Genomic DNA, 54,719 nt, shown 5'->3' on the forward strand with positions numbered 1-54,719 from the left:
GACTGTGTTCCATCGCTGTCTCTTGATTAGGAACGTTTTGACTTAGTGGTTTGTATCACGAGTCGTCGGCTTCATCCCCGAGGTCAAGCCTCGGGGTATTCGCCTTGTCCGCTGATAAAACGAGCCGGGCGCTCGAACGACCGGAGAGCACGCCGGCGACGCCGCCCGCCCCAACTTTCGGTCGTGCGATGCGGCGCCCCACCCACGAAATAGGTAAAGGGCTGCCCCTCCAATCCAGTGATATGAGTACACCAGAAGCGACCGGCGCCCCGATCCACATCGAGAGTCAGGAACACTTCGACGGCCTCGTCGCCGAACACGACGTCGTTCTCGTCGACTATCACGCGGATTGGTGCGGTCCGTGTAAGATGCTCGAACCGACTGTCGAGGCGATCGCCGAGGAGACCGACGCGGTTGTCCTGAAGGTCGATATCGACGAACACCAGTCACTCGCCCAGAAGGCAGGTGTCCGCTCGGTCCCGACGCTCGAGTTCTACAAAAGCGGGGAGCAGGCCGAACGCGTGATCGGCGTCCAGGACAAAGACGACCTCGTCGACATCATCGAGTCGCTGTCGGCGTAACGAGGCCGAACGACGGCGACGTCAGTTCCCGCCAGTTTCGCTCAGCGCCGCGTACTCGACGTTGTGGCCGGTCGAGGATTGGTGCTCGGAGAGCCGTTCTTCGGCTTCGCGCTCGCCGTGGGAGAGAAACTCCGTCTCGCAGTCGTGACAGACGACGTGGTAGAGTACTTCTTCGTGTTCAGCATCACCGTCCATCGCATGTGCCATATAGAGCGTTTTGCCGTACCGGTGTATAGTTAATTGCGGATTACATTTCCGAGCATCAACCGAAAGGAAGCGTTAATCGCCCTGTTGTTGTTAGAAAAGTAAGTAATACCGAGTGTCGTAGTCCGAACCGTTATTCGTCGGGTTCGGGGGCGGGAAGCACCAACAGGTGGAACCGCGAGTTAGACGGTTCCGAGGGGGGAGACCGAAAGCGCGGATTCCGGCCACGACCGGTGTGTTTCTCGGCCGACAGGAGCGTTTGCACGTGTTCGATCGGACGAACGCACGACAGCGTGCGGTCGAATAGCAGGCGGATGCACACTCTCGGTCGCGACCCAGCGGCGAGGCCTTTTTACGTCAGAGCGTGAAGGAAGTGGTATGATATCACTCGAAGACGCGGTGACGGCGCGGCTCGAATCGCACGGCGAGCGGTTCGAGGTACTCGTCGATCCCGACGCCGCCCTCGCAATCAAGCGCGACGAGTTCGAGGGCGAGTTAGAGGACGTCATCGCCGCCGAGGACGTGTTCGAGGACGCCTCCCGTGGCGACAGACCGGCCGAATCCGCACTGGAGACCGTCTTCGGGACGACGGATCCCTTAGAGATCATCCCGGAGGTCATAAAACAGGGCGAGATCCAGATCACCGCCGAACAGCGCCGGGAGATGCAGGAACAAAAGCGGAAGAACCTCATCAACCGCATCGCGCGCAACGCGGTGAACCCCCAGATGGACAACGCACCGCACCCGCCGGAACGGATCGAGCGCGCCTTAGAGGAGGCTGGCTTCCGCGTCGACCCGATGGAGCCCGTCGAGTCGCAGGTCGACGAGGCCCTGGACGCGCTGCGGCCGGTGATCCCGATTCGCTTCGACGAGGTGACCGTAGCGGTGCAGGTCCCGGCTAATTATGCCGGGAAGACGCAGAATCAGGTCCGCCAGTACGGCGATCTCGAACGGGAAGAGTGGCAGCCGGACGGCTCGTGGGTCGGCGTCTTGACGTTCCCTGCAGGGATGCAAAACGACTTCTACGATATGGTCAACGAGATGACCTCCGGGGAGGCCGAAACGCGGATCCTCAAGGACAAAGACGAACTCAGTACCCGATAACGGCGTCGAAGCCCGGAACTATCCCTTCTTGAACCCGGCCAGGAAGCCGCCGGTGAACCCCGCGGAGATCGAAAGCGTCGAGAGGATCGTCGAGATCCAGTCCGGTGGCGCCCCGGTGGCGGCGTTCTCTGTCGTCTTCACGAGCCCCGAGGTGAGCCGCTCCCAGTCGACGGTAAGGATCCCACGGGATTCGAGGAATTTGAAGAGCGCAAGCTCGAGGCCGATTATCACGGCGATGACCTTCGCGAGCTTCTTCGCCGCGAAGCCGATGATGCCGCCGATGACCGCGCCGCTCCCGAACTCTAAGCCGAGTTGCGTCGGATCGATCGACAGCTGCAGCGATTCGAACATACGGAATCGTCTCCGGCCGGGATATAAGTGGTTTGTGGGACCGCCAGGTCAAGCCGCCCCGGAGAAGTGAGGGCTCGAATCCGAGCCGATCAGTCGTCAGCGGGAGCCGCGCCGGAGGAGGCCCCGCCCGTCGCGACGGAGACCGCCGATTCGTTGGCCGCGACCCACCGCAGCAGGAGGAACGAGAAGACGTACTTCGCGAGGACGTCGAGCGCGGAGTATCCCCACGACGTCAGGCCGACCGACTGGACGATGGCCAGTCCCTCGACGCCCACAGCCCAGATGATCGGGTAGCCGAGCCACAGCACTACCGTCAGGATCCGGAGCGTCGCAAAGATGTCATCGGTCCCTGCCTCGGCCGCAGCCTTCGGCCACGTGGTCAAGAGAGCGTACAGCACCACGAGGAAGAAGGCACAACTGACGAAGTAGTAGAACCAGCGGAACAACAGGGACGAAGTGGTCAGCGCGGCGGCCAGACCAGTCACACACATTCCGATGTCCGCGGCGATGACCGTGAACAGGCTTCCCGTATCGACGTCGGCGAGCAACCCGAGCGCGAGCAGAATCATCGGCGTCGACAGCGCCCACGTGAGATAGCGACCCCACTGGCTCATCACTTCCTGACCGGCGAGTGGGTGTCCCGCCGGCATCTGGATGAATCCGACTGTCAGCCCGGAAGCGAGGCCGAGATAACTAGATATCGACACGAGCGGGATCATCAGCGTCGCGCCCCAGATGAGGCGTGCTCGCTGATCCGTCACGTTCCGCCCCATATACACGAAAAGCAGGATCGCGAGGCCGGCGAGCGCGATGTTCACCCACAGCGACGAGTTCAGGAGGACGTTGTTTTGAATCTGGGAGAGCGCGTCGCTCTGTGTCTGAAGCAGTACGCCTTGCGTCCCGATCGGCCCGTGTATTACCATACTCAATCTTGTTTCGTCTATTTATTATTAAATAATACGGCCGATTCGTCAATTCCCACTATCTCAAGTGGCGAATCGTTCTGATTCGAGTGACGAATTCGAAAACAGAGCAACACGGAAGTCAGCCACGCCCGGCACAGCGGACCGCATCGACGGTCCGCTCGGTGTGAGTGCCCGCTGGCACTGTATCTCGGATAGTAAAAAATCAGATAATAATGAAAATCTCGCCTGTTGATACAGATGCCGTGCGTACGTGACGTATGTACTCTCTGATGCCGTTACAGTTATTCACTCCTGGGCTGGGCATCGGTCTCTTGCTCTTGGTCCTAGCACTGGTGACGGTCTGGCAGATGGTGGTGTTCGTCGACGCCTACGACAAACAGGTGCTCACGGTGTTCGGCGAGTACCGCAACTTGCTCGAACCGGGCATCAACTTCATTCCGCCGTTCGTCTCGCGGACGTACACGTTCGATATGCGTACGCAGACGATGGATGTGCCCCGACAGGAGGCGATCACGCGGGACAACTCACCGGTGACGGCGGATGCCGTGGTCTATCTCCGTGTGATGGATGCAAAGCGGGCGTTCCTGGAGGTCGAAGACTACAAGACGGCGGTCTCGAATCTCGCCCAGACGACGCTTCGGGCGGTTCTCGGCGACATGGAGCTCGACGAGACGCTCAACAAGCGCCAGGAGATCAACGCGCGCATCCGGAAGGAGTTGGACGAACCGACCGACGAGTGGGGGATCCGCGTCGAGTCTGTCGAGGTCCGCGAGGTCAACCCAAGTGAGGAGGTCCAACGCGCGATGGAGCAACAGACCGGCGCGGAGCGGCGACGCCGGGCCACGATCCTCGAAGCGCAGGGCGAACGCCGGAGTGCAGTCGAGAAAGCCGAGGGAGACAAGCAGTCGAACATCATCAGAGCGCAGGGCGAAAAGCAGAGCCAGATCCTCGAAGCGCAAGGTGACGCCATCTCGACGGTGCTCCGTGCGCGGTCTGCGGAATCGATGGGCGAGCGCGCGATCATCGACAAGGGGATGGACACGCTCGAAGCCGTCGGGCAGGGAGCGTCGACGACGTTCGTGATTCCGCAGGAACTCACCTCGCTCCTGGGACGGTACGGCAAGCAACTCACCGGCAGCGACGTGGCCACTAACGGCCAGCACCTGGAGAGCCTGGAGTTCGACGCCGAAACGCGTGAACTCATCGGACTCGACGACATCAAGGAGATTCTCGGCGAGATCGACAAGGCCGCCCAGATGGACGTTGCGGATCTGGAACAGCAGGCCAAGGCAGTCAAGGACGGAGATGTGGGTATGGGGAGCGGAGACGAAGTCGGTGAGCAAGACAGCGAAGTCGATACCGAATCGGAAGCACAGACGTCGGTTTCGTCCAACTAGACAGCGTTGTAGAACGCTTTCCCGGACTGGTTTTCTGCGAGCTTCGAAGCGAACCCGTTCCCCCCCTGTTCGGGAGCAGACCCCGACGGTTGTTTCGGTTCGGCCGCCGAGGTCGGTGGCGGCCCATCGAGGCGCAACTTACAACCGACCCGGCACAAAACTGGAATCATCCCAGTATGGACGAACGCGACATCCGCCTGTTGAAGGCGATCGCGGATCTCGGGACCGGGAGCCCCGAAGCGCTCCACGAGGAGACGGACATCCCCGTCTCGACGATCCACTACCGGCTGAACAACCTCCGGGAGGCGGGCATCATCAAAAACGACCTGTACGACATCGACCTCGAATCGGTCGGCCTCGGGGTGACCGTGCTGGTCGAACTCCTCACCGACTATCACGGCTCGCACCACGACTTCGAGGACGAGATCCTCGCCGTCGAAGGCGTCTCCCAGGCGTACTTCACGATGGGCGAGACCGACTTCGTCGTCGTTGCGCACCTCCCCGACCGCGAGATGGTCGAACGGCTGATCACCGACCTCGAGACGATCGAGGAGGTTCGCCGGACGAACTCGACGTTCGTCGTCTCGACGCTGCGGCACAGCCACCGCGCGCTCCAGAACTACGACCTCGACACGTTGCTCTCGGAACTGGCCGAAGAGTGATCTGCTGGAAGCAGATCGCACAGAACGAAACGGGCCGGACGCGATTTGAACCGGAGCCAGACGGACCGGGCGTGCGGCCCGACGGGCCGTTCCGGGCTGCGACTGGCAGGGTTACAAATCGCGTCGTAGTCACTTTGTAGCTCACTGCCGTTCGCAACAAAGCGGGCCGGACGCGATTTGAACGCGCGACCGTCTGATTAAGAGTCAGACGCTCTGCCGGACTGAGCTACCGGCCCTCGACAACAGGCAATTCCGGTGGCGCGATTAAAGATGTTTCCTTTCGCGTGGCGAGCGGGGGAACGCACTCGATTATCAGGAACTCGGACGAACGGGTGCTGTTAAGTGTTGGCCGACCCGAGGTGACGTCAGAATGAGCGCCGGGATCACGATTCCCTCGTCCACCTACGCTATCCTGGGCTGCGGGAGCGTCGGCTACGCGGTGGCCGAGGAACTCGTCGAGGAGGGGAAAGACGTCCTCATCCTCGACAAGGACGAGAGCCGCGTCGAATCCCTCCGCGATCAGGACCTGAACGCCAAACAGATCGATATCACGGATCCCGACGTTGCCGACGTCGTCGCCGACAGGGACGTCCTCCTCATCCTCGCGTCGGAGGTCAAAGCGAACAAGGCGGCAGTCTCGGCGATCCGCGAGCGAGGGGACGATCAGTTCATCGTCGTGCGCGCCTCCGACCCGGTGACGGAGGACGAACTCGACGAACTGGGCGCTGACGTCGTCATCAACCCCTCGGAGGTGATCGCCGACTCGGCGCTGCGGTCTTTGGAATCCGGCGAACTCGAATACAAAGCGCGGCAGCTCGCGGAGATTCTCGAAGACGCCACGGAGGGCCTGGCGATACTGACACACGACAATCCCGACCCCGACTCGATCGCCTCCGCCGTCGCGTTGCAGGCCATCGCCAGGGAGCACGGGATCGACGCGGTCATCAACTACGAGGGGGAGATCGGCCACCAGGAGAACCGCGCGTTCGTCAACCTGCTCGGGATCGAACTCGTGCCGCTGTCGGAGGGGAAGCCGCTCTCGGAGTACGGCGCCGTGGCGCTGGTCGATCACACGAAATCCGGCGACTCCGACCGCGACTACGAGGTCGACATCTTCATCGACCACTACGAGCCAGAGAGCGAAATCGAGGCGTCCTTCGTGGACGTCCGGCCGAACGTCTCCTCGACGTCGACGATCCTCACGAAGTACCTCCAGGAGTTCAACCTCTCGCCGAGCGCGGCCGTCGCGACAGCGCTGCTGTACGGTATCCGCGCGGAGACGCTCGATTTCAAGCGGGAGACGACGCCTGCGGACCTCACCGCGGCGGCGTACCTCTATCCCTTCGCCGATCACGACACGCTCGAACAGGTCGAATCGCCGTCGATGTCGCCGGAGACGCTCGACGTGCTCGCGGAGGCCATCCAGAACCGACAGGTGCAGGGGAGCCATCTCGTCTCGAACGCCGGATTCATCCGCGACCGCGACGCGCTCGGCCAGGCAGCCCAGCATCTCCTGAAACTGGAAGGAATCACGACGACAGCCGTGTTCGGCATCGCCGACGACCGGATCTTCCTGTCGGCGCGCTCGAAGGACATCCGGATGAACATCGGGAAGACCCTCGAAGACGCCTTCGCGGAGATGGGCGAAACGGGCGGCCACTCAACGCAGGGCGACGTCGAGATCCCGCTCGGGATCTTCACCGGCATCGAGACGAGCGACGACAACCGCGATACGCTCCTGCAACTGACGGAGGAAGCAGTTCGCCGGAAGCTCTTCCAGGCGATGGGCGTCGACAGTTCCGACAGCGGGAACGGAAGCTAGACGCAGTCGCGAGGCTCCCGGAGTGTTTTGTCGCTGCCGGACGGAGAGACGAGTATGAAAGCTGTCGCCGAGATCGAGATCCCCCGGCCGCCGAAGGCGGTGTTCGAGTATATGGACGTTCCGGAGAACCAGGCACGGATCTCTCCGCGGTTGACCGCTGTGGAGACGCTCGGGACGCGGGATAACGGCGGAAAGCGGGCGCGGTACACGTACCGACTGCTCGGCCTCGACTTCGACGGCGAGGTCCACGGTGTTGTCCACGACCCGCCGGAACGGATCAGCTTCGAGCTTTCGGGCGACATCGAGGGCCGCATCGAGTGGACGTTCGAGCCGACGGACGGGGGCACTCGGGTTACGTACGCGACCACCTACGACCTCGGCCTGCCGACGGTGCTCCGGTGGCTTTTGGCGCCGGTGACCGCGCGGTTCAACCAACGGGAGCTCGACCGAACCCTCCGGAATCTCGACGAGAATCTGACTGAACCGGCGGATTCCTGAGAGAACAGCCGGCAGGCGGTCCTGCGGTCGGTGTCGCCTGCGGCCAGCCGGCGGGCAAAAGAATATACCCGCCCCCGCACACAGCAATAGCAGACCGAACGTGGCCAGCAGCCTCCTCCCGATCGTCGCACTGATTCTCGTCGCAGGGATCGGCGTCCAGTTGCTCGCGCGACGGTTCCGGATTCCCAGTGTCGTCTTCTACCTCGGCCTCGGGCTCCTCCTCGGACCGGAGGTGCTGGGGCTCGTAACAGTCGAAACGTTCGGCGATGGACTGGAGACAGTAGTCGGTCTCAGCGTTGCCATCATCGTCTTCGACGGTGCGTTCGCGCTCCGATTCGAACGGATCCGGGAGGCCTCGCGGACCTCGTTACGGCTGGTAACGATCGGTGCGGTGGTGACGTTTCTGGGAATATCTGTGGCCGTCCGAGTCCTGGAAGGTGCCGCGTGGGAAATTGCACTCGTCGTCGGCGCGCTACTCGTGGCGACGGGACCGACAGTCATCACGCCGATCCTGGAGGTCGTCCGCGTCAGAGAACACGTCGCCGCAGCGTTGGAAACTGAGGGGATCATCAACGACGTGACCGCAGCCATCGCGGCGGTCGTCATCTTCGAGACGATGTTGCTCGACGACCTGGGGATCTCACAGACGGCCATCGCGTTCGTCGAACGGGCCGGTGTTGGCGTCTTCGCTGGCCTTCTCGCGACCGGGCTGATCTATTTCCTCCTCGAAGAGGAACTGACGCTGGAACAGGGGCCACAGACGGCCCGGTTTCTGGTCTTCAGTGCTGCAATCGGCTCTTTCGCGCTTGCAGAGGCGGTCGCCGCCGAAGCAGGCATCGCGGCCGCGGCGACTGCAGGGATCGCGCTCGGGAATCTGGATCTTCCCCACCGTGAGACGATCGAGGAGTTCGCCCGCGATGCGACGCTTATCGTTCTGGCGTTCGTCTTCGTCTCGCTCGCGGCGCTGATCGACCTCGGTGCAATCCGCCAACTCGGCGGCGGCGGGATCCTTTTGGTCGTCGTGGTGATGTTCGTCCTCCGACCGGTGGTGGCCTGGATCGCGACCGTCGGCGTCGAACGGTTCAACCGTTCCGAGCGCCTGTTCCTGGCGGCCGTCGGTCCCCGTGGCATCATTCCGGCGAGCGTCGCGACGCTCTTTGCGATCGAACTTGCCACGGCAGGGAATCAGACAGCCAGTCAGACGCTTCTGGGGACCGTGTTCATCGTTATCGGAGCCACAGACGTGATCGAAGCGGGGCTGGCGCGACAGATCGGCGAGCGGCTAGGAGTAACACCAATGCGCACGATAATCGTCGGCGGGGGCCGGGTCGGGCTGGCGCTCGCCACGCGACTGGAGCAACGAGGCGAGTTCGTGGTCCTGATCGAGGACGACGAGAAACAGAAACGCAAGGCTCGGGAGGAGGGATTCACCGTCCACGACGGCGACGGAACCGAGGTCGACGTCCTCCGGGAGGCGGGTATCGAGGAGGCGAAGATCGTGGTCGCAGCAACACGCGACGACAACGTCAACCTCCTCATCTGTCAGATGGCACGGACCAAGTTCGACGTCGAAAAGGTGTACGCCCGCGTCAACGATCCGCAGAATATGGACGCGTTCCAGGCGCTTTCGGTTACTGCGGTCGACTCTCCGATGGCGACCGCGTTCGCGATCGACAACGAAATCGAGCGCCCGGAGCTGGCGAACTGGATGTACGATCCCGGTGACGGCCACGACATTCAGGAGATCGAGATGACTGCCGATTCGTTCGCCGGGAGAGCAATCAGGGATCTCAACGAGGAGATCCCCGGCGGCTGTCTGATCGCCGAGATCGGACAGGGAGAGGATTCCCACGTTCCGGACCCCGACGAGGTTCTGAAACTGGGCGATCACATCACCTTCCTCGGGGACGCCGCGGCGGTCAAAAAGGCCGTGCGGCGATTCCACCCACACGATTGACAGCGACGGAGGGCTACGGCCACGGCTCCGGACGGAGTTCACGCGATTTCCGAAGCGGGTGCCCGGGGTGGCCGTCTTTCGTCGTTGTCAGCGCGTACAACTCGGTGTCGAGCAGGTCGACGACTTCCTGGTCCCGGTTTTTGTGTGTGCCGTGGACGCCCCAGGCGGCGACGACGCGGTCCGCCGAGGCTGCAATCGCCCGCAAATGGCGGTCGTTCGCTGGACCGACCGGACTGGGATGCTGTTTCATCTCCGCGGGGTCGGTCGCGCGGACGGCAAAGAGGTTCCCGACCTCGACGCGACCGTAGCCCCACGCGTTCGCGAACCGGACGCAGGTCGAGATGGTCGGGTCGTTGTCTGTCTCGTCGGCCGTCGACGGATTGAGCGCCACGAACGCCACCGTCGGTCCGTCGGGGTCCCACTCCCGCCAGAGCCGGTACCGGTACTCTCGGTCCTCGTCGAAGATGGCTCCTTTCGGTCCTGAGACCGACGGTGACCGCTCGTCGCTCCGCGAACTGTCTTCGACCACGGAAGGAATCGAGCCGCGGGGAACTTATCCGCACGGGATCCGGCGGCTGAGACCGCCTCGGTCCCCGATCGTTCCTCGGAGTCGGAGTACCACCAAGTGCGGACACAGTCCCGAGAGCGTGCCACGCGCGCCGTAGCCGGGGACAGAATTACTTGTCCGGCGGCGAGACCTAAGCGATATGACGGAATGTGAGACGTGTGGGCTCCCCGCCGGACTCTGCGTCTGTGACCCGATCGACGACGCGCGCGAACTGTCCATCGGGACCGTTCAGGGGGGTACCGAACCCGAGGTTGTCGTGTGGGGGTTCGATTCGTCGCTGGCAGGAGACGGCTACGAGGCGCTTGCGAATCTCGCGTCTCACCTCGCCAATTCGCTGGCCGGCGAGGTCGAACGGTCGGCGGATCGGGTGTTCGTCTCGGGAGTTCCTCCGGCCGCAGTCCGGGAAGCAGTCGACGACTCCGCGGAGTTCCACGCTGCCGAGGGAGACGAACTGCCGACCGACCTCCAGCTGGCGGACGTCGAGACGGTCGAGCGAGCGCGCCGGGAGGCGTACGAGGCGGCCGATCTCGCCCGGATGACGACGTACGGCACTCCGGCAAAACTCCGGCCGCTGCTGTCGTTCGAGGATCCGGAAACGAACCGGCACATCGCCGAGGCGGTGGTCCACTGCGGCGGCGCCCCGATCGATCTGATCGCAGGCTGTCTGTCCGCAATCGACGGCGACTCGCCGCGGGAGCGCACCCGTCGACGTGAGACGCTCAAGACGCTGTGGCAGGAGGTCGATGCCGTCGACACTGTCGCAGATCCCGGGATGGTCGCCGCTGAAGTCGATCGCTACCTCGACGACGCCGACGAGGTTTCTCGGCTACTTGCGACGAAATCCGTCGCTGCACTCGCGGCTGTCAGCTCAGATGCTGTTCGCTCAGCGATCGACGTCGGGACGCTGACGGAGCGGACGAGTGACGAAGAAGCAATCAGTGAGGCGGCCGCCCGGGCACTGGATCTGCTCGGGGTCGAATAGCGAGGGTCGCCCATCGCCGTTCACGGGTTGGCGCGCTTCTCACTGTTCACGGGTCGCTTCGCTCCACGTTCGCCAATCGAGGTCTCACTTCGTTCGACCTCGCGATGCGCGGGACAGGATTCGAACCGGAGCGAGACGGTCGTGCTCACTCCGTTCGCGCGCTGCGACTCGCAGGGCTCGAATCCGTGCCTGCTCGCTCGTCGCTTCGCTCCTCACTGCGCGGGACAGGATTCGAACCTGCGGACCCCTATGGGACAGCGTCCTAAGCGCTGCGCCGTTGACCACTTGGCTACCCGCGCGCGGGTGCAACTACTTCCATCGACCAAATCAACCTGTCGTTCCGCGCGGAGGATTCTTCCCTGCGGCCGTCCCATTCCAGGTATGTACAGCGCCCGGGACCGCGTGGCCAACAAGGAGTGGCTGACCCGGATCGAACGCGGCGCCGACCGACTCGACCTCGGCAGCGAGGCCCGCTCGTTTGCTGCGGATATGTTTCTCTCCGAAGTACCGGACGAGGACCGATCGAAACGCGCTGCCGCGGCTGCGAGTCTCTACGCCGGTGCATTGATTGCCGGTGAAGAGCGCTCTCAGAAGCGCGTCGCCGAGGTAATGGACGTGACACGACTGAGCGTCCAGCAACGATGGAAGTCGACGCTCGAATCCGCCGGGTTCCAGCCACCGTCGTGGTGAGTCTGCAATGCAGCGACCAACGATCCACTAAATCGGGCTACTGTTCGGGACAGCCGGCCTCGCCGCCGTCGGGACGATCGGGCCCCCGTCCGTCCCGTTCCGGCGTAAGGTTTCCGTGTCTGTCGATTTCGCCGCTGATGATTCGGGTCGAGGAGATCCGCTCGCCGTCATCCGCGGTGACGTGATCGACGACTTCGATATCGAGCGGATCGTGCCCCCGCTCCGCGCGGATCTCGTTGATCCGTTCACCCCCGTCTTTCGTCTCGGGAGAGACGATGAGAACGTCGAACTTCGGTTCGGTCGCGATGCCGGTGGGTTCCTCGAGTTTCCGCACCTCGAACTCCCGGTCGTACGCCTCCGCGAGCGGTTCCAGTTCGGCTATGAGATCCCGCTTGCGGTCCTCGAACGTCCGGACGTAGCGATCGACGTGGCGGGTCTTCGGCGCGAGCTCGTCGCTTGTCAGCCCCACGGTGACGTCACCCAACTCGAAGGCGCATTCGAAGAGCGCACGGTGGCCGTCGTGGACTGGATCGAACGTCCCGCCCAGCGCGACGTGCATACCCGGCCGACGACCGCCCGAAACTTAAACGGGTCGGGTCGCGACCTGACCTCTCGGAGGTGACGGATTCCTGAAGCTCGGTGAGAGATTTGATATAGCGATATACAATTTACGTGGTGGGAGACGAACGGCCGCGCTCCCGGTTTCCGCGGAAGGTGAGGGAGTAGATGTGTTCCTCGTAGGTCTCGCGAACGCGATCTCCCCAGTTGTGCGTGTAGGTATCGATGATGTCGCCGCCGACGTCTCCCCGCAGGTACTTGACGATGCCCCGGTCGCCGGTTCGATCCCGGAGATGCGTGGTGAAGAAGTGCCGGAAATAGTGAGGTGTGACGTTCTCTTCGGCGGTACCGCCCGATCGGTGCCAACCCGCCTCACTGGCGTGACTTTCGACGAGATGGTGGACCATATCGGGTGTCAGGCGACTGCCCCAGCGGCCAGAGGTGCTGACGAAGAGCGGTTCTGCGGACGAACGGACGTTCGGGCGGATCGCGAGCCAGCGACGCAGGGCGACCTCCAGTTCGTCGTCGATCGGGATAACTGTCGACCGCTTCCGCTTGTTCGAGGCCGACCGCTCCTCGCCCGCGTAGACTGCCCCAGCCTGCGGATCCGAATCGATGTACAGCGACGGCCCACGGCCGTTCAACTGCGGTCGCTGGTCGATCTCCGCATCCGCGACAGCGAGGAGTGGACTGTCGTCGGCGAGAGCGACGTCCCGGAGGTCGAGGTTGCAGAGCTCTCCGACCCGAATCCCGGTCTTAAGCAGCGTAACGACGACGGCGTACTCCAGTGGGTGTGTGATACTCCGAACGAACGCGCGCATCTCCGAGAGCGGAATCTCCCGCCGTGAAGGGTTAGTGTCGATCCGCTCGTCCATCTCTTCTTTCACGAGCGTCATCGGGTTCGATTCGAAGACCCCAACCTGCGTCATATACGCGTAAAACCGGTGGAGATAGGAAGCGTAGGTCGCAATCGTGCTGTCTGCGGCCGCTGAACCCCTGAGCGAGTGAATCCAGGCCATACAGTCGCGGTGCGTGGCTGCCGCGATGGTACCGGGTTCGTCCCGTGGGCTCCGTGATGGCTCCGCCAGAAACGCCTCGAACTCACGGAGGACGCGCTCGTAGGCCTCTCTGGTCCGGTCAGATTTCCCGTGGTACGTCATATCTTCGAGGAAGTACGCGATCGGATCCTCGATCGCTTCGCCGTCGGGCGATTGGATGCTCATCGGTCACCCTCCGTGTCCGTGAGCGCATATCCGCCGTGGCGGCCGCTGTGTCTGACCCTGTCGGACGCCTGCAATCGCTGTAAGGCGTCTTCGAGCCGTGCTTCGAGGTCCGTGGAGAGTTCCTCGTGCAACTCGTCCCACGAGCGGAACTCGGAGGCCGACAGTGCCGCGACGACCCGTTCCTCGAACGCGTTCGACTCGTCTGCAGGATCTGACTCGGTGACTCGTTCGTCCGATGGAGCGGTTGCACTCTCAGACTCGTGGACCTCGAAGTCGCGACGGCCGGCCTGGACCATCGCCCGGACAAATTCGCTTTGGCTCATCCCCAACTCCTCGGCGTGTTCTTTCCACCGCTCCTTCTGATAGCCTGGAACGTAGGTCATCACCGTCGCACGCTCCTCGTCGAGTTGATCCGCCGGCATACAAATCGGCTGGACTGCCTGCCACTTTACTTTATTGCATATACGAGGATAACCTTACTTAGACTGGAATCTATGAGTGTGAAATCAGCGTTGTGAGATATTTATTTGTGTAACTGCTTGTATAATTCTGGTAGTTGATAGCACTGATCCGAATAATATAATTTGCTGCTCTGTTCAGATTGGATCTTCCCGAAGATATCATAGTACGGGCGCTGACTCATTGTGCTGAGTCCGAAAATCGAGAGCCCCTCTTTCGAGCGCAACCCCTGGGGTTCGGTGCGGGAAGACGGCCGTCCAGAGCGGTATCGAATTTCAGTTACCGAAATATGGGGAAACGCAACTGAGCACCGAGCACCCCAGTTATCGAACTACCGGTGAATGTCTTCGCAAGGGTGAGTCACCGAACTCGCGATCCGCTTGACTTGGTAAACGCCGAAAGGATACAAGAACCGCTTGGTTCCCTGTGCAGACGAATCAAGTCTGAGAGCGTTACCGTGCCGCGTCGGTGCGTTTTCGTGGACTGTTGCCGACATACGAGGATCTACAGTAGTAACGACACCCGACGGAGCGGAGACGTGTGCCGTCTGTGAGTCGCGTATCTTCGATCACGACCCGATCCGCGTCCGCAGAATCTCACACGGTCGCGTGGGGGTTGCCGCCGTACTTCTGTAACTATATTGTCTGTCCGCGTACATCGACGACAGATACCTGACCGTCGTGCTGCCTGGTCGTGGTCGACGAGGACTGCTGCTGACACGGATCAGCGCCTCGAGTCCTTCCAACGGGCAGCACTGCTCACGGTGGATAGGGATCTTCCGGGAACGTACGGGAGATCTCGGAATCAAATCGACTTCGGACGACGTTCGTCCACCACCGACGGCTCCGCCCAGCCAGCGGTACCGACTCCTGCTTCCCGAAATCGTACCGGGGAAACTCCCGATATCGCAATAGCGAGCAGGTGTGAGCATCCATCGAATCGGAGGTTGAGTGCCTGAGAAACGGGGTGACGCAGATCCTGGGATCGGACGCGGGCTACCCGCGAGCTCAACGTGGACGGATTCGGATCGTCGCCAGCGGTGGAAAAGCGCTCCTTCGGGCCAGTCGCTCGATACCCTCTCGGCGTGACACAGTCGTCGACACTCTGCTTTCGATGGTAGAGCGTGATGTGCTGGATGCGACGTACCTTGACGTCCAGACGGTCGTTGCGGGATTCGAGCAGACGCTTCCCGGGTAGCAGGTCCAGTTGCGTCCCGAGGAAGGCCGGGTCACCAGCCATTGGCCATTCTAGTCGCTATCCAACTGATCCGACGTCGAGACCCTGGGTTATGTCTGGAACTCGCGGTGGGTAGCGCTCGATGCACCGCTCCGTGGTCCTCCTCCGGTTTGGTTCGGGGGGAGTTTCTGAAGACTGGACGCCGAGGAGTACTCAGGTCGGTTGAATACCGCGCGTGGCGGCGGGCAAATTCCACGAGGATTGATCGAACCGATTTCATTGAATAATATGCAACAGAATTGGGTTCGTCTCCGATCACATAAACTATATCTCGCTATATAAAATCGAGAGCTTTGGAAGTTGAGACTACAGCGGTCTTAGAGGGGCTGTGATGCGTGGTTTCAGCCGAATCGACAAGCGGAACCTGCTTCAGACTCCTCTCCAATCGGGGATTCTTGTTGAACTGGAAACTAATTCGGAGCATTTCCGAGACTTCGGATAGTGTAGCCACTCAGACGTCGTGCTAACCCAGACTGAGAGCTTTACTACCCGATACCCGTCTCTTTCTTCAGCAGCGTCAGCGTATTGTCGGCTGTCACGATCGGCGAGTGCTCGTACTCCCCGATCAATTCAACCTGGACGAGCAGATCGACTGCCCGCCAAATCGAGTACAGGAGACACGCAAACGCGAAGTAGAAGAACCGTAACCCGAAATCCTTCGAGGTCGTCGCAGCCATAAACCGCTTGATCGACTTGTAGCCGCTTTCGATCTCCCACCTGTAGCCATACTCGGTGAGGAACCCACTACCGCGATTCGTCATGAATACCGAGTACTGCCTGTGATCGTCGTGCTCGGAGTTTTCTTTGCGTCGGTAGATCAGCGTCGTCTCGTGCCATTCGTTCTTCCCGAGATGGAGTTTGCGGTCGGTCTCGTACCGATCTTGGCCGTGTTGGAGCAACCGATTCGCCTGCGCTTTCTCGCTGGTTTGCATTCGTTTGGGGACGACGTATGAGAGCCCACGCTGGCTGAGCATCTCCAAGACGTGCTGGCTGTCGAACTCTCGGTCCATCAGCACGTTATCGACGTGGACCATCTCCTTGGCAGAATTCAAGAGGTCCTTGACGATTTCTAAGCGGGACTCACCCTTCTGAACTGGCCGCGCATCAAGGACGATCGGGACGGCGTTGCCGACTAATTGGACTGTCGCCCACTGGTAGGCGTACTCGTCAGTTTTCTCCTTCGTCCCGATGATCTCGTCTTCGTGCCCGGTCCTGTCGCCGGTGAAGGGATCGGCTTCGGTGATATCGATTGCGACGATCCCGGCTCGGAAGAACTCCTCTGTCTCCGCGACTTCGCTCAGGAGCCTGTTGACGGCCTGTCGGTACATCTCGCGAGTCTCTGATACCGAGAGATCGCGAATCTGCTCCCGGTGGGCGTGCCCCAGCAGTGTTCGATCCCGAGTCGACTCGTAAGCAAAGCTACGAGCCCCTTCGTTCGCAGCCAGCCGCTCGCGAAGCCCCAGATACGTCTGTAAGTCCCAGTAGGCGTTTTCGTGGATCTCACAGCCATCTCCAGGATCCAGCGAAAATGCCGGGGAGACGACGCGGCTGACGTGGTCGGTGATCTTCTCTGCCTGCTCCAACGTGGTTTGATCGTCCGGGTCTGACTCACCAGACTCGTTCCCGTGGTATCGGAGCTTTCGTGTCGGTTCACGCGGAACCCCGATACCTGCATTCTGGGCTTTGATGAGGATCGTTCGAGCGGCTGTCTCGACAGTCTCCCTGAAATCAGGGGTGAACCGCTCGTGCCAGCTTCGCCACAGTGTCGACTGGTCTGGAATCGTCTCGAGCCCCAGTTGCTCGCAGAGTTCAGGACGGGTCCCGAGATAGTCGACAAGCGCTGTTTCGTGCTCCCACCCGTGGAGTTCCTTAAGTACGAATAACCGAAAGAGGGTGTCCATCCGGTAGCTTGTCGACCCCACATACCGGTCGTGGGCGCTGAACCGGAAGTAGGCTAACGGGAGTGCACAGACGAACTCCTCAACTGAATTGTTCATCCCGTGGGTGAGCCACGTTTCTGAGACTGTCCGGATATCTGATTCCAGTCCCGCCAGCGACGTTCGATCGTACAGTGGTGTCGAATCATATGCTGGCCAGGTAACGTACGAGCGCTGGGCCATCTGTCGAAAAACATCACGACGTGAGATAAGCGTTGGAGACATAATTTTACTAAATCGTGATTTTAGGCCCTATAACAGACAATTTAGACAGAATGATAGAAATACATTCAGAATACACCGATGATGAATCCAATACCCATGAGAATAAGGATCGCAGCCGAAAAGGCTGGTAAGTACGGTGTGTACTGTTTAACGGTCTCTTCGTGGTGCTGATAGCCCGCGACCAGTAGCATTGTTAGTCCCACGATGCCGATAACAACAGTAATTGCGTATACACTCATCAGTTCGAGACAGTAGTTAGACCCGGCACAGAGAGCGATAATCTCGAACTCCTCCTCGTGAGCGAACCCGAGCACGAAGGCAAACCAAGCAATTCCGAGCAATCCCCTCTCGGCAACATCATCGGAACCCTCGTCCGTATGTGAGTGGCGCCCGATGAACGGAACGGTGCGTTTCAGGCGAGGAATAAGCCTCTTGTCGTCCTGTGAATCCGGATGCTCGTGAATATCACCGTGGCTGTCGTCGGATCCGGAGTGGTTCGTCGACTCGTGGTTGTGACTCTCGTGCGAGTGGTCGTGGTGGTACTCTCGGATCCCAAGACCGATCAGCAGTACGCCCGCAACCAGACTGACCGGGCCACCGATCTGGATACTATTGAGAATCATAACTGGCTCGTTGATCTGAGTGAGACTAAAATAGGATTTCGCGTAGAAGAACACACCAACCATCGCGAGACTACTGATGAGGTGGCCGACACCAATGATGAGCCCCGCCGCAAGGCCGTAGAGCCACTTATTCGTCTGATCCAATGCGTACGAGGCGGCGACGGGCCATCCATGACCGGGCTCGACCCCGTGGACAGCCCCAAGTGCGACCGCACCGAGCAGTAGTCCAAACGTGTCGCCAGACACAATCGTCATACCCTGAACTCGGAAAGAGCGCCGAATAACGGTTGTTAATACCCGATTGGGGGAACCATCATACTCGGGACTCTTGTGTCCGGGCATCGAATATGGTCGTATGCGAACGAGTTTCAATATCCCCGATACAGTGGTCGACGAGTTCGATCAGGTCTGGCAGGATGAGGGATTGGACAACCGATCCCGGGCCGTCCGTGAAGCGATGCAAGAGTACATCGAGTCGCATTCCCGACTCGAAGACCTTAGCGAGGACGTTATCGCGCTCGTCGCCTTTGACTACCGCCATCACGAGGTGATTGGGGAACTCCACGGTGTCCAGCACGACTATCAGGACGTGATTCTCAACACGAGTCACACACATCAGGGGGAGTGGTGTCTTGAGTCCTTATTCTGCCAGGGAACAGGCGAACGCGTTCGGGAACTGACCTACCGCCTTCGTGACTTCGACGGCGTGAATCGGGTGAAAATTATGGTGATTCGAGATAACTGAGCGAGATAGACGTCCCGTGAATTCGCACGCTCAGTCCGCTGCCGTTGCCGTGTCTCCGGCTGAATCGGACGGCGTGTTCAGATAGTGGTAGATGAACACGAGGATCAAGGCGACCTGAACCGCCTTGTCAACGTAGTCGACCATTCCGTATTCTGACTTGGCTACGATCCAGAGAGGGAATTGCACGGCCGTATACGGAATCCCGATCAGGTAGAGCAGTCGCCGCCGATAGTCGAAGAAGAACAGCACAAGTGCACCGGCGTAGCCGACACCTGCGAGTGCAACGGGAATCCGTCCCTCGACGATACCAGCATACACGTGGAGAACGCCAGTGACCACGACTAACGCAACTGCTAGCCACTGGGTTTGGGTGAGCGATCCGATCCGACCCGTGGATCTATTTTGTGCGTTCATCACAATACTATATCGTTCGGAATAGGAGATAAGGACTGTTATTATCAGACTCTTGGTGTCGTCATACGACGCGCATTAAGCGGTTGTGCCGGTTTCTCAGTCACGGTGGTTGTAGCTACGCTTTCGCTCGGCAGAGAACAGTATTCACACAACCGATTCGTTCACTCACTACCAGCTGTGCATTGATGGCCCCAGTCTCAACTTCTGCCAGACCTTTGGAAGTTGAGACTTCGTTCAGAAGAAGGTGTAACGCGTAGAGACGTGAGTACTCGAAAGTAGCTACCGTAATTCTTTGACGAGAGCAGTAGTCGCGTTATCGATGATACCATCTGCCAGACGGCCCTGCCAGAAATCGATATCCTCGTGGCCTATCGATTGCACACCCCACGGGACGACCTGGCTCTCATCAGGCGTACCGCCACGAAGCCAACTCTCCTCGGGAATGTCGATGAGCCCATCCATCCAGGATTTCGATGTCAGCGTGAGTGCGATATACTGCTCGCCGTGGAACGGACGGCCTTCGTGGTTCGAGAGAATGAGCCAGGGGCGAGCGTCTTCCTCTCCTTTGAACGGATCATCCCCGTAGACGACGTCGCCACGTTCGAAAATTGGCGTCTCTTCGTCGGTCACTGTTCGTCCTCGACGCTCGGATGTGGTTCGCTGGGCGCGTGTTCGAGCCAGGACTCCTTGTCCTCCGTACCGAGTTGGTCGTTGAACAGGGCAGTCGCCCGTTCGTAGCCGCTGTATCCGTCGAGGCGCTCGGTGTCGTCGGTCACTGCCCAGTACGTCGCCTTGTGTTGGACCAGACCACGGTCCTTCAACCGTGAGAGCGCAGTGCTGACCGCGCCCTCGTCGAGGCCGATCTGGGAGGCTATTTCGCGGGCCTTGAACGCACGATCGTCGTTAGCGGCGAGAAATCCAAGGACCTGATCTGGGACCGAAAGCTCCGCGAGCTCGTCCTCGCTCGTGTTCTCGAAGGTGTCTCGGTCAATAGACATCGTTGAATGGAGGTACGTCATCCGCTGTAAAGAGTGTTAGGAGTGAAAGCTATGAAAATTCTGAAGAAGAAACCACGTTGATCATTACGCGGTTCCAGAACCGTATGCATTGAGACGACCGGTCTCAACTTCTGGAGAGCTCTCGGCCCCTCAGGCGAGTTCGGATGATTCATACAGGCCCACCGGGACTACCCGGTATGGGCTTCGGAAGCTACGACGAGTCAGAACAGCAAGAACAGACCACTACGGACGACGAAACCGAGGCAGTCAACGTCCACGAGCACGACCACGATGGCGACGTCAGCGTCGAATCCGACGTCGAGACCGACGACCTCGTCGAACGGCTCGGCGAGATGCGCGAGGAGTAGTCACTCCGCGTCAGGAGCCCCCTCCACGATGGCGACACCGGACGACGCCCCGATGCGCTCGGCTCCCGCCTCGATCATCGCCCGCGCCTCCTCGTAGGAGCCGATTCCGCCGCTGGCTTTGACCGGCAGGTACTCCGCCATCAGTTCGACGTCGTCGACAGTCGCTCCGCCGTCCGCAAAGCCCGTCGCCGTTTTCACGAAGTCGGCGCCGGCGTCGACAGCCGCCTCACAGCCGCGTCGTTTCTCGTCGTCAGTCAGCAGCGGCGCCTCCAGGATGACCTTCACGGGGACGGGAACTGCGGCGACGACTTCGGCGATATCTGCGACGACCTCCTCGTGATTGCCCGCTTTCAGCTGTCCCACGTTGAGAACCATGTCCAGTTCGTCGGCGCCGCGCTGCCAGGCGTCGACCGCCTCGCCGTGCTTTGCGGCCGTCGAGTGTTGCCCGTGTGGGAATCCGATCACGGTCGCGACCGTCACGTTCATCGTCGGGACGTCCTCGAGATAACACGGAGGGATGCAAGCGTTCATCCCGTACTGCGACGCTTCCGAGACGACGCGCTCGACGTCGGCCGGCGTTGTGGCTGGGCCGAGAACAGTATGATCGATCCGGGCGGCGAGTTCCGATCTGTCCATACCGGTACCTCGTGGGCAGACAAAAAAAGCAGTCGGGTGTCTCATACTGGTTACGCTCGTCTCTTCCCGCCGAGCACCGTCGACGGAGGTGACGCTCGGCGGGAAAAAGTGAGCGTAACCAGTATCAGGCGTGCCGCTCCGGTAGCGTTTTGCCGAAGGCTCCGAACGTCCGGGTATGGCAATACTCCCGGAGGGGTTTGCCCTCCCGCCGCTGCCCTATCTTGCGGTTCTCGTCGTGGGGGTGATCATCGTCGCCGGAGCGGTCTCTCGACGCCGTCCGACCGTGACCGCCGATCGAATCTTGGCCTTTGCGCCGTGGATGGTCCTCGGTTCGGCCTTACACGTTCTCTACGTGATCGGCGGCCTTCCGGAACCGGTTCGACCGCTGGCGGGGACGCCAGCAGTCTATCTTACCGTCGGTATCATCGCTGTGGGGGCGTGGGTCGTGATCGATGCGGTCAGAGGATCGGTGGTAGCTCGCACGCTTGCGTCCGTTGGTGGGCTACTCGCTCTCGGTGCCGTGGGTGGCGTTCTCGTCGCTGGTGCGGAGGGAGGGACGTTCGCACCTGCTGTCCCGCTTGCCGGACTCGTTCTCGCCGTGGTCGTCGCAGCCGCCGTCTGGGTGACACTCACACGGCTGGTGCCGGAAATCCGCCAGACAGGATCGCTCGGCGCACTGGCCGTCTTCGCGCACGTTCTCGACGGCGTGTCGACGGCGGTCGGAATCGACGTCCTGGGATTCGACGAGCGGACGCCGCTATCGCGCATCATCATCGAATTCGCGCACGGACTACCCACGGAACCGCTCATCGGCTCGGGATGGCTCTTCGTCCTCGTCAAGATCGCCGTCGTCTCGATCGTGGTGTGGCTCTTCGCCGACGTCGTCCGCGAGGAGCCGACCGAAGCGCAGGTGTTACTCGGGTTCGTCGCGGCCGTCGGACTCGGCCCGGGCGTTCACAATCTCCTCCTCTTCACCGTCACGACGGTTCCGTGATGACTCCTGAGTGAGTTGTTCCAACCCAGTGCTCGCGCTGCAGGGGAGGGAATTCCCCCTATCGGCAACACCGAGCGCTTTTGTGATCCGGAGTCGTCCCTCCGAGAGATGCCACGAATCATCTGCGCCGGGCACCTGAACTGGGACGTGACGCTCCGCGTCGACGCCCTGCCGGACCCCGACGGCGAGGTTCCGGTCACGGACCGGCGTGCCGGTGGCGGCGGGAGCGCCGGGAACGTGGCGATAGGGTTGGCTGACCTCGGCTGCGACGTGGCGCTCCTCGGAGGCGTCGGCGACGACGAGGAGGGACGGCGCGCCCGGGAGGAACTGACCGATGCGGGTGTCGACGTATCCCACGTCGTCACGGCGCCGGAGCTGCCGACGACGCGGAAGTACATTGTCGTCGACTCCTCGGGGGAGGTGATGGTGCTCGGCTGCGACGGTGCCAACGAGACCTTCGAGGCGTCGGATCTCCCGGAGTCCAACCTCGCGGACGCCGAACATCTGCATATGACGAGTCAGGACCCCGAGACGGCAGCACGACTCGCGGAACGTGCCAAAGAGCACGGGCTTACGGTCAGCTTCGACCCCGGCCGCCGGATCGGTGATCGTGGCTACGGACCGGCGATTTCCGCCGTGGAGTATCTGTTCTTGAACGACCGCGAGGCCGCACTCGCGCTCGATGCGTTCGATCTGACGGAGCAGACGCTCGTTCTCAAACGCGGGCCGGAGGGCGCGGAGATCAGAGACGGTGAACGAGTCGCCCATCCGGGCTACCCGATCGACGTCGTCGATACGACCGGTGCGGGCGATGCCTTCGCTGCGGGGTTCATCGCCGCACTCGTCGACGGCGCGGACCGCGAACGGGCACTCGCTGTCGCGAACGCCTGCGGTGCACTCGTCGCGCAAGCCCCGGGCGCACGAACCTCGCTCACCTGGGACGACGTCGACGCTTTCATCGGCGAATGATCGACCTGCCGTTCACACTCGCCGTCACGAGGGCCGCACCGAGCCACATCGCGGCAGTGGCGGCAGTCTCCTTCGACGCCGTGGCAGAGGCTCCCGCGTTGCTCGGACGGTTTCTCCTCGCCTGTAGCGTATCGGGCTTGCTCGCGGCGGTCGCGATGGACGTTCCGATGTCGCAGGGTGACGATGGGTTCACACCGGCCTACGTTGCGACCGCCGTGCTCAAACGCACGACGCCGTCGGAAGTAACGTTCGCGGCTGCGATGGTCGTCCACCACGTGGTCGGAATCCTCGCGGGCGGACTCTACGGCGTCGTGTACCTCTCGGCATCGTCGCTCTTCCCGGACGTGATGGCCGTCGGCGGCGTCGCTCTGGTGCCGCACCTCGCTGCAACGATCGCCGTCGCCGCGTTCGTCTACGGCTTTTTCGCACACTTTGTGCTCCCGCGTGCGGGCCGCCGAATCTACGAGGAGCGGGCGACCGCGGTTCGCGGCCAGTGGCTCCGTGCCGCGGTCGTCTTCGGCGTCGGCGTCGGCGTCATCGTTCCGACGCTGACGACAGCGCTGTGAACAGTCCCGTACCGGCGGACTGACCGCGTCGCTTTTCACCGCAACCACCGAGTACCCCGGTATGGCGAAACAACCCCACCTGCTGATCGAACCCGGCGACGTGAACGACGTTGCGCTCATTCCGGGCGATCCCGGCCGCGTCGATCGCATCGCCGGCCAGTGTGAGAACCCGGAGACGGTCGCAGAGAACCGCGAGTACAAGATCGTCAACGCCACCTACGAGGGCGTTCCCCTGACGATCTGTTCGACCGGTATCGGCTGTCCGTCAGCCGCGATCGCGGTGGAGGAACTCTCCCGCGTGGGCGTCGAAACCGTCATCCGCGTTGGGACGACAGGCGCACTGCAGGAAGGAATCGAGATCGGTGATATGGTCGTCGCGACCGGCGCAGCCAAGGAGGAAGGCACCTCGAAGCGCTACGAGGACGCCGTGATCCCGGCGGTCCCGGACTATGACGTCCTCTCGGCACTGGTCGACGCCGCCGAGGACAACGGCGAGGACGTCCACGTCGGCCCGATCGTCTCCGACGACGCCTTCTACAACGAGACCGACGACTACGTCGAGTCGTGGGAGGCCGCGAACCTGCTGGCGATCGAGATGGAGGCCGCCGCGGTGTTCTCGCTCGCGCGGCGCAAAGGGATGGCGGCCGGTGCGATCTGTACGGTCGACGGCAACCTGGTCGAAGGGACACAGAAGGGCGCCGACTCCGACTCGGAACTGCCCGAGAAGGCGAAGAACAACGTCGAACGGGCGATCGCGCTCACGCTCGACGCGGTCGTCGAACTCGCGTAGGATGGCCGGGCGGCGACTCCTCGAGGTCGTGGGCGAACGCCTCAGAGCACTCAGGAGTCGCGTCCGGCGGATCGAGCGACGCGAACTGTCGGAGTTCCGTCGCTGGATCCAGAACACGACCAACCTGCTGCACCTGTCGATCGTGCTGTTCGTCCCGGTGGTCATCGGCCTCGTCACCTACCTCTCGAATCAGATCCAGACGCTCTCGTTTCTGTTGTTCCCGCCGCTGGCCTCGGGGACGTACACGCTCGTGTCGGATCCCGAAGGCCCCTACGCCGACCCGGTCAGGTTCGTCGCGAGTCTGAGCGCGGGCGGTTTCTGTGGGCTCGCCGCACACACGGCAACCGGCTGGGTCTACGGCGGAATCGGCGGCGGAAGCGTCCTCCCGGAAAGTGCCGCGCTCGCGATCTTCCTCACCGGCCTGGTGACGTGGGCGGCCGACATCGAGGCACCCTCGGCGTTCTCGACGGCACTTCTGGCGCTCGTGACCGGCGATATCAACCCGGCGGCGTACGTCGTCAGTATCATCCTAGCCGCCTCGGTCGTCGCAATCGCGTTCGTGGTCTGGCGGGAGGCGTTCTACGAGCAGCGCGCGAGATTCCTCTACGACACGGTCCGGGGCGACGACCACGTCCTCGTCCCGTTGCGGGGCGAGGCGGGCGAACGAACCGCGTTTTTCGGCGCGTGGCTCGCCGCCGCACACGACGCCGGGAAGGTGGTCCTCTGTGAAGTCGTCGAATCCGACGAGAACAGCAGTGTCGACGCCGAATCCCACAGCGACGGGGAGTCGAGTGCTGGGGCCGAGCAGTCGCTAACGGCGACGACAGACGACCGCGTTCGCCGGCTCGAAGCGATCGCGTCGATGCTGCGCACCAAGGTGGGCATCCCCTGTGAGGTCGTCGTCGTCGCGGGCGACCCCGCCCGGGCGACGATCGAAGCAGCACAGACAGCCAACTGCGATCTGATCGTGACGCCGTACGAGGAAGAAAACGGCGCGCTGTCCGGATTCGTCCGCAGTATCTTCAACAGCCGTATCGACTCGGTGGCGTTCCGATCGGCCGCGGAGCGCCGTCGCTGGAACCGGGTGCTGGTTTTGGTCTCCAGACCGGGCGACACCGCTCACGCGATGATCGACTTCGGAAGCCGACTCACCCGAGGTCGCGGAACCGTGAGCGTCACGACGTGCATCGACAGCGAGGGGGAGCGTCGCCGGGCCGAGACACACCTGGACCACCTCGTCGAGACCGTCGACGCGAGCGTCGAAACCCGCGTCGCGCGGTCGTCGGTCGACGACTTCATCGCGGCCAACGCCGACAGCTACGACCTGCTCGTGCTCGGGTCCAGCGGCGACCGCTCGCCCGTCTCGCGGCTCGTCTCGCCGCCGACGTTCCGCCGTGTCCGCGACCTCGAGTGCGACGTCGCAGTGTTCGATCGCGGGGCGCCGTAGGCGACCGAGACCGATCGACGCTTCGGCCTCATTCGTCCGGTGCAGAGTCCGAATCCGTATCGGTATCGCCGTGATCAGCGACACGATCGGTGTTCGAGCCATCAGTTTCTTCGACGGCCTCGGCGGCCGCTTCCATCTCCTCGTCGCCCTGAGTCCCGAGCAGTCGGGTTTCGAGCGTCTCGGCGCCCTCACCGCCGAGCGCGGACTCCGCGAGGAAGTGCGCTCCGAGCGCCGCCGGACTGATGACTGTGTCGGCGCCGGCCCGCTTCAGTTTGTTCACGTTCTCCCGCTGGGTTGCGGCGGCCACGATCGTCACCTCCGGGTTCAGTTGTCGCGCGGTCAGGATCGTGAGTGCGTCCTCCGCGTCGTTCTCGGTCGCGGCCACGACGGCCCGTGCGACGTTGACCCTGCCGCGCTGCTGGGCGTCCTCGTCGCTGGGATCGTCGGTGAGGACGGTGTAGCCGCGATCCGAGAGTCGACGTGCTCTTTCCTCTTCGGGCACGACGACCAGAACGTCGGCTTTGCCGGTGAGTTCTTCGAGAATCGGTTCCGTCAGGTCCCCGTATCCGAGGACGAGGACGTGGTTTTCCAGTACGTCGAGTTGTTCTTCTGTCATACGTCCGAGTGCTTTCGAGAGTCGCGCTTCGATCAGCGGCGTGAAGACCACCCCGAGAACGACGGCGAACGACGAGACGGTCACGAGCACGACCGACAGCGCGAACAGTTCACCCATCGCGGAGTTGGGGGTGATGTCGCCGTAGCCGACGGTGCTGCCGGTCACGAGAGTGAAGTAGAACGCGTCCAGCAGGGTTTCGACGCCGTCGAACTCCTCTCGGAGCGCGAACGCCCCGGCGGTCCCGTAGGCCTGCGCGCCGGCGAGTGCCGATAGCGACGCGATCTGACTGGTCGACAGGGATAGTTCCCGTTCGAAGGCCCGAACGTTCAATCCCACCACGAGCAGCGTCAGGATCGACAGGCCGATCAGCGGGAGCGACAGCTGCGAGGACTGCAGGACTCCCTGCAGGGCCGTGACCGGACACAGGAACAGCGTCGCGTACCACGCCGTGCGCAGTCGTCGTCTGAGCCCGAACGCGGTCAAAAGCAGAAGGAATCCCGTCAGGGTCCCCGTGAACGCGGTCACCTGGCGGACCACGCCCGGGACGGTCACCCCGAGCAGTTGGAAGTCGGCGGCGCTGCCGATGCCGATGTTGGCGATCCCGGTCACGACTGACAGGAGACCGACCAGAAGCGTCAGCACGACAGCCGCGCGCGCGCCGAGCCAGTCCCGCGAGAGCGCCATATCTCACTCTCCTACCCTACTGAGTTAAAAAGACTCGTTCGCGTCGCTGGCTCTGTCCGATTCACCGCCACGCGGAAAGTTCGACCACGACGGACAGGTCGACGGACAGCCAGGTTTCGAGCCGCGCGGTTCCGGTGAGGTCGGGCGGGTGAATCGTCGCGCGGTCGGGGCGACCATCCTGGTCAACGACCGCCAAGCGTAACGCTGGCTCGCGGTCGGACCGCCACGGCGACCTCACGTCCCTCGCCGCACGTTGACTGATCGGGTCGTCACTGCCGTTGGTGGGGGACTCTGAACCGCTCATCGTGACAGTCGGCGGTTCTCGGGACCGCGGCATAGTCGCTGCTAATTGTGGTCCGGACGGCTATACAGGAGACAATAGCAGAGAGTAGCACTCCGGCGGATCGCTCACTCGGCGTCGCTTGCCATCGCTGTCTCCGGCCGGTGTTCCGCGGCGATTCGCTCGACGGCGCCCCAATCGACCGGCGGCTCGAACGGATCGAGAGCATCCTCGAAAGCCGCGAGGTCGCTTCCGAACCGGTCGCGCCACGCCCGGTCGGCACGCGCTTCGAGTTCCGCCTCGATCTCGGCGGTGCGGGTCTCGATTTGCTCCAGCCGCGTGGGAAGGTCTACCGGGACCTCGGTCCCGTCGCGCTCGGCGAGGGCGCGGAGGTCCCGGAGTTCGGCGCGGAGGTCGGAGGCCAGAAGCGATAAGACGTGCGCCCGCATCCTCGCATCCGCCCACTGGGCCGCCGAGTCAGCCGTCTCACCCGGCAGTTTCTCCACAACAGCCGCGAGTTCCTCGACCGAATTACGGACGAGGTCGACGTCCTCCGCGAACTCCTGGTGCCGTCGGGCGGGCCGTTCCAGCCACGAATTGAACTCGTCGATGTCGAAAGAGAGGTCGTCTGCCGTTCTGGCGATGCCCTGTGCGTCGGTTGCGACCTCCCGAAGCTCCATCGCGAGTTCATATGCCGACTGGGGGCGCTCCGAGAGGTCCGCAGGAACCGTCAGATCGGGCCGTAACTCCGAGATCCGCGATTCGACGGCCGAGAGTCGTTCGGCGAACGCGTCGAGTCGCACTCGGACGATGTCCAGGTGCGAAACAGGATCGGCAGCCGCAACTGCGTCGTCGTAGGCGTTCCCGACAAGTTCGACTCGCGTCTCGGCGGTGGCGAGGAGTTTCGAGGTGTCCGAAACCGCAGCCTCGATGGCGTCTCGGGTGACCGCCCCGTCGACGGTGACGGGATCGAGCGCCTCCCGCGTGGTAGCGGGGTCGCAGTCGTCGACCGCGTCGATCACGTCGTCGACCGGGACTCCGACCGAAGCCTCTTTGCTCATATCGATGGTTTCGACGCCTCTAATTCGTATATCTTCGGTAATTTCGGTATCGAGGGAACCGGAGACGTTCGGACGGCTCGGGAGCGATATATATCCGTCCGGAGTCGGGTAGAGCACTCCCGGGTGTTTCCTCGTCGCACTGATTCCACGATAGGGGTATTATAAAGGGGTTTATTCAGCATCGGGGTAGCACCAGTTGATGCCAGAAGGCAACTCGGGCGACACAGGAGTATCACGCCGGAAATTCCTCCTCACCTCGGGGGCGATCGGGGCGGCCGGGCTGGCCGGCTGTTCCGCCGAAGGCGAAGGCGGAAACGGCGGCAACGATGTCTCGGACGACAGCGGCGGCGACTCGGGCGGGAACGGCGCCGAGACCAGTAGCAGTTCGGGCGGCGACGACGGGATGAACACGGATCTCCTCAACGCCGAAGGATCGTCGACGGTGTACCCCATCTCGAACAAGGGCAGTTCCTACTGGAACGCGAACGCGCCGCCGAGCGACGGCGAGTACTGGGGGTCGAACGACGAGAGCACCGTCCCCGGGTGGGACGAACTCGACACCGACCAGAACCTCGCCGACTACTTCGCGGGGCTGTACGGGTTCGAGCCGACGAACCAGCGCTCCGAACCGCCGTTCCCGACGACGGTGAGTCTGAGTCACTCCGGGACCGGGTGTAAGGCAGTCCGTGACGGCCTCGTCGACATCGGCAACTCCTCGGGGCCGATCACCGCGGAACTGGATCTCAGCGAGGAGGAGGCCCAGGACAACTACGTCGACCACGTGGTCGGCCGCGACGGCCAGCCGGTCGTCGTCAGCAGCGACATCTACGATGCCGGCGTCACGCAGCTCACCGGTGAGCAGATCCGCGGGATCTACCAAGACGAGATCACGAACTGGTCGGAGATCGGCGGCCCCGATCAGGAGATTTTCGTCATCGGCCGTGCTGAGGGCTCCGGGACCGACACCGCGTTCCGGCTGAATATGCTCGGCGGCGCCGACGCGGCGATGCCGGGCGTCGATTCGCGGTTCGGGCAGAACCAGCAGGTCGCCGAGGCGGTCTCGAACAACGACGGCGCGATCGCGTATATGGCGCTGGCGTTCACGAGCGACTCCGTCCAGCCGATCGGGATCGAGTTCGAGGGAACGCTCTATGAGCCGGACAAGGACGCCGAAAACACCATCTTCGACAGCGCCTACCCGCTCAACCGCGACCTCCATATGTACACGCGGATCGACGACGAAACACCGAGCGGAACCGATCTGCGGGAGGGCGCGTTCCTGAATATGTTCCTGACCTCGTTCGGACAGCAGGTGTTCGTCGAGCAGAACAACTACATCCCGCTTCCGACCGCAGACATCGAGTCCGAGGCGGCGAAGCTGCCGGACCAGGCGTAACGCGACGTCCGTGGCCCGCACACAGTTCGGATTTTTCGAGACAACCCAGACACGAGACACGATATGATCGGGGTACAAACCGACGCGCGCGACGCGCTCACGCGACGGTGGCAACGGCTGTCGGGATTCGTCGCCGACCAGGAGCCGCGGGCGATTGTCACCGTCGGCGTGATGGTGGTCTCGCTACTTGCGGCACTCGCCGGGTTCCTCCTTGTCTCCCCGCTGACGATCGTCCCGTTTGCGGCTTTCCTCGCGACGGCCGGGTACGGGTGGATCCGGCACCAGGGGTTGACCGCCCGAATGCTGACCCTCGCGATGACGGCTTCGACCATCCTGATCCTGGTTTTGATCACCCTGTTCATCCTCGTGGAGTCGATTCCGGTCTTCGTCCACGAGAGCGGCACAGTGTTCGGCATCACCGTGCCGGGAGTCCGGATGTTCACGCAGGCTCGGTGGAACGCTGTGTCGGATCCGGTGCGGTACTCGATGGTGCCGATGATCCACGGCACGGCGATGGTGACGATCATCGCGACCGCCGTCGCCGCGCCGCTGGGCGTCTCCGCGGCGCTTTTCCTCTCCGAAATCGCCCCCGCGACGGTTCGTGAGGTCGTCAAACCCGGCATCGAGATCCTCGCAGGCATCCCCTCGATCGTCTACGGGTTCATCGGATTCACCATCCTGAGCCCGTGGGCCGCCGATCAGTTCCGGACGACCGGCCAGGGATCGTACCTGTTCGTCGGGATCGTCGTCGGGCTGATGGCGCTTCCCACGGTCGTCTCGGTCGCCGAGGACGCCCTGAGCAGCGTGCCAGAATCGATGAAAAGCGGGTCGCTCGCGATGGGAACCACCGACTGGCAGACGATGACGTCGATCACGCTGCCGGCCGCCTTCTCGGGCGTCTCCGCAGCGGTTCTGCTCGGGGTCGGGCGGGCGATCGGCGAGACGATGGCGGCGACGGTGATGCTGCGCGGGGTTCCACAGCTGACGAAGCCGCTGTACAACGCCTTCTACGGGCAGGCGACGCTCACCTCGCTGATCGCGAACAACTACGGCGAGGCCGACGGCCTGCAGATGGACGCGCTGTTCGCCGCGGGCGTCATCCTCTTTATCACGGTTCTCGTCATCTCGATCGGTTCGCAGTACATCGAATGGCAGATGCGACGGAAACTGGGGGGTGAGAACTGATGGCGGGTGCGACCGAGACCCGGCTCGTTAGCCAGGATACCTCGCGGGCGACGGCGGTCGCGGCCGTGGCCATCGGGCTAGCGGCGACCCTCTTCGTGATGTCGCTTGCGGCCCTCTTCGAGGTGATCACGATCAGCGATCCGATCGGCGGCGTGCCGGTCGTCGCGATACTGGGCGGCGTTCTGCTGCTGCTCGGGGGGGCCGTGATCGTGTTCGGCGTCGGCTCGTCTCTGGGTGCCGTCGAGACCCAACCGAGCACGAGCGCCGGCCTCGTCGCGTCCGCGGCATTCTCGATCGTGTGGTTCACGATCGGCGGAGCGGTCGCGGCGCAGGTGTTGAACGCGGGCGAGATCGGCTCGACCGTCGCTGCGCTCTTCGTCGGTGGCGCGGCCTTCGCAGTGACCGCTATCCCCCGAGAAGACATCGGTTCAACCGTCCCAGCGGGCGCTGTGAGCCTGCTCACGGGTGCGGCCTACCTCACTGGCACTATCGGTCCGAGGTGGGTCTGGGAGCTGAACTTCGAGCAGCAGGCGTCGCTGACCGCGGAGTTCGTCATCCCCGTTGGCACCCTGTTCTGTGCCCTCCTGACCGGGTGGGCGGCGGCGAAGGCCTACGGCGGCTTCGGCGCCCGCGGCCGGCGGATGGGAGCGTACCTGCTCATCTACCTGAACGCTGGCTCGATCGTCGGTGTCCTGTTCCTGCTGATCGCCTTCACCACGTTCAGGGGTCTGCCAGGACTGTTCACCGGCGCCGAGTTCGGCTCAGGGGTCGGTCCGACGGTCTTCGGCATTTCCCTTCCCGTGTCCCTTCCCTTCGTGATGAACGGGGTGGCGCTGCTCAACGACTTCCAGGGCGTGCTACCGGCGATCGCCGGAACGATCTGGCTGGTGATCGGCGCAGTCCTGTTCGCAGTCCCGCTGGGCGTCGGGGCGGCGATCTTCTTGACCGAGTACGCCGAGCGAGGTCGGTTCACGCAGGTCGTCGAAGTTGCGACAAACGGGCTCTGGAGCACGCCGAGCATCGTGTTCGGGCTCTTCGGCTTTGCCTTCCTCGTCCCGCGGTTCGGCGGCGGCAAGTCCCTGCTCTCAGGGATGCTGACGCTCGGGTTTATGCTCCTGCCGCTGGTGCTGATCACGAGCCGCGAGGCGATGCTCGCGGTCCCAGACGAATACCGCGATGCGAGCGCGGCACTCGGCGTCTCGAAGTGGCAGACCATCCGGAGCGTCGTGGTCCCCGCAGCGCTTCCCGGCGTCGTGACCGGCGTCATCCTCGGCGTCGGACGGATCGCCGGCGAGACAGCCCCGATCCTGCTGACGATGACGGGCGGCACGTTCGTGCCGGGCGGACAGACAGTCGACGTCATCGGCGGCTTCCAGTTCACCTCGACGCCGCCGTTCGTCGCCAACCCCGAACTCCTCCAGGCGACGACCGCGCTCCCGTTCCAGCTGTACGCCCTGATCACGGCCGGCGTCGGGCTGGGCGACAGCGTCACCTCACCGGAGCAGTTCCAGTGGGCAACCGCGTTCGTCCTCCTTCTGGTGGTGCTTTCGTTCTACGCGATCGGGATCGGGGCGCGGTACTACTTCCGGAGGAAGCTCAACTATGAGTAAATCACAACAGATGTCGACCGACACGGGAGGCACCGACAGCGCTGTCGAGACGACGGCGGGCGAGACCGACGAACGGGTGCGCGAGGAGTGGCGCGACTACTCCTTCGACGCCGCCACGAAGATCGCCGTCGAGGACCTCGACGTCTACTACGGGGACGATCAGGCCCTCTGCGGCGTCTCGATGGAGATTCCCGAACAGAGCGTCACCGCGCTCATCGGGCCGTCAGGCTGCGGCAAATCCACGTTCCTCCGGTGTCTCAATCGGATGAACGACCGCGTGTCCAGCGCGCGGATCGACGGCTCCGTTACCTTGGACGATCAAGAGATCTATCAGGAGGGTGTAAACCTCGTTGAACTCCGCAAGCGCGTCGGGATGGTGTTCCAGTCGCCGAACCCGTTCCCGAAGTCCATCCGGGAGAACGTCGCATACGGCCCCGAAAAGCACGGCGACATCAATACCGGTCTGCTCGCCCGACTCCTCGGCCGCAGCAACGAGGGCGCCCGAGACGAACTGGTCGAGCAGTGTCTCCGGGATGCTGCGCTGTGGGACGAGGTCGAAGCCCGGCTCGACGACAACGCGCTCGGCCTCTCCGGCGGCCAGCAGCAACGCCTCTGCATTGCCCGGTGTCTCTCCGTGGACCCGGAAGTCATTCTGATGGACGAGCCGGCCTCCGCACTCGATCCGATCGCGACAGCGAAGATCGAAGACCTCATCGACGACCTCAGCGAGGAGTACACGGTCGTGATCGTCACGCACAACATGCAGCAGGCCGCGCGGATCTCAGATCAGACTGCCGTGTTCCTCACCGGTGGGGAACTCGTCGAGTACGGCGACACGGACCAGGTCTTCGAAAACCCCCAAAGCGAACGCGTCGAGGATTACATCACCGGCAAGTTCGGGTGATCGTGCGTGGCGCGCGAATCGTACCAGGAGTCGCTATCGGACCTTCGCGGGGACGTACTTGCGATGGGAGAGCTCGTCCTCGAACGGCTCGAAGTGGCTGTCGGCGGCATCGGCACCGGCGAGGTTCCGTCGTTCGGCATCGCTGCCGGCGACGAAGAAATAAACGACCGGTATCTCGATCTCGAACGCCGATGTATCGACCTGATCGCGCTGCAGAAGCCCGTTGCTGGCGACCTCCGGACCGTCGTTGCTTCCTTTAAGATCATCACCGACCTCGAACGGGTCGGCGACCTGGCCGTCAATCTCGTGCAGTACGCTCGATCGGGACACAGGCCGGGCGAACTGGATGTCGATTTCCGCGATATCGGTCGTGACGCCGTAGTACTCCTCGAACGAAGTCTCGAAGCTTACGCGTCGGAAGATGCGGCCGCCTGCCGTGAGATCGCCCGACGCGACGACGAAATCGACGCGCTCTGTCAGCGGGCCAGCGACACTGTCACCCGAGGGTTGATCGAGGACGAAACCAAAACCGATCCGTGGGCGGTCGAACGGCTGCTCGACGACGTCTCGCGGATCCTCCTGACGATTCGGGATCTGGAACGGATCGCCGATCACGCGGTCAACATCGCCGCACGGACGCTGTATATGGTCGAAAACGATCCGGAACTCATCTACTGACCGATGGAGACACGCAAGATACAGTCGGTCGGCGGCGGCACCTACACCGTGTCACTCCCCCGGAAGTGGGCCGAGTCTCAGGGACTCGACGCGGGCGACGTCGTCAACCTCCACACCCACATCGACGGCGTCGTCGCGATCCAGACCGAGGGTGAGATCGACGAACTTCCCGAGGAGATCACCGTCGGCGTGGAGCACGCCGATGCGGAGTCCCTCGAACAGATCGTCCGCGCTGCCTACGCCGCCGGCGCGTCCGAGGTGACGCTCCGCTCCGATGAGGGGTTCACGTCCGAGCAGCGACGCGTTGTCGAGCGGACCGTCCAGAACCTCACCGGCGTCTCAGTCGTCGAAGAACGCGACGGGTCGATCCGCCTCGTGACGCCGCTGGATCCCGGAGAAATCTCGGTCCACCAGTCGGTCAGACAACTCCGGTTCGTCGCGCTGTCGATGCACCGGGATGCGACCGCCGCCTTGACGGGAGCGAAGCCCCCGGAATCGCTCGCCGGACGCGACGAACAGGCCGACCGGCTGTATGCGTTGATCGAGCGGTCGTTCGGTCGCGGGCTCTCCCGTCTCGACGAGGTGGACGCTCTCGGCGTCACCCGTTCGGAGCTGTTCGAGCTGTGGCTGACCACACGGGAACTAGAGCGCGTGGCCGACCACGCCGAGGGGCTCACCACGGTCGCGGCGACGACGGACGCGCGGATGACGGACACGGCACGTGAACGGACCGCTGCACTCGCCGAACGAGCCCGGGAGGTCGTCGCCGACGCCGTGAGCGTCGTGGTGGGTGACCTCGACGTCGGTGTCGCGCAGCGCGTGCTGAGCGACCGCGACGCCGTTTTGGCCGCCCTCGATGCCCTCGAAGCGGACTCCGAACCACCCGCGAACGCGGATCTTCGGTATCGACTGGCCTACGACCGGCTCCGGCGGACGGTCGAACACGGCGGCAACATCGCCGAACTGGCGCTGCGGCGGGCGATCCGCCGCGGCGAGTTGGATGTCACGGCGGATGCCGACGACGACATTCCGGCCGAAACCGATTCGCCGGAAGCGTCGACCCCGGCTGACGCGGACGGTGAGACGCGCTAATCCCGTCGGACTCCGCTCGGCGCTTCGTTCGCGGCCGCTGTGCCGCTCGACGCTTCGTTCGCGGCCGCTGTCCCGCTCGACGCTTCGTTCGCGGCCGCTGTCCCGCTCGACGCTTCGTTCGCGGCCGCTGTCCCGCTCGACGCTTCGTTCGCGGCCGCTGTCCCGCTCGACGCTGTCGGCAGCGACAAGTGTTTACCGCGGGCCCGTGAGTAGCCGCCGATGGCGTCGCTCCCAGTTGAGATTCTGTACGGCCTCTATCTCGGAGTGTTGACGGGGCTCGTCCCCGCCCTCATCGCGTGGGTGCTCGGATTCGGCTTCAAGTACTTCACCGGCATCACCATCCCTGGGCTCGGAGTCGTCGGCCTGGGCGTGATGATCGCGGGTCTCAACGGTGGCCTGCTGGCGCTCGCGGATCCGTCGCTGACCGGCTCGGCGAACCAGCTGCGGCTGACGGTCGCACTGCTGGTCGTCCTGATGGGGACCCTCTACGCGCACGGACAGGGAGACAAGATGGGAGCGTCGCTCCCCAAGCGGCTCAGCCTCCGGGAACTCACGAAGCGGACGCTCTCGACCGACGTCGTCGAACGCGTGGGGGGCCGCGGACAGGTCGAGGTGTCCGTCGTCGGCGACGTCGGCGACATCGAGGGATATCCGCCGCTCCCGGCGGCGACCCGGTCGGCGATTCGGGCGGAGACGTGGACCTTTCCGGCAGATCTGCCCCTGGTCGAACTGGAAGACCGGCTCGCCGCCACACTCCGGACCGACTACGACCTCCTCGAGGTGTCGGCCACCATCGACGAGCGCGGGCGCGCCACCGTCGCTGCCGCCCCGCCGACGAGCGGGCTCTCGAAGCGACTCGCGCCCGGCGAACGCGCCGTGTCAGTGGAGGCGCTGGTCCCGACGGGCGCGGCCGCGGGCGACGAGGTGACGGTCGTCGCTGACGGGGAACGCCACGACGCGCGCTTGCTCGGGGTCGTCGAAACGGATCGAGAGCCCATTCACGGCGGCAAAGAGCCGGGCGAATCGACCGCCGAGGGACCGAAGCCGGACGGCGGTGACGACACTCCTGCGACACCGGCCACCGTCTCGACGCCGACAGCGGTCGGCGGCGCTGCCCGCGCCACGCTCGCCGCTGACCGCGCGACAGCGACGGCATTGCTCGCGGCCGACGCCGTCCGTCTCGCGGTCCGCTCGCGGGGAGTCAGGCGCGAGTTCGAACTCGTGGGGCTGCTCCGGCGGACCGGCAAACGGTTCCGGCGGGTCGCCGTCGATGACGACAGCCCGCTCGCGGATACCACGCTCGGGGAGGCGGCGCTGCGCGACGCCCACGGCGTGGCAGTGCTCGCGATCCGCCACGACCGGTCGTGGACGATCGGCCCGCGCGGCTCCCAGCAGATCGCCCCCGGCGACGAACTGATCGTCGTCGGCAGCACGGCCAACCTGGACGCGTTCAGGGAGGTGGTGGCGTGATCGCGACAGTGCAAGCCGGCGCGGTGATTCGGTCGAGTGTAGGGACGCAAGCGCAGATCGGCGCGGCCGGAGCGATTCCGGCCGATCTGACGGTCGTCGAGGCGGTAATGCAGGTCGTGGGGCTGGCCATCCTCGCGGCCGCCCTCGCCGCGGCGGCGGCAGTGGTCTATCGGTGGTATACCCGCGAGGAGATCCCGGCGTGGCTGGCGACCCTGTTCGGCGCCTCTGGCGTCGCGCTGTATCTCAACGCGATCGGCCTCTTCCAGCAGGCGGTCGGCGAGAACCCCGGGACGGTGTTCGATCCGACGGTCGTGCTGGTGAACGCGGCGACGCTCGTGGCCGCGATCGTCGTCTCGCCCGCGGGCCGGGCTGTGGGCGATCGGGTCACCACGAGTGCGTTCGCCGTGTCGGGCTCGCGCGAACTCGAAACGAACGTGAGCAGACTCGTCAGCAACGTCGGGCGCGTCCGACCAGTCGAACTGCCCGAGGGAGCCGAGGAGATCGACGATATCGAGGGCTACGAACCGGTCGCGGCGGAGACGAAGGAGGCCGTCGCGGGCAAGACGCTCCTCGTCCCCCGGCACCTCCGCGGCGACGACTTGCGGGCGCGCGTCGTCACGAGGCTGAAGGAGGATTACAGCGTCGGCTACGTCGACATCGACCTCGACGACGACGGGACGGTCACGCGCCTCGGTCTCGGTCAGCGCGTCGCGGGACTCGGCACGACCCTCGCACCGGGGTTTGCCGCGGTAGCGGTCCGGGCAGATCCCGGTTCGGGCGCCTCGGCCGGCGACGCGATCCAGTTGTGGCAACGGACCGAGGAGGGAACCGCAAAGCGCGTCGTAAGCGGCGAACTCCGGGCGTCGACAGAGGACATCGCGACTGTCATCCTCGACGAGACCGACGCCGCGGCGCTGGATCCGGCGGGGACCTACCGGCTCCTCACGCTCCCGACGGACCCCGGCGCAGAGCGGGAGTTCACCTCCCTGCTCCGCGCCGCCGACGAGACGATGGACGTCGTCACTGTCGGCGCTGGCAGCCAACTCGACGGCGCGACCGTCGGGAACGTCGAAGCAACGGTCGCCGCGGTTCGGAGCGAGGACAGCGGGATCGAGCCGATCCCAGCACGGGGACGTGAACTGCTCGCGGGGGACGAACTGTATCTCGTGGCCCGGCCGGAACGGCTCCGAAAGGTCGCTGGGGAGGCGACAGCACCGGAGCGGAAGTAAGGGCGGCTCGTCCAACCCCGTAACGCTCAACTCGCCTGGCCCGCGAGTGGGAGTATGCACACGGTTACCTGGCGACTGTTTGCGGATCTGGCCGAGGTCGCGGACGGTCGGGACCACACCGTCTCGATCGAATCCGACGCGGTCGTCGAAGACGCACTCGCTGCGCTGCTGGCCGACCGCGAAGCCCTTCGCGACCGCGTGTTCGACGGCGACGCCCTGGCCGAGGACGTGAACCTGATGCGGAACGGCTCGCCCGCGTCGCTCTCCGACCCGGTGGAGGCCGAAGACGAACTCGCGATGTTCCCGCCGGTCACCGGCGGCGCGCGATAGCGGGCGAGAGAAAGACAGCGACAGCGCCGGACTCGCCTACGACAGCCACTCGTCGGGCTTCGTGTCGTAGTCGACGTCGGCGGCCTCGATCCGCGCCTCCAGTTCGGGGTCGAGGTCGTGTTCCTCGAAGGCGTCGCCGTCGTAGCGGATCCGGACCCCGACCTCGTTCGGTTCCGGTTCGCGATTGCGCCGGCGGGCGACCTCGACCTCGTGGTCGTCGTACTCCTTGCGGATCGTCATCAGGTTCACCGGCCGGCCCCACAGTTCGTGGACGCGTTCGAGGACGTCCCGGGCCTCCTCGAGGTCGAGCATAATCCCGTTGTACCGGTGCCCCAACAGGATTTCGCCGCGGTTCTCGAAGTTGTCGTCGAACACCGCAATCGTCGGTTTCCCGAAGTTGGTGAACTGCAGGAGGAGCTTCTTCTTCACGTCCTCGGGGTCCGTCGAGGCGACGCGGAAGTCGCCGGTCGACCGCGTGTACTCGTAGGTGAAGTAGTCGTTCGCTTCGACGAACTCCGCAGAGAGGAACGCGTCGACGAACGTCACGTCGTTGTGGCTCTCTCTGATCTCCGCCATCCGGTCCCAGCCGGCGGTTTTGTCGACGTCGTCGATCGCCGCCTCTACGCTCTCGTACTTCGTGTCGTCGAACATATACCGCGACAGCTGTTCGAGTTCCGAACGCCGAATCCTGCGGATGAATCCCCTATTCTGGGGTTTCACGAGCGAGAAATGCCGCTCGGCGAGGCCTTCGTAGGTGAGGACCTTCCACGGGTAGCGGTCGACGTCGACCGCGTCGGGATCAGACAGCGCCCGATCCAGCGTCTCCCAGTCGACCCGCGGGTCGTCGTCGGGGAGCGCCGCGAGATCATCGAGGGTGTCGCTTCGGATCGCATCGATCGCCTCCGGGGGCTCCAGAAGTGACTGCACGCGCTCGAAGTCGACGGCGTCGTGGAAGTTCCGCCAGGTGATGCCCTCGACGCGGAGCAGCTTGTCGGCCACCTCCCGGCGGTTGGCGGTGTTCTCGACGTACTCCCACAGCTCCTTGCCGAGTTTGTAGGGGTTCATCCCCGGCGAGCCCAGCACCCGGGCCTGGTGGTCGGCGTAGGTGAGGAACTCGTCGGTGCCGGCGAAGCGCTCTTCGCCCATCATCATCGATTCCCAGAAGGCCGCCCAGCCTTCGTTCATGGTCTTCGTCATCTTCTGCGGGGCGAAGTAGTACGCCTCCCGGCGGAGCAGATCCAGGATGTCCTTCTGCCAGGCTTCCATCTCGACGGCCTCGCCGTCCTCCTCGTCGTAGACCGTTCCGTGCTCTCTGAGGAAGCCGAGCACGTCCGTCCGGGGACGGTCCAGATCGGCGGCGGCCGCCTCCGACTCGGCGAGTTCGTCGAGCCACTCGTCGTCGAAGACCTCCCCCCGGACCGTCTCGGAGACGTCCATCTCCTCGAGCCGGTCGCGGAGGTCCTCTGGCCGGGTTCGCTCGCCGCCCCTGTCGACGGACAGCGGCCAGTGCTGGTCGATCGTGTCTTCCAGGCAGGTGACGGCGTCGACGAAGCGCTCGACATCCTCGCGGTCGACGTCCGGATCATCGATGTACCGCTCGATCGTCTCGGCGTGTCGCTCCAGCATCGCGGCCGCGTCGAGGTCGCCGTCGCCCGAGAAGCGGCTGAACCACTCGTTGTTGTGGAAGAAGTCCGCGTGGGCCTCGACGTGAGTGATGACCGCCTTCTGGTCGGCCAGCGAGTTCGACTCCTGCAGGAAGGCGTGGCTCGGGTCGTCGTTGTTGACGATCTCGAAGGCTTTGCCCATCCCGAACTGGTCTTGCTTCTTCTGGCGGTCGTAGGTCATCCCCCAGCGCCAGTGCGGGTATCGGGTCTGGAACCCCCCGTAGGCGATGAGTTCGTTCATCTCGTCGTGGTCGACGATCCAGTAGTTCACCGGGTAGGGGTCGAGGCCGAGCTTTCGGGCCAGCGCGGCGGCCTCCCGCACCGGCTCTTCGAGCCGCTCGGCCTCCTCGCGTGCCGCCCGTCTGAAGCGTCGTGGTCGTGCGGTCATCGTCGTCTCCTTGAGTGCTGTCGCGGTGTTGTGGTCGGCTGCATCACGATGCCTCCGGCGCGTCTGACGCGTCGGTCGGCGCGGTCGTCTTCGATTCCGGCTGCAGGATCCGGTAGATCGCGTCAGTGACATCCTCGGGCGACCCCACGGACGCGACGACGACGTTGTCCCGGTCGGAGAACGCCCGCGCGACCTCCTCGGCGTGCGTCGCGTTGATCGCGGTGCCGCCGGGCTGGGTCTCCACGTACGCGTGGAGGTTCGCGGGGATCTCCGCCATCAGCGGGACGACGTTCTCCGTGGTATCGTTCGAGGAGTTCTCCGAGTCGCCCGCGGCGAAGACGTACCGGTTCCACTCCGCCCACGGGTACTCCGCTTCGAGGATCTCCTTTGCAAGTTCGTAGGCGCTGGAGATCCGCGTCCCGCCGCCCGAGCGGATGCCGAAGAAGTCCTCGCGGTCGACCTCCCAGGCGTCGGCGTCGTGGGCGATGTAGACGAACTCCGCGTTGTCGTATTTCCCCTGGAGATACCAATCAAGCGGCGTGAACGTCCGCTCGACGAGTTCGCGTTTGGTCTCGCGCATCGACCCCGATACGTCGCGGACGTTGACGACGACGACGTTCTTCTGCTTTTTCTCCTCGATCTCCGGGTGGCGGTACCGCTCGTCGTCCGGGCGGAAGGGGATCTGCTTCAATCCGTCGCGGCGGATCCGCTGGACTGTGGTCGTGCGCTCGACGGTCTCTGCCATCTCCTCGAAGGAGTCCCAGCGGCCGCGTTCGGCGTCGTCGATTTCGTCCCACTGGGCCTCGATCCACGACAGCGACACGAGGATGTTCTGCTCGCGACACCACTGGAACACCGAGCGGGGCGTCGCGCCGTCGACCTTCATCGCCTCGCGGACGAACGACTCGTCGAAGTCGGTCGCGAGCTTCCGCTTGAGGCCGCGCTTGAACAGTCGCTCGAAGTCGAGCGTGCTGTTCGGACCCGTGCGGGTGACGTCGGTGAAGTCGCCCTCGATCTCCTCGATCACTTCCTTGCCCTTCGGTTCGAGATCCAGGCCGAGTTCCTCGTCGAGTTCTTCGGCGAACTCCTCGGGGTCCATCTCGTAGTACCCGTGGTCGCCGCCTTCCTCGCCCGGTTCCCCCTCGCTGTCCTCGTCGCCGTCGCCGTCACCGGGCTGTGGCTCGGGCTGGCCGACCGGCTGGCCGACGTCCGGCGTGTCGCCGTCGCCCTGGCCGACGCCGCCGCGGTCGAGTTGGTCGTAGGTGAACTCCGGCAGGTCGACGACCTTGATGGGAATCTCGATGTGGTCGGCGTTCGAGCCGCTGAGGTCGCCGTAGCGGATGAACGATTCGAGGTCCTCGCGCCGTTCCTCGCCGACTTCCCTGAACCGTTCGAGGTCCTCTCTCAGTCCCATCGGTGTCTCACCTCGCGCATCACCGCGCGGCTTGTCAACTCCGCCGAGGCGGGCGTGTAGCCCCGATCGGTCAGTTCCGCGATAGTCCGTTCCTTCAGCCGTTCGGTTTCGGTGTTTTCCGGCGGGTCCTCCCAGTGTGCCGGGTCGAAATCCTCGTAGAGCCGGCGGACGTCGTCCCAGTCGTAGGTGTCCAGCACCGAGCGGATCACGGGGATCTCGGTGAGATCGACGTCGTCGACGGTGAACCCCTCGTCGCGGTTCTGCCACGCATAGCGGTTCAGTGCGGTGATGATCCGCTCGCGTCGGAACTCCTCGACGCGCTCTTTCGGCTCGTTGCCGCGGTAGTCGCCGTCGCCGAACCGGCCGAGCTGTTCGGTCTCGAAGAGCTTCATCAAAAGCGGATCCGGATCCGCCGGCCCGCGCTCGGTTTCGACCTGCTCGTCGCCGTCCCACGCGTAGACGTGTTCGACGTACTCGGCGACGGTTTCACGCTCGACGGAGTGCTCCGAGAGCAGCGCCGCGAGCACGTCGGTCTCCTGTCTGTCGCGGACGTACGCCTTCGCCATCGACACCCGGCCCTCGTACTCGGCGCGTTCCGAGCGGGAGAAGACGGGTGCGTTCCCCAGTCCGTCGGCCATCGCATCGAGCACGTCCTCGGGCAGCACGACGCGCTGGACGTCGAGGTCGGCGTGCCGCCGCTCGGTGTCCTCGTGTAACAGATCGGCGATGACGTCGCGCGTGAAGGTCACGGGGATCCCGTGGATCCCCTCGTCGTCGCTGTCGAACTCGAACTCCTCCATCGAGGTTCGGCCGTCGTCCTCCCGGAGGTAGCCGAAGTCGAAGAGCAACGCTTTGTCGAGAAGGTCATAGCCCGCCGGCACGTCCTCGGCGTCGAGCCGCGTGAGGACGCTGTACATCGCCGCGGCCTCGACCGCGTGCGGTGCCAGTTCCCGGGCCCGGACCGTTCCCTTCCCGCTGCGAACGTCGATCGAGAGGGGTGCGCGGACCCGCTCGCGGAGTTCCTCCTCGTCGTCGACGGCCCAGACGGTCGTCTCCGCTGTGAGTTCCCGGCGGATCAGCTCCGCCTCGAGGGAGACGTTCGTGAGGTACCGGAACTCGTGTTTGTCCAGCCGGCGTTTCAGGGCCTTCAGCGGATCGCGGCCGTTCCGGTCGGCGTACTTATCGAGTTCGGCGTCGAGGTCGGGGTTCGAGATGATGACGAGTTGCGTGTCGACGTCCATCCCGATGCCCTTGTCCAGTTTCACGCGGCCCTCGTCGGGGACGTTGAGGAGCTTCCGAAGCAGATCCGCGTGCTGGGCGGCGTCCTCGACGACCGTCAGGAGTCCGTTGCCCTGCGAGAGCACGCCGTCGTAGCTGAAGGCCTGCGGGTTCTTCCGCCCCCGGGAGTCGAGTTCGCGGAGCATCCCCGGCATCCACGACCCGACGAGCCGTTCCTTGGGCGTGCCGTCGTCCTCGGAGTGGAGGACGCCGATCCCCCGACCGACGTCGACGACGTAGTTTTTCACCCGGAGATGAGCGGGGTCGGTCACCGCCGAAAACAGGTCCCGCGTCCCGTCTCGCCGGTACTGCTCTTCCAGATAGTCGTAGGCCTCCCGACTGAACGGATCGAGTTCCTCCGCGACCGTGATCGGGACGTGGCCGTCGGCTTCGCGATTCAGCGCCGACAGCAACTCCCCGCGCACGCTCGGCGGGAACACCGACAGCGGGTGCGACTGGACCGGGCTCTCGTACCAGTCGGATTCCCGGTCGGTGGCGGTCGTCTCGCCGCCGTACGAGAGGCCGCGGGTGTCGTCCGCGGCGGCGATGTTCCACTCGACCGTGTAGCGCCGGCCGGCCGGCGTCTTCGAGTACGCGCGCAACCCGTTGACCAAGCAGCGTTTCAGTTCGGATTTCCCCGTCGCAGTCGGGCCGTCGAACCAGAGGATCTTCTCCGATTTCCCCCGGTCGGCCGCGATGGTCCTGAGGTCGTCGACGAATCGGTTCAGCACCTCCGTGTTGCCGAGGACGGCGTGTTCGCCGTCGTTCTCGGGGTCGTCGAAGAAGCGGTACCGCTCGCGGGTCTCCCCTTCTTCGAGGACCGTCCGCGTGCCCATCGATTCGATCGCGTCCAGCAGGTACTTCGAGGCGTGAGCGGCGACCGACGGTCGCTCGAAGGCGGCGTCGACGTACTCTGCGAGGCTCATCGGCTCCTCGTAGGTGCCGCGGAGGTGGTCGTCGGCGGCCTCGACGTAGTCCCGCGCGGCGTCGGGGCCCGACCCCGAACTGGGGTCGGAACCGGGGCCAGGGTAGGAGTTTGCGGTCATCGGCTCACTCCTCGAGTTCGCTCTTTGCCACCTCCGCGCCGGCGAACTCGAGCACCTCGCGTGCGCCCTCCGGGGAGTACCCCTGCTCGATCAGCGCGTCGATCCACGCGCTCCGTTCGTCGTCGTCGAGGTCGTTGGCGCTGACCAGCGCCGAGAAGTTGATGTTGTGCTTTTTGTCTTCCCAGAGTTTGCGCTCTAAGGCGCGCCGGAGGCGGTCGTTGTCCTGCGGGTCGAAGGAGGTGCCGTCGCGGGCCCGGCGGGAGACCCAGTTCGAAACCTCCTGGCGGAAGTCGTTCTTCCGGTCTTCGGGGATTTCGAGTTTCTCCTCGACCGACCGGAGGAACGTCTCGTCGGGGTCCTGGTCGCGCCCCGTGAGTTCGTCCTCGACAGTGTCGTCGTCGATGTAGGCCATCACGTGGTCCATGTACTTCTCGCCCTGTCGCTGGATCTCGTCGATGTCGTAGGCGAGGGCGTGTCTGACGTCCTCTATCGCGCGTTCCTTGTACTCCTCGCGGACGAGTTCGAGGTAGCGGTAGTACCGATCGAGGTTGTCCTCCGGGATCGACCCGTGGTTCTCCAGGTTGGCCTCGAAGTGAGAGAACACCGTGAGCGGCGACAGGTACGACCGCCCACGGTGGGTCGAATCCATAATGGCCTCGGCGATCTCGTCGCCGATGAACCGCGCGGAGACGCCCTCCATCCCCTCGGCGATGTCGGCCTTCGTCTCGCCGCCCTCCCGGAGTTTCCGGACGTCGATGTCGTCGCCGTCGTCGATCTCGCCGTTGTAGGCCTTGGCCTTCTGAACGAGCGCGACGCTCCCGTCCGGTTCGGTGATGCGGGTGAGAACGCCGAACAGCCCCGCCATCTCCAGGGCGTGCGGTTCGATGTGCATATCGGGGACGTCGGCGTTCCGGAGCATCTTCCGGTAGATCTCGGCCTCCTCGTCGTATTCGAGGATGTACGGGAAGTCGATCCGCTTCGTCCGGTCGTTGAACGCCTCCATCTTCTCGTCGCCCTTCTTCTCGCGGTACTCGGGCATGTTCGTCCGGCCGACGATCACCTGGTCGATGTCGATCCGGGGGTTGTTCTTCGGTTTGATCGTCTGCTCCTGGGAGGCGTGCAGGAAGTCATAGAGGAACTCCCGCTGGAGTTTCAGCAGTTCCTCGCCGGAGAACAGTCCCCGGTTGGCGTTGCAGAACGCGCCCGCGTAGTCGAACGCCCGGGGGTCAGACTCGCCGTAGACCGCGAGTTTCGAGTAGTTGACGTCGCCGGTCAGTTCGGTCTCGTCCTGGTTCTTCTTGTCTTTCGGCTCGAACGTCTCGACGCACTGTCGCTTGTTCTCGGAAGCGACAAGCCGGACGATCTCGACGTGGTTCTCCAAGACGGCACGGAGGTCGTCGCCGTAGTGGGCAAGCAGCGAATCGAGGTAGAACTCCGAGGCCGGATCGAGCGTCTGGTCGTTCCGGATGGTGTAGGGCGCGTCCAGGCGGTCGTTGAGCCGTCCGATGACGCCGTCGCGCTGTTCTTGCGGGAGCAACACCAGCGGATCCTGGTTCATCGGCGAGCGGACGACGTCGTCGTCGGGATCCTGATCGCGGATCACGTCGCAGAGGTCCGTCCAGCGGAAGGTGTACATCCGGCCGGCGTCCTTCGTGGTGTAATCCTCGAAGTACCGGCGGACCATCCAATCGAAGTGTGACTTCCCGGAGCCGACCGGCCCGAGGAGGAGTTTGATCCGCTTTTGCGGCCCCAGTCCTCGGGCGCCGGATTTCACCTTGTTGACGAACTCGTGGATCGACTCGTGGACCTCCCGGCCGTAGAAGGTATTCTCACCGTCGTGGAGGGGATCCTCCGAGGCCATCCGGTACTCGACGACGCCGGCGTCCTCGTCGTAGTCGGTGCCGTAATGGTCGAACATATCCGCCACACGCTGGTGGGCGTTGCGCGCGATTTTGGGGTCGTCGTACACGGCGTCGAGGTACCACTCGAAGCGCTTGGCTTCGCGGAGGTCCTCGGGCACCGACTCCTTGTACTGCCGACTCAGGGATTCGAGGGTTGCTCTGTCACCGTTCATTGTTTGTCCGTCCCGGGGAGCGACGCCGCGTCCCCGTCGCACCGACGGGGCGTCAGCGCACGACGGGGCCGTGCGCTCGCGGCCCTATATGGTACGTGTTCACGTACCACGGCAGCACACGCGCAACGGGTCATCGCGGAACGACGGCGACGGGACGGCGACGGGCGACAGAACGTCGAGGCGGTCGGGCAGTGCGTGTGCGGGTAGTCGCTCGATCCGATTGACCGAGACGAGACGTGTGTGAGTGATCGACACACATAAGCCTTCCTTCGAGATCAGTCCTAAATTGCGGGACGGAGTCACGACTATGTGGCCCCGGCCGACAGAACGGGTTTGTACGAGCGGCGATGAATGGGCTGTATGGACGGTTCCGACGACACAGCCGAGCGCGACGAAGCGGATGCGCCGCCCCCGGGATGGACGCTCTGGAACGACGAGCCGCGGGGACGTCGAATCCTCGTGTTCCGCCCGGACGTCTTCAACGAGGACAACGATCTCCCGGCCGAGTGTATTCCGACGATTATGATCTCGAATCGCTCGCGCGCGCAAAGACCGGGTGCCTCGCGCGTCCCAACCGACACCTGGCACGTCGTGCTGACGCTCGAACCGGAGATCGAGGCGGTCGTCGACTCGTACGAGAGTCGCGAGGCCGCCGTCGAGGGGGCCAACGACCTCGGGCGGCGGTTTGCCGACGGCGAGATCGACTACCGGGAGCCGTATCAGGTGCCCCGGGAGTCGTACTTCGCACAACTCGATGCGGTACTGGGCGGCGAAGCGTAGGTCCGGGCGCCGGCCGACTACCAGCGCGCGAAGGGCGTGTCACTTGCGGCCCGCTCGACGTAGGCCGTCTGCATCTCGCGGATCGCCTCGGGGACTGTCGCGCCCGCATCGAGCGCCTCGCGGACCTGCGCCCGCTTCCACGCGCTCGGCGACGTATGGGTCGTCTCACGGCGCTCCGCGATCGGCGCGAGCGCCCATTCGATCGTCTCGCTGCCGACGCCGAGATCCGCCAGTCCGCGCCGTGCCAGCGAGAACAGTTCGTCGTAGATCCGGGGCGTCGCGGAGGTCCGCTCACCGTCGCGCGTCACCCAGTGTAAGTCGGCGTCGGGTCCGTCGTCGACCGCGGCGTAGAAGGAATCGCGGGCGTCCGCCCACGGGAGCGTCGCGAGCGGGTGGTCGGCCGCGTCGACGCCGCAGAGCACGCCCACGACGAGCGCCTGGACGCCGACGGTGTCCCGGAGTGTCGGCTGGGTCGGCAGCGGCCGGTACTCGATACGGACAGATGCGCCGTCCGCGTTCGGCGACACCTCGCCGTCGGGGGTGCGCGGCACGTCGCCGCCGAAGACCGGCCGCACCCAGCGCCAGTACGTCCCGCGCTTGGCGCCGAACGCGGGGTACCGTTCCTCGCTGTCGTCCCCTTTCGATCCCTCGTCCGCCGCTTCGTCGTCTCCGAGATCCGGCGGCGCGACGAGCGTCGGATCGTCGGCGATCCGCCCGATCAGTTCCCCGATATCGTCGACGTCGCGGGCGACGCGGCACTTTTCCGATCCTTCGTCGACCGAGCGCTCGAAGATGGGAATGCGGAGTTCGTGCGGCGTTCGATCCAGGAGATCGGCGTCGTCATCGCGGTACAGATCGGCCGGCAGCAACGGCGAATTCGCCGAAAGCGAGAGGATCGGTCCCATCGTCCGCGTGGCGACGTTCAGATACCGCGGCACGGCCGAGGGGTCCGGAATCTGCAAGTGCGGCTGCATCGAGGTCGCCAGCGACTCGACCAGCATCGAGTCCGCTGACTCGAAGCCGGGCAGATCCAGCGTGATCTGCCCGCCGTTCCGCTCGCGGATCTCCCCGTCGAGGGCGAGATACCGCGGGACCGGACGCATGTTCTCCGCCAGAAAGATGCCGTCGGTTTCGGTTCCCGCGCCGAGATACGTCCGGGTGCCCTCCGCCGGCGGAATCGTCCACATCGCGTCCAGCACCAGCCGCCTATCGACCGCGCCGAGAGCGTCCCTGACCTGCGATTCGACCCCGGAGAGTTCGTCGAACTGCCGTCTGATGCCGGTATCACAGAGCACGTCCGGCGCCGTGTGAAGTTCCAGGTTGTGGACGCCGAGCTCCGGGCTGCAGCCGTCGATGTCGAACAGTTCCTCCGGCGCTTCAGCGAGTTGGGTCGCGTCGTCGACCACGTAGGCTTCCAGTTCCATACCGACCGCGAAGTCAGAAGCGTCGTAGCGGCCGGCAGCGACGTCCTCCCGTAACGAATCGGCCTCGCGCTGGACGCGGCGCTCGAACGCGTCGCGTCTCTCGGCGTCGAGCGCCGCCCGCACGGCATCGATCGTCTCCGTCATTACCTTCCCCATCCAAGCCGACGGATACTGATACTGTCGGCTCGGGGCTCCCGTCGGTCCCGGATTTCACTCAGGAGCCCCGGTCGTCGCCGTCGGCGCCGGTCGTCCGCAGGATGAGCGGTTCGATCGAGAGCGTCCGCTTTGCGACCGTCCCGATCCGCAGGACGAACGACAGCAGGACCGCGAACGGAGCGATGGTGACCGCCGCCGCGACCGCGACGATCCAGACGTAGTGTGGAAGCCCGAGTGCCGTCGCCAAAAACCCGGACAGCGCGCCGTGAAAGAGAAGCAGGTTCGTCCCGACCAGGAGCGCCGGGACGCCGCTGTACAGCATCGCGCGGGAGAGATCGACCAGTTCCCACTGGAAGTACAGCGTCTTGACGTGTTCTCTGGCCGGACCGAAAAGCATCAGCACGGCCACGACGTCGTCGAGCGCCGCGGACAGGTCCCGGCGGCTCTCGGGCGTGTCCGAGGCGTCCCTCTCGCCAGTCGATTTATCGGTCGTCGTCGGTTCGGTTGTCGTCCCATCTGTCGCCCCGTCCGTCGTCGTCGGTTCGGTTGTCGTTCCATCTGTCGCCCCGTCCGTCGTCGTCGACTCGGTTGTCGCCCCGTCCGTCGTCGTCGGTTCGTCCCCGTCCGCGAATAGCGCCCGCAGTTTCCGTGCCTCGTAGATCTTCCACGAGTAGTTGAAGTTCAGCGCGGCCGACAGCACGCCGAAGGTTCCGAACTCCTCGCCCTCGAGCTCCGCTTCGACCGAGTCGGCGTGCCGTCGGAGATCCCCCGCGTAGTCTGCGACACGCTCGACGTCGTCGCTTCTATCCGCGTCGGCGGCCGCAGAGAGAGACCGCGCCCGCTCTCCCACGGCCGCGACTAGTTCCCGCAGAAACGCCGCGGGCGTCGGGGCCGCCACGTCGATCCCGAGTTCGTCCTCGACGTCCCGCCGGAACGACATCGCGCCCTCCATCCGCTCGCGCTGGTCGCCGAGCGGCCCGAGTTCCTGCGAGAGCACGAGCGAGTTGATCGAGACGACGAGCGTCACGCTCGTGACCGTCGCCGTCACGAGCGCCTGAAACAGCGTCTCGACCGGATCCCCCGACTCCAGGAGGACCCGGTGCGGGAGGACAGCGGCGGATCCGAGCGTGCCGAGAACGAACACACAGAGGACGGCCGCGGCGACGGCCCACCGGTTCGCCTCCAACAGGATCCAGAGCTTCAGGGTGCTCTCCTCGCCCCGCCGCTGCATCGTGTCGCTCGGTTCTTCGTCCGTCGAAGTGGCTTCCGTGTCCATCGCAGTTCTCTCGGGGCGCTCGTCGGCTCCGACCGCATCCCCGGGCCGTCTCATACGGACTGCTGTGACAGTGTACCGCCGATCACAGCCCCGTGTGGCACAGGAATGGACTACGCGGTCGGGTTTAGTTCTCGTCGTCTTTCAGTTCCTCAAGTTCGGCTTCGACCTCGGAGTCGGCGACGTCGAGATCAGCGGCGTCGACCTCGGTTTCGGCCTCCGCGTCGCTGCCCCCCTCTTCCTCCTCGGCTGGCTCGCCCATCTCGCTTTTGAGCGTCTCGAGTTCCGTGTCGACCTCGGCGCTCGTTCGCCCGCTTTCGAGTTCGCGGTCGATACTGTCCTTATCGGAGAGCGCGTCGTCGAAGGCGCCCGTGTCGACGAGTTCGTCCATCGCTTCCGAGCGGGCCTCCATCTCGTCGGTCCGCTCTTCGGCCCGTTCGATCGCCCGTGAGACGTCGCTCATCTCGTCGCCGACGCCCGTCATCGCCTCCGAGACGCGCGAGGACGCCTCCGCGGCCTCGTACCGCGCTTTCATCGTCTCCTTTTTCGTCCGGAACTCCTCGATGCGGTTCTGGAGTTCGTTCTTCTTCTCGACGAGGTCCTCCTGCGTCCCCTGGAGGTCGGCGATCTGCCCCTCCAACTCCTCGATCTGGGACATCTTCGCCTGCTTCTTTTCGAGCGCCTGCCGCGCGAGGTCGTCGCGGTCCTGGCGCACGGCTTCGCGGGCCTGTTCGTTGTGTTTCTCGACGTTCTCCTCTAAGCGTCGCTTCTGGATCTCCAGGCGCTTCTTCTGGGTTGTCAGATCGGCGATGCCCTGTTTGACGTCCTGCAGTTCGTCGCGCATCTGCTCGTAGGAGTAATCGAGCGTTTCGGTCGGGTCCTCCGCGCGATTGAGGAGGGCGTTCACCTTCGAGCGGACGACGTAGGACGCGCGTGAGAGAATTCCCATATACGCCACGTTAGGGGCGCCGGAATTAAAACCTCCCGTGCCGAACCCCCGGCCACTCGAATGGCCGAGACTGTCTTCCTCCCGGGCGGCCGCGACGCCCGCGGGACGCTCGATGTCGCCGGCGCGCGCTCGGCGTCGAACTCGGCAAACGAGGCGGGCGAGCACGCTGCCTGCGTCGTCGCGTGTCCGCCGCACCCCCAGCACGGTGGGAACCGAACCGACGAGCGCCTCCGGGCGGTGAGTGAGGCACTGTCCGCGGAGGGGGTCGACTGCCTCCGGTTCGACTACGGCGCCTGGGACGGGGGGCGAGGGGAGCGAACCGACGCGCTCAACGCCGTCGACTGGGCGGGAGAGCGTTACGATCGCATCGGCCTGTTCGGCTACAGTTTCGGCGGCGCGGTCGCGCTCTCGGCTGCAGCCCGCGGCGCCGAGGTCGCAGCCGTCTCGGCACTCGCGCCGCCCGCCCGTCTCGGGACCGTACGGTCGAACCCGGAGGCCCCGGACGACAGCGACCTCGGCGGAATCGACGTCGTCGCCGACCTCGACGAACTACCGACGGAGATCCCGGTCCAGATCTGTTACGGCAGCCGCGACGACGTCGCCGACGTCATACCGGTCGTTGAGGCTGCGCGCGAACGGGGGTACCAGGTCGTCGAGTTCGCCGCCGACCACTTCTTCGTCGGGCAAGCCGGTACGGTCGCGGCCGAAGTCACCGACTTCCTGGCGCCACCGCTTCATACTGATTACTCTCGTCTCTTCCCGCCGAGCGCCGCCAACGGGGGTGGCGCTCGGCGGTAAACAGTGAGAGTAATCAGTATCAGGCAGAAACGTCGGCGTAGCCCGCGGCGACAGAGGCCACGACCGCAACGACGGCTGCGAGGCCGGCGAAGATCCAAAATCCCGCCCACGCGGCCGCCCCGAGATTCGACGTCGTCACGTACGCGACGACGAGCGCCGCCGCGCCACCACAGACCGGAACCAGAAACGCGAGGTCGCTCCACCGGCCGCCCGCGTTGGCGTACTCGACCGCGTACGCCCAGACGTTTCCGAGCGTGAACCGGAGGACGACGACCGCCAGCAGCCCCGAAGCGACCGCGACGACGACGTCGAACGGGGTGATCGCGCCAATCGCCGCGGGACTGCGCGTGAGTTCGCCAGCCAGTGTGCGTTCGAGCGAGCTACCCGCTCCGAACAGGAAGCCAGCGACGTCGAGGAGGTACCACGGACGGAAGCGACCGCGGAGACGCAGAGAGGGGACCATAGCCCGGGTTCGTCGCTGTCGTTCAAAAGGATACCGTCGGGATGGAGTCACGACAGCCCGTATCAGCTGTACCCGCGCCACCGGTGCCCACATTCGGTGCACTTGAAGAAGCGCGTCGGCGGTTCGTCGGCGGAACCGGTCTGCTTGATCGTATACCAGGCTTCCCGGTTCCCACAGTCGTCACAGACGACGTCCGTGGCCGTCGGTTTGCCCTCGAAGTTCGCGTCTTCGGTCGTCTCGATCACGTCGTCGTGAGTCTGTTCCTCGGTCGAGACGAACTCGGCGGCCCGTTCGGCGTCCTGTTCGGCCTCCGCCCCGCAGTCGTCGTTCGTGCAGACCATCGTCCCGTCACGGGAGACCATCATCGAACCGCATTCGTCGCAGAACTGCATTACTATCCAATCCGGGCGGGAGACACAAGTGTCTCACCCTTCGTCGCCGACACGGTTGTCCTCGACGATCGGACAGTTCCGGACGCGGAAGTGCTCGCTGTCGACCACTTCGACGATCTCCGTCCCCTCGTGGGTACAGGTCAGATTCGGTGGGTCCGAGAGATGGGGACACTTCTGGCAGTATTTCGCTTTGGAGACGACGTACTCCCGGATTTCGCGGTCGCTCTCGGAGACCGGCTCCGCGGGTTCGCCGATCCCGACGCCCGCCGTCGGGTCGTCCGCCGCGCCGAGCGAGGACCAGAGCGTCTCCTCGTCGATCTCGGAGACGGACATCTCCTCGAAGGGGCCGTCGGTCGCTCCGTCTTCTCCCGGTTCCGGTTCGACCGTCCCCGGACCCTCCGAGTTACGGTCGGAAATACGACGAGCCAGGTCGGCGAGCGGGACGTCGTCCTCGCCGTCTGCGGCGCCGTCGACGGCACGATCGTGCTCGCCCGCCCCGTCAGAGGGGGGTCGACTGTGATCCGACGCGGTTTGATCACTCAGCGTGGGATCAGCCACAGACGATTCCGCCGGGTCGTCCGCTTCCGTTTCGTCGAACGGTCGGGAGCGATCAGTCCCGTCGTCGGCCTCCTCGTCGCTCATTCCTCGGACCCCTCCTCGGAGCCGTGGCGGGTGTCATCGCCGTCGTCCGAGGAATGAGCGTTCTGCGAGGACTCGACACCGGAATCAGCGCCCTCCCCCTCCGTATCGAACGGCCCACCGAGGTCGGCCGGGGAACCGTCGGTCGCGGGGTCCACGTCGGAATCGCCCGCCTCCAGCGCCGGCCGATCCCCGACGGTGAGCCGGTGGGAGCCGAAGAAGCCGCTTTTCGGTTCGACGCCGTCGAACGACGACTCACAGTGCGGGCAGTACGGTTCGTCGAGCAGTCCGACGCTGACGCTCTCCTCGCAGGAATCACAGACAGCCGTCGTGATGCCGAGCTGGTTCGCCTCGCGGTGGAGGTCGGAAACGGCAGCGCGCTCGGCGGAACTGCGCTCTAGGGCGACCGCACGCTTCCGAAGGTCGACAATCGCGCCGGCGATCGCGTCGAGTTTCGCATCGTGCTCGTCGGTTTGGTCGGTGAGGTGTTCGAGGATCGTCTCGTAGTTCTCGAACCCGCTCTGCAGTTTCTGCTCCAGGTCGGGATGGTCGTGTTCGGCTGGCGCCTTCGCGTCGGTCTCGCGTTTGACCTGGATGACCCGCTCTCTGACGTCTTTGATTTTCGCGTCGAGGTCCGCTTCGAGCCTGCTGACGCGGGCGGTCAGTTCCTCGACGTCGTCCGCGAGCGCCTCGATCGCCGACGCCGTGTCCTGGTCGGTATCGCGCGTGACATCGTCGAGGCGATCCTCGAGTTCCCCGATCCTCTCGTCGAGGTCCGCTTCGACGGCGTCGAGGCGGTCGGCCAGCTCTTCGAACTCCGTCGATAGTGACTCCAGTTCCGAGTCGGACCGGTCAACGGCAGATCCGTCAGTCGGGACGGGATTGCCCTCTTCCGGCACGGAAAGCGGGGGAACATCGCCCGGGAAGCTCCCGGATCCGTCAATCCGATTGGGGGACTCTTCGGCTCGCTCGACTTCCCGGTGGGCCGCGAGGAGTCGGCGGACGTACTCCTCGCGTGGGATGCCTTCAGCCGCGGCTCGCTCCGCTACCCACGATTCGAGCTCGTCCGGCAGTTCTTCGATGCGCTCGGTCCCCATTCACCTGAAAGTAGGGTGGTCGTAACTTAAATTACTGCCGGGCGTGCGCCCGAGCGCCCACGTGGACGAACCGCTACTCTAAGAACTCCTCTTCGCGTTCTGCGTCGTCAGCACCGGTCTCGTCGACCCGTCGCGTGACGTCGACCTGGTAGTGTTCGAGGATGTCGCGGCCGAGAAGCAGGGGATAGTCCATGTGTGAGCGGTCCTCGACGCTCGCGGTGACAGTGTGTTGGGTGCCGCCGATCCCGATCACCAGGTCGACGACCGGGCGGGCCTTCCCGGATTTCATCGACCCGGAGCGGATACGGGTCATACTCTTGATGGGTCCTGCGCCGATCTCGGCGGCCAGGCCGGTGTCGATGCTCGTCCGCGTCGCCCCGGTGTCGGATTTCGCCTTCGCCTGCGTCGACCCGCTCGTC

The 54,719-nt window shown here is 64.3% G+C and carries 57 protein-coding genes and 2 tRNA genes (1 of these 59 running past the window's edge); 29 read left to right on the plus strand and 30 right to left on the minus strand.

Going from position 1 to position 54,719, the window contains the following annotated elements; all coding sequences use genetic code 11:
- Nucleotides 1-242 precede the first annotated feature (242 nt).
- Nucleotides 243-581: a thioredoxin gene (trxA, locus tag RJT48_RS06540; RefSeq protein ID WP_311171460.1), complete on the plus strand. Its 339-nt coding sequence runs from the start codon at nt 243-245 to the stop codon at nt 579-581.
- Nucleotides 582-602: 21 nt separating this feature from the next.
- Here the strand turns inward: trxA and RJT48_RS06545 are convergent, their stop codons facing one another.
- Nucleotides 603-788 (minus strand): hypothetical protein, encoded by a 186-nt coding sequence (locus RJT48_RS06545; protein ID WP_311171462.1) that lies wholly within the window; start codon nt 786-788, stop codon nt 603-605.
- 375 nt (nt 789-1,163) lie between these two features.
- Between RJT48_RS06545 and RJT48_RS06550 the strand changes: the two genes are divergently transcribed.
- A complete protein-coding gene (locus tag RJT48_RS06550; RefSeq protein ID WP_311171463.1) occupies nt 1,164-1,889 on the plus strand; it encodes a ribosome assembly factor SBDS in 726 nt (241 codons plus the stop codon).
- 18 nt (nt 1,890-1,907) lie between these two features.
- On the opposite strand, the gene RJT48_RS06555 is transcribed toward RJT48_RS06550, so the two are convergent.
- Both RJT48_RS06555 and RJT48_RS06560 read right to left on the minus strand, forming a co-directional pair.
- Entirely contained in the window at nt 1,908-2,240 is a 333-nt protein-coding gene (locus RJT48_RS06555) for an FUN14 domain-containing protein (RefSeq protein ID WP_311171464.1), read from the minus strand.
- An 89-nt stretch (nt 2,241-2,329) separates the two neighbouring features.
- On the minus strand, nt 2,330-3,163 hold the full coding sequence (locus RJT48_RS06560; protein ID WP_311171465.1) for a bacteriorhodopsin: 834 nt from the start codon (nt 3,161-3,163) through the stop codon (nt 2,330-2,332).
- A 272-nt stretch (nt 3,164-3,435) separates the two neighbouring features.
- On the opposite strand from RJT48_RS06560, the gene RJT48_RS06565 reads away from it, so the two are divergent.
- Together RJT48_RS06565 and RJT48_RS06570 are read left to right on the plus strand one after the other, a co-directional pair.
- Complete coding sequence (locus RJT48_RS06565; RefSeq protein ID WP_345784734.1) at nt 3,436-4,563, plus strand: SPFH domain-containing protein; 1,128 nt, start codon at nt 3,436-3,438, stop codon at nt 4,561-4,563.
- A gap of 176 nt (nt 4,564-4,739) precedes the next feature.
- Nucleotides 4,740-5,225 carry an Lrp/AsnC family transcriptional regulator gene (locus RJT48_RS06570; RefSeq protein WP_311171467.1) on the plus strand — a complete coding sequence of 162 codons (486 nt, stop codon included), beginning with the start codon at nt 4,740-4,742 and terminating at the stop codon, nt 5,223-5,225.
- Between the two features lie 162 nt (nt 5,226-5,387).
- Here the strand turns inward: RJT48_RS06570 and RJT48_RS06575 are convergent.
- Nucleotides 5,388-5,461 (minus strand) — tRNA-Lys (locus RJT48_RS06575).
- Between the two features lie 134 nt (nt 5,462-5,595).
- On the opposite strand from RJT48_RS06575, the gene RJT48_RS06580 reads away from it, so the two are divergent.
- The 3 genes from RJT48_RS06580 to RJT48_RS06590 all read left to right on the plus strand — a co-directional run bounded on the left by RJT48_RS06580 (nt 5,596) and on the right by RJT48_RS06590 (nt 9,502).
- Nucleotides 5,596-7,047, plus strand: a complete 1,452-nt coding sequence (locus RJT48_RS06580; protein ID WP_311171468.1) for a DHH family phosphoesterase — start codon at nt 5,596-5,598, stop codon at nt 7,045-7,047.
- A gap of 54 nt (nt 7,048-7,101) precedes the next feature.
- Nucleotides 7,102-7,545, plus strand: a complete 444-nt coding sequence (locus tag RJT48_RS06585) for an SRPBCC family protein (protein ID WP_311171469.1) — start codon at nt 7,102-7,104, stop codon at nt 7,543-7,545.
- 121 nt (nt 7,546-7,666) lie between these two features.
- Complete coding sequence (locus RJT48_RS06590) at nt 7,667-9,502, plus strand: cation:proton antiporter domain-containing protein (protein ID WP_311171961.1); 1,836 nt, start codon at nt 7,667-7,669, stop codon at nt 9,500-9,502.
- A 13-nt stretch (nt 9,503-9,515) separates the two neighbouring features.
- On the opposite strand, the gene RJT48_RS06595 is transcribed toward RJT48_RS06590, so the two are convergent.
- The gene (locus tag RJT48_RS06595) at nt 9,516-10,031 is read right to left on the minus strand and encodes a DUF1643 domain-containing protein (RefSeq protein WP_311171470.1); all 516 of its coding nucleotides are present in this window, start codon (nt 10,029-10,031) and stop codon (nt 9,516-9,518) included.
- A gap of 178 nt (nt 10,032-10,209) precedes the next feature.
- Between RJT48_RS06595 and RJT48_RS06600 the strand changes: the two genes are divergently transcribed.
- Nucleotides 10,210-11,052, plus strand: a complete 843-nt coding sequence (locus RJT48_RS06600; protein ID WP_311171471.1) for a hypothetical protein — start codon at nt 10,210-10,212, stop codon at nt 11,050-11,052.
- A 216-nt stretch (nt 11,053-11,268) separates the two neighbouring features.
- On the opposite strand, the gene RJT48_RS06605 is transcribed toward RJT48_RS06600, so the two are convergent.
- Nucleotides 11,269-11,351: transfer RNA gene (locus RJT48_RS06605), tRNA-Leu, on the minus strand.
- 82 nt (nt 11,352-11,433) lie between these two features.
- On the opposite strand from RJT48_RS06605, the gene RJT48_RS06610 reads away from it, so the two are divergent.
- On the plus strand, nt 11,434-11,742 hold the full coding sequence (locus RJT48_RS06610; protein WP_311171472.1) for a transcription initiation factor IIB family protein: 309 nt from the start codon (nt 11,434-11,436) through the stop codon (nt 11,740-11,742).
- A gap of 37 nt (nt 11,743-11,779) precedes the next feature.
- On the opposite strand, the gene RJT48_RS06615 is transcribed toward RJT48_RS06610, so the two are convergent.
- From RJT48_RS06615 to RJT48_RS06625, 3 genes are all read right to left on the minus strand, one after another.
- Nucleotides 11,780-12,301 carry a phosphopantetheine adenylyltransferase gene (locus tag RJT48_RS06615; RefSeq protein ID WP_311171473.1) on the minus strand — a complete coding sequence of 174 codons (522 nt, stop codon included), beginning with the start codon at nt 12,299-12,301 and terminating at the stop codon, nt 11,780-11,782.
- Nucleotides 12,302-12,410: 109 nt separating this feature from the next.
- Nucleotides 12,411-13,523 (minus strand): tyrosine-type recombinase/integrase, encoded by a 1,113-nt coding sequence (locus tag RJT48_RS06620; RefSeq protein WP_311171474.1) that lies wholly within the window; start codon nt 13,521-13,523, stop codon nt 12,411-12,413.
- Nucleotides 13,520-13,945 (minus strand): DUF5805 domain-containing protein, encoded by a 426-nt coding sequence (locus RJT48_RS06625; protein WP_311171475.1) that lies wholly within the window; start codon nt 13,943-13,945, stop codon nt 13,520-13,522. Before RJT48_RS06625 ends, RJT48_RS06620 begins: the two co-directional genes overlap by 4 nt.
- A 1,003-nt stretch (nt 13,946-14,948) precedes the next feature.
- Here RJT48_RS06625 and RJT48_RS06630 point away from each other — a divergent pair.
- Nucleotides 14,949-15,179: a hypothetical protein gene (locus tag RJT48_RS06630; RefSeq protein WP_311171476.1), complete on the plus strand. Its 231-nt coding sequence runs from the start codon at nt 14,949-14,951 to the stop codon at nt 15,177-15,179.
- Nucleotides 15,180-15,703: 524 nt separating this feature from the next.
- Here RJT48_RS06630 and RJT48_RS06635 read toward each other — a convergent pair.
- Entirely contained in the window at nt 15,704-17,380 is a 1,677-nt protein-coding gene (locus RJT48_RS06635; protein WP_345784735.1) for a transposase, read from the minus strand.
- Between the two features lie 65 nt (nt 17,381-17,445).
- Nucleotides 17,446-18,252: a sulfite exporter TauE/SafE family protein gene (locus RJT48_RS06640; protein ID WP_345784740.1), complete on the minus strand. Its 807-nt coding sequence runs from the start codon at nt 18,250-18,252 to the stop codon at nt 17,446-17,448.
- Between the two features lie 106 nt (nt 18,253-18,358).
- Here RJT48_RS06640 and RJT48_RS06645 point away from each other — a divergent pair, with 106 nt between their 5' ends.
- Nucleotides 18,359-18,748 (plus strand): CopG family ribbon-helix-helix protein, encoded by a 390-nt coding sequence (locus tag RJT48_RS06645; protein WP_257628835.1) that lies wholly within the window; start codon nt 18,359-18,361, stop codon nt 18,746-18,748.
- Nucleotides 18,749-18,778: 30 nt separating this feature from the next.
- Here RJT48_RS06645 and RJT48_RS06650 read toward each other — a convergent pair whose 3' ends face one another.
- The 3 genes from RJT48_RS06650 to RJT48_RS06660 form a co-directional block, all read right to left on the minus strand.
- Nucleotides 18,779-19,162 carry a hypothetical protein gene (locus RJT48_RS06650; RefSeq protein ID WP_311171479.1) on the minus strand — a complete coding sequence of 128 codons (384 nt, stop codon included), beginning with the start codon at nt 19,160-19,162 and terminating at the stop codon, nt 18,779-18,781.
- A 279-nt stretch (nt 19,163-19,441) separates the two neighbouring features.
- Entirely contained in the window at nt 19,442-19,792 is a 351-nt protein-coding gene (locus RJT48_RS06655; RefSeq protein ID WP_311171480.1) for a type II toxin-antitoxin system PemK/MazF family toxin, read from the minus strand.
- The gene (locus tag RJT48_RS06660) at nt 19,789-20,160 is read right to left on the minus strand and encodes a MarR family transcriptional regulator (RefSeq protein ID WP_311171481.1); all 372 of its coding nucleotides are present in this window, start codon (nt 20,158-20,160) and stop codon (nt 19,789-19,791) included. Before RJT48_RS06660 ends, RJT48_RS06655 begins: the two co-directional genes overlap by 4 nt.
- Nucleotides 20,161-20,357: 197 nt before the next feature.
- On the opposite strand from RJT48_RS06660, the gene RJT48_RS06665 reads away from it, so the two are divergent.
- A complete protein-coding gene (locus RJT48_RS06665; protein WP_311171482.1) occupies nt 20,358-20,528 on the plus strand; it encodes a DUF5786 family protein in 171 nt (56 codons plus the stop codon).
- Here RJT48_RS06665 and deoC read toward each other — a convergent pair whose 3' ends face one another.
- A complete protein-coding gene (gene deoC / locus RJT48_RS06670) occupies nt 20,529-21,164 on the minus strand; it encodes a deoxyribose-phosphate aldolase (protein WP_311171483.1) in 636 nt (211 codons plus the stop codon).
- Nucleotides 21,165-21,339: 175 nt separating this feature from the next.
- Between deoC and RJT48_RS06675 the strand changes: the two genes are divergently transcribed.
- The 5 genes from RJT48_RS06675 to RJT48_RS06695 all read left to right on the plus strand — a co-directional run bounded on the left by RJT48_RS06675 (nt 21,340) and on the right by RJT48_RS06695 (nt 25,930).
- The gene (locus tag RJT48_RS06675) at nt 21,340-22,158 is read left to right on the plus strand and encodes a DUF63 family protein (RefSeq protein WP_311171484.1); all 819 of its coding nucleotides are present in this window, start codon (nt 21,340-21,342) and stop codon (nt 22,156-22,158) included.
- A gap of 108 nt (nt 22,159-22,266) precedes the next feature.
- Nucleotides 22,267-23,127 carry an ATP-dependent ribose-1-phosphate kinase gene (locus tag RJT48_RS06680; RefSeq protein ID WP_311171485.1) on the plus strand — a complete coding sequence of 287 codons (861 nt, stop codon included), beginning with the start codon at nt 22,267-22,269 and terminating at the stop codon, nt 23,125-23,127.
- The gene (locus tag RJT48_RS06685) at nt 23,124-23,693 is read left to right on the plus strand and encodes a hypothetical protein (protein WP_311171486.1); all 570 of its coding nucleotides are present in this window, start codon (nt 23,124-23,126) and stop codon (nt 23,691-23,693) included. The genes RJT48_RS06680 and RJT48_RS06685 overlap by 4 nt, the downstream gene beginning before the upstream one ends.
- A gap of 61 nt (nt 23,694-23,754) precedes the next feature.
- Entirely contained in the window at nt 23,755-24,483 is a 729-nt protein-coding gene (locus tag RJT48_RS06690) for a guanosine phosphorylase (protein WP_311171487.1), read from the plus strand.
- 1 nt (nt 24,484) lies between these two features.
- Entirely contained in the window at nt 24,485-25,930 is a 1,446-nt protein-coding gene (locus RJT48_RS06695; RefSeq protein WP_311171488.1) for a universal stress protein, read from the plus strand.
- 28 nt (nt 25,931-25,958) lie between these two features.
- Here RJT48_RS06695 and RJT48_RS06700 read toward each other — a convergent pair whose 3' ends face one another.
- The 3 genes from RJT48_RS06700 to RJT48_RS06710 form a co-directional block, all read right to left on the minus strand.
- Nucleotides 25,959-27,230, minus strand: coding sequence for an NAD-binding protein (locus RJT48_RS06700; RefSeq protein ID WP_311171489.1), 1,272 nt, complete (start codon nt 27,228-27,230; stop codon nt 25,959-25,961).
- A 61-nt stretch (nt 27,231-27,291) separates the two neighbouring features.
- Entirely contained in the window at nt 27,292-27,534 is a 243-nt protein-coding gene (locus tag RJT48_RS06705; protein ID WP_311171490.1) for a DUF7511 domain-containing protein, read from the minus strand.
- Nucleotides 27,535-27,638: 104 nt separating this feature from the next.
- Complete coding sequence (locus tag RJT48_RS06710; protein ID WP_311171491.1) at nt 27,639-28,571, minus strand: coiled-coil domain-containing protein; 933 nt, start codon at nt 28,569-28,571, stop codon at nt 27,639-27,641.
- A 199-nt stretch (nt 28,572-28,770) separates the two neighbouring features.
- Here RJT48_RS06710 and RJT48_RS06715 point away from each other — a divergent pair, with 199 nt between their 5' ends.
- From RJT48_RS06715 to RJT48_RS06760, 10 genes are all read left to right on the plus strand, one after another.
- Complete coding sequence (locus tag RJT48_RS06715; RefSeq protein ID WP_311171492.1) at nt 28,771-29,967, plus strand: substrate-binding domain-containing protein; 1,197 nt, start codon at nt 28,771-28,773, stop codon at nt 29,965-29,967.
- A 63-nt stretch (nt 29,968-30,030) separates the two neighbouring features.
- On the plus strand, nt 30,031-31,152 hold the full coding sequence (pstC, locus tag RJT48_RS06720) for a phosphate ABC transporter permease subunit PstC (protein WP_311171493.1): 1,122 nt from the start codon (nt 30,031-30,033) through the stop codon (nt 31,150-31,152).
- Nucleotides 31,152-32,762: a phosphate ABC transporter permease PstA gene (gene pstA, locus RJT48_RS06725; RefSeq protein ID WP_311171494.1), complete on the plus strand. Its 1,611-nt coding sequence runs from the start codon at nt 31,152-31,154 to the stop codon at nt 32,760-32,762. Before pstC ends, pstA begins: the two co-directional genes overlap by 1 nt.
- Nucleotides 32,755-33,666 carry a phosphate ABC transporter ATP-binding protein PstB gene (gene pstB / locus RJT48_RS06730; RefSeq protein ID WP_311171495.1) on the plus strand — a complete coding sequence of 304 codons (912 nt, stop codon included), beginning with the start codon at nt 32,755-32,757 and terminating at the stop codon, nt 33,664-33,666. The genes pstA and pstB overlap by 8 nt, the downstream gene beginning before the upstream one ends.
- Nucleotides 33,667-33,672: 6 nt before the next feature.
- Nucleotides 33,673-34,344: a phosphate signaling complex protein PhoU gene (phoU, locus tag RJT48_RS06735; RefSeq protein WP_311171496.1), complete on the plus strand. Its 672-nt coding sequence runs from the start codon at nt 33,673-33,675 to the stop codon at nt 34,342-34,344.
- 3 nt (nt 34,345-34,347) lie between these two features.
- Nucleotides 34,348-35,436 carry an AbrB/MazE/SpoVT family DNA-binding domain-containing protein gene (locus tag RJT48_RS06740; RefSeq protein WP_311171497.1) on the plus strand — a complete coding sequence of 363 codons (1,089 nt, stop codon included), beginning with the start codon at nt 34,348-34,350 and terminating at the stop codon, nt 35,434-35,436.
- Between the two features lie 39 nt (nt 35,437-35,475).
- Complete coding sequence (locus tag RJT48_RS06745; protein ID WP_311171498.1) at nt 35,476-35,649, plus strand: hypothetical protein; 174 nt, start codon at nt 35,476-35,478, stop codon at nt 35,647-35,649.
- A gap of 6 nt (nt 35,650-35,655) precedes the next feature.
- Nucleotides 35,656-36,906 (plus strand): potassium channel family protein, encoded by a 1,251-nt coding sequence (locus RJT48_RS06750; protein ID WP_311171499.1) that lies wholly within the window; start codon nt 35,656-35,658, stop codon nt 36,904-36,906.
- The gene (locus RJT48_RS06755) at nt 36,903-38,135 is read left to right on the plus strand and encodes a DUF8167 domain-containing protein (RefSeq protein WP_311171500.1); all 1,233 of its coding nucleotides are present in this window, start codon (nt 36,903-36,905) and stop codon (nt 38,133-38,135) included. Before RJT48_RS06750 ends, RJT48_RS06755 begins: the two co-directional genes overlap by 4 nt.
- Nucleotides 38,136-38,189: 54 nt before the next feature.
- Nucleotides 38,190-38,465 carry a ubiquitin-like small modifier protein 1 gene (locus RJT48_RS06760; protein WP_311171501.1) on the plus strand — a complete coding sequence of 92 codons (276 nt, stop codon included), beginning with the start codon at nt 38,190-38,192 and terminating at the stop codon, nt 38,463-38,465.
- A gap of 36 nt (nt 38,466-38,501) precedes the next feature.
- Here RJT48_RS06760 and RJT48_RS06765 read toward each other — a convergent pair whose 3' ends face one another.
- The 4 genes from RJT48_RS06765 to RJT48_RS06780 form a co-directional block, all read right to left on the minus strand.
- A complete protein-coding gene (locus tag RJT48_RS06765) occupies nt 38,502-40,517 on the minus strand; it encodes a SpoVR family protein (RefSeq protein WP_311171502.1) in 2,016 nt (671 codons plus the stop codon).
- A gap of 43 nt (nt 40,518-40,560) precedes the next feature.
- Nucleotides 40,561-41,931: a YeaH/YhbH family protein gene (locus tag RJT48_RS06770; protein WP_311171504.1), complete on the minus strand. Its 1,371-nt coding sequence runs from the start codon at nt 41,929-41,931 to the stop codon at nt 40,561-40,563.
- Entirely contained in the window at nt 41,922-44,135 is a 2,214-nt protein-coding gene (locus tag RJT48_RS06775) for a PrkA family serine protein kinase (RefSeq protein WP_311171962.1), read from the minus strand. The genes RJT48_RS06770 and RJT48_RS06775 overlap by 10 nt, the downstream gene beginning before the upstream one ends.
- Nucleotides 44,136-44,259: 124 nt before the next feature.
- Nucleotides 44,260-46,329, minus strand: a complete 2,070-nt coding sequence (locus RJT48_RS06780; RefSeq protein WP_311171506.1) for a PrkA family serine protein kinase — start codon at nt 46,327-46,329, stop codon at nt 44,260-44,262.
- Between the two features lie 360 nt (nt 46,330-46,689).
- Here RJT48_RS06780 and RJT48_RS06785 point away from each other — a divergent pair, with 360 nt between their 5' ends.
- Nucleotides 46,690-47,109 carry a DUF5820 family protein gene (locus tag RJT48_RS06785; RefSeq protein WP_311171507.1) on the plus strand — a complete coding sequence of 140 codons (420 nt, stop codon included), beginning with the start codon at nt 46,690-46,692 and terminating at the stop codon, nt 47,107-47,109.
- A 17-nt stretch (nt 47,110-47,126) separates the two neighbouring features.
- Here the strand turns inward: RJT48_RS06785 and RJT48_RS06790 are convergent, their stop codons facing one another.
- The 3 genes from RJT48_RS06790 to RJT48_RS06800 all read right to left on the minus strand — a co-directional run bounded on the left by RJT48_RS06790 (nt 47,127) and on the right by RJT48_RS06800 (nt 50,911).
- Complete coding sequence (locus RJT48_RS06790; RefSeq protein ID WP_311171509.1) at nt 47,127-48,677, minus strand: glutamate-cysteine ligase family protein; 1,551 nt, start codon at nt 48,675-48,677, stop codon at nt 47,127-47,129.
- 70 nt (nt 48,678-48,747) lie between these two features.
- Nucleotides 48,748-50,019, minus strand: coding sequence for a DUF7972 family membrane protein (locus RJT48_RS06795; protein ID WP_311171510.1), 1,272 nt, complete (start codon nt 50,017-50,019; stop codon nt 48,748-48,750).
- Between the two features lie 70 nt (nt 50,020-50,089).
- Nucleotides 50,090-50,911, minus strand: a complete 822-nt coding sequence (locus RJT48_RS06800) for a PspA/IM30 family protein (RefSeq protein ID WP_311171512.1) — start codon at nt 50,909-50,911, stop codon at nt 50,090-50,092.
- A 60-nt stretch (nt 50,912-50,971) separates the two neighbouring features.
- Between RJT48_RS06800 and RJT48_RS06805 the strand changes: the two genes are divergently transcribed.
- Nucleotides 50,972-51,709 carry an alpha/beta hydrolase gene (locus RJT48_RS06805; protein ID WP_311171513.1) on the plus strand — a complete coding sequence of 246 codons (738 nt, stop codon included), beginning with the start codon at nt 50,972-50,974 and terminating at the stop codon, nt 51,707-51,709.
- Between the two features lie 19 nt (nt 51,710-51,728).
- On the opposite strand, the gene RJT48_RS06810 is transcribed toward RJT48_RS06805, so the two are convergent.
- The 5 genes from RJT48_RS06810 to RJT48_RS06830 all read right to left on the minus strand — a co-directional run.
- Entirely contained in the window at nt 51,729-52,172 is a 444-nt protein-coding gene (locus RJT48_RS06810) for a hypothetical protein (protein ID WP_311171515.1), read from the minus strand.
- A gap of 62 nt (nt 52,173-52,234) precedes the next feature.
- A complete protein-coding gene (locus tag RJT48_RS06815; protein WP_311171516.1) occupies nt 52,235-52,564 on the minus strand; it encodes a transcription factor S in 330 nt (109 codons plus the stop codon).
- 33 nt (nt 52,565-52,597) lie between these two features.
- Nucleotides 52,598-53,206 carry a DUF8135 domain-containing protein gene (locus RJT48_RS06820; protein ID WP_311171518.1) on the minus strand — a complete coding sequence of 203 codons (609 nt, stop codon included), beginning with the start codon at nt 53,204-53,206 and terminating at the stop codon, nt 52,598-52,600.
- Nucleotides 53,203-54,300 (minus strand): hypothetical protein, encoded by a 1,098-nt coding sequence (locus RJT48_RS06825; protein ID WP_311171519.1) that lies wholly within the window; start codon nt 54,298-54,300, stop codon nt 53,203-53,205. Before RJT48_RS06825 ends, RJT48_RS06820 begins: the two co-directional genes overlap by 4 nt.
- A gap of 73 nt (nt 54,301-54,373) precedes the next feature.
- Nucleotides 54,374-54,719: the end of a putative ATP-dependent zinc protease gene (locus RJT48_RS06830; protein ID WP_311171521.1), read on the minus strand. It continues 1,013 nt past the right edge of the window; the window shows 346 of its 1,359 coding nt (coding positions 1,014-1,359); its start codon lies beyond the right edge, outside the window — the gene reads right to left on this strand; its stop codon occupies nt 54,374-54,376.

The sequence above is a fragment of the Halobellus ordinarius genome (genome assembly GCF_031823395.1).
Classification (GTDB): domain Archaea; phylum Halobacteriota; class Halobacteria; order Halobacteriales; family Haloferacaceae; genus Haloquadratum; species Haloquadratum ordinarius.

Bases quoted from the DNA above. Each gene is read 5' to 3' on its own strand.
- RJT48_RS06775 (WP_311171962.1), bottom strand. From the start codon at position 44,135: ATGAGCCTCGCAGAGTACGTCGACGCCGCCTTCGAGCGACCGTCGGTC.
- RJT48_RS06700 (WP_311171489.1), bottom strand. From the start codon at position 27,230: ATGGCGCTCTCGCGGGACTGGCTCGGCGCGCGCGCGGCTGTCGTGCTG.
- RJT48_RS06615 (WP_311171473.1), bottom strand. From the start codon at position 12,301: ATGCACGTCGCGCTGGGCGGGACGTTCGATCCAGTCCACGACGGCCAC.
- pstA (WP_311171494.1), top strand. From the start codon at position 31,152: ATGGCGGGTGCGACCGAGACCCGGCTCGTTAGCCAGGATACCTCGCGG.
- RJT48_RS06625 (WP_311171475.1), bottom strand. From the start codon at position 13,945: ATGCCGGCGGATCAACTCGACGAGGAGCGTGCGACGGTGATGACCTAC.
- deoC (WP_311171483.1), bottom strand. From the start codon at position 21,164: ATGGACAGATCGGAACTCGCCGCCCGGATCGATCATACTGTTCTCGGC.
- RJT48_RS06665 (WP_311171482.1), top strand. From the start codon at position 20,358: ATGGGCTTCGGAAGCTACGACGAGTCAGAACAGCAAGAACAGACCACT.
- RJT48_RS06545 (WP_311171462.1), bottom strand. From the start codon at position 788: ATGGCACATGCGATGGACGGTGATGCTGAACACGAAGAAGTACTCTAC.
- RJT48_RS06790 (WP_311171509.1), bottom strand. From the start codon at position 48,677: ATGACGGAGACGATCGATGCCGTGCGGGCGGCGCTCGACGCCGAGAGA.
- RJT48_RS06645 (WP_257628835.1), top strand. From the start codon at position 18,359: ATGCGAACGAGTTTCAATATCCCCGATACAGTGGTCGACGAGTTCGAT.
- RJT48_RS06610 (WP_311171472.1), top strand. From the start codon at position 11,434: ATGTACAGCGCCCGGGACCGCGTGGCCAACAAGGAGTGGCTGACCCGG.
- RJT48_RS06815 (WP_311171516.1), bottom strand. From the start codon at position 52,564: ATGCAGTTCTGCGACGAATGCGGTTCGATGATGGTCTCCCGTGACGGG.
- RJT48_RS06715 (WP_311171492.1), top strand. From the start codon at position 28,771: ATGCCAGAAGGCAACTCGGGCGACACAGGAGTATCACGCCGGAAATTC.
- pstB (WP_311171495.1), top strand. From the start codon at position 32,755: ATGAGTAAATCACAACAGATGTCGACCGACACGGGAGGCACCGACAGC.
- RJT48_RS06805 (WP_311171513.1), top strand. From the start codon at position 50,972: ATGGCCGAGACTGTCTTCCTCCCGGGCGGCCGCGACGCCCGCGGGACG.
- RJT48_RS06635 (WP_345784735.1), bottom strand. From the start codon at position 17,380: ATGTCTCCAACGCTTATCTCACGTCGTGATGTTTTTCGACAGATGGCC.
- RJT48_RS06570 (WP_311171467.1), top strand. From the start codon at position 4,740: ATGGACGAACGCGACATCCGCCTGTTGAAGGCGATCGCGGATCTCGGG.
- RJT48_RS06800 (WP_311171512.1), bottom strand. From the start codon at position 50,911: ATGGGAATTCTCTCACGCGCGTCCTACGTCGTCCGCTCGAAGGTGAAC.
- RJT48_RS06580 (WP_311171468.1), top strand. From the start codon at position 5,596: ATGAGCGCCGGGATCACGATTCCCTCGTCCACCTACGCTATCCTGGGC.
- RJT48_RS06555 (WP_311171464.1), bottom strand. From the start codon at position 2,240: ATGTTCGAATCGCTGCAGCTGTCGATCGATCCGACGCAACTCGGCTTA.
- RJT48_RS06820 (WP_311171518.1), bottom strand. From the start codon at position 53,206: ATGAGCGACGAGGAGGCCGACGACGGGACTGATCGCTCCCGACCGTTC.
- RJT48_RS06740 (WP_311171497.1), top strand. From the start codon at position 34,348: ATGGAGACACGCAAGATACAGTCGGTCGGCGGCGGCACCTACACCGTG.
- RJT48_RS06620 (WP_311171474.1), bottom strand. From the start codon at position 13,523: ATGAGCATCCAATCGCCCGACGGCGAAGCGATCGAGGATCCGATCGCG.
- RJT48_RS06600 (WP_311171471.1), top strand. From the start codon at position 10,210: ATGACGGAATGTGAGACGTGTGGGCTCCCCGCCGGACTCTGCGTCTGT.
- RJT48_RS06785 (WP_311171507.1), top strand. From the start codon at position 46,690: ATGGACGGTTCCGACGACACAGCCGAGCGCGACGAAGCGGATGCGCCG.
- RJT48_RS06660 (WP_311171481.1), bottom strand. From the start codon at position 20,160: ATGTCTATTGACCGAGACACCTTCGAGAACACGAGCGAGGACGAGCTC.
- RJT48_RS06750 (WP_311171499.1), top strand. From the start codon at position 35,656: ATGGCGTCGCTCCCAGTTGAGATTCTGTACGGCCTCTATCTCGGAGTG.
- RJT48_RS06770 (WP_311171504.1), bottom strand. From the start codon at position 41,931: ATGGGACTGAGAGAGGACCTCGAACGGTTCAGGGAAGTCGGCGAGGAA.
- RJT48_RS06650 (WP_311171479.1), bottom strand. From the start codon at position 19,162: ATGAACGCACAAAATAGATCCACGGGTCGGATCGGATCGCTCACCCAA.
- RJT48_RS06760 (WP_311171501.1), top strand. From the start codon at position 38,190: ATGCACACGGTTACCTGGCGACTGTTTGCGGATCTGGCCGAGGTCGCG.
- RJT48_RS06825 (WP_311171519.1), bottom strand. From the start codon at position 54,300: ATGGGGACCGAGCGCATCGAAGAACTGCCGGACGAGCTCGAATCGTGG.
- RJT48_RS06705 (WP_311171490.1), bottom strand. From the start codon at position 27,534: ATGAGCGGTTCAGAGTCCCCCACCAACGGCAGTGACGACCCGATCAGT.
- RJT48_RS06690 (WP_311171487.1), top strand. From the start codon at position 23,755: ATGGCGAAACAACCCCACCTGCTGATCGAACCCGGCGACGTGAACGAC.
- RJT48_RS06810 (WP_311171515.1), bottom strand. From the start codon at position 52,172: ATGGTCCCCTCTCTGCGTCTCCGCGGTCGCTTCCGTCCGTGGTACCTC.
- RJT48_RS06765 (WP_311171502.1), bottom strand. From the start codon at position 40,517: ATGACCGCACGACCACGACGCTTCAGACGGGCGGCACGCGAGGAGGCC.
- RJT48_RS06780 (WP_311171506.1), bottom strand. From the start codon at position 46,329: ATGAACGGTGACAGAGCAACCCTCGAATCCCTGAGTCGGCAGTACAAG.
- RJT48_RS06680 (WP_311171485.1), top strand. From the start codon at position 22,267: ATGCCACGAATCATCTGCGCCGGGCACCTGAACTGGGACGTGACGCTC.
- RJT48_RS06695 (WP_311171488.1), top strand. From the start codon at position 24,485: ATGGCCGGGCGGCGACTCCTCGAGGTCGTGGGCGAACGCCTCAGAGCA.
- RJT48_RS06585 (WP_311171469.1), top strand. From the start codon at position 7,102: ATGAAAGCTGTCGCCGAGATCGAGATCCCCCGGCCGCCGAAGGCGGTG.
- RJT48_RS06795 (WP_311171510.1), bottom strand. From the start codon at position 50,019: ATGAGACGGCCCGGGGATGCGGTCGGAGCCGACGAGCGCCCCGAGAGA.
- RJT48_RS06710 (WP_311171491.1), bottom strand. From the start codon at position 28,571: ATGAGCAAAGAGGCTTCGGTCGGAGTCCCGGTCGACGACGTGATCGAC.
- RJT48_RS06685 (WP_311171486.1), top strand. From the start codon at position 23,124: ATGATCGACCTGCCGTTCACACTCGCCGTCACGAGGGCCGCACCGAGC.
- RJT48_RS06550 (WP_311171463.1), top strand. From the start codon at position 1,164: ATGATATCACTCGAAGACGCGGTGACGGCGCGGCTCGAATCGCACGGC.
- RJT48_RS06565 (WP_345784734.1), top strand. From the start codon at position 3,436: ATGCCGTTACAGTTATTCACTCCTGGGCTGGGCATCGGTCTCTTGCTC.
- pstC (WP_311171493.1), top strand. From the start codon at position 30,031: ATGATCGGGGTACAAACCGACGCGCGCGACGCGCTCACGCGACGGTGG.
- trxA (WP_311171460.1), top strand. From the start codon at position 243: ATGAGTACACCAGAAGCGACCGGCGCCCCGATCCACATCGAGAGTCAG.
- RJT48_RS06560 (WP_311171465.1), bottom strand. From the start codon at position 3,163: ATGGTAATACACGGGCCGATCGGGACGCAAGGCGTACTGCTTCAGACA.
- RJT48_RS06675 (WP_311171484.1), top strand. From the start codon at position 21,340: ATGGCAATACTCCCGGAGGGGTTTGCCCTCCCGCCGCTGCCCTATCTT.